General features: G+C 45.0%; 33 protein-coding genes and 2 pseudogenes. 23 read left to right on the forward strand and 12 right to left on the reverse strand.

All coding sequences use genetic code 11. The features are described 5' to 3' along the window. The first annotated feature begins 215 nt into the window (after window positions 1–215). From hutC to AB4307_RS10200, 6 genes are all read left to right on the forward strand, one after another. Window positions 216–929 (forward strand): histidine utilization transcriptional repressor HutC, encoded by a 714-nt coding sequence (hutC, locus tag AB4307_RS10175; RefSeq protein ID WP_372131793.1) that lies wholly within the window; start codon window positions 216–218, stop codon window positions 927–929. A gap of 113 nt (window positions 930–1,042) precedes the next feature. Next, window positions 1,043–2,293: an imidazolonepropionase gene (gene hutI, locus AB4307_RS10180; protein WP_372131795.1), complete on the forward strand. Its 1,251-nt coding sequence runs from the start codon at window positions 1,043–1,045 to the stop codon at window positions 2,291–2,293. Next, on the forward strand, window positions 2,280–3,308 hold the full coding sequence (hutG, locus tag AB4307_RS10185) for a formimidoylglutamase (protein WP_372131797.1): 1,029 nt from the start codon (window positions 2,280–2,282) through the stop codon (window positions 3,306–3,308). Before hutI ends, hutG begins: the two co-directional genes overlap by 14 nt. Before the next feature lie 72 nt (window positions 3,309–3,380). Continuing rightward, window positions 3,381–5,075, forward strand: coding sequence for a urocanate hydratase (hutU, locus tag AB4307_RS10190; protein ID WP_372131799.1), 1,695 nt, complete (start codon window positions 3,381–3,383; stop codon window positions 5,073–5,075). Window positions 5,076–5,089: 14 nt separating this feature from the next. After that, a complete protein-coding gene (gene hutH / locus AB4307_RS10195; RefSeq protein WP_102428045.1) occupies window positions 5,090–6,622 on the forward strand; it encodes a histidine ammonia-lyase in 1,533 nt (510 codons plus the stop codon). A gap of 208 nt (window positions 6,623–6,830) precedes the next feature. Further along, window positions 6,831–7,556: a DUF3581 domain-containing protein gene (locus tag AB4307_RS10200; RefSeq protein WP_372131801.1), complete on the forward strand. Its 726-nt coding sequence runs from the start codon at window positions 6,831–6,833 to the stop codon at window positions 7,554–7,556. Window positions 7,557–7,647: 91 nt separating this feature from the next. Here AB4307_RS10200 and AB4307_RS10205 read toward each other — a convergent pair whose 3' ends face one another. After that, the gene (locus tag AB4307_RS10205; RefSeq protein WP_017066183.1) at window positions 7,648–8,109 is read right to left on the reverse strand and encodes a methyltransferase family protein; all 462 of its coding nucleotides are present in this window, start codon (window positions 8,107–8,109) and stop codon (window positions 7,648–7,650) included. A 66-nt stretch (window positions 8,110–8,175) separates the two neighbouring features. Further along, on the reverse strand, window positions 8,176–11,211 hold the full coding sequence (ydiJ, locus tag AB4307_RS10210) for a D-2-hydroxyglutarate dehydrogenase YdiJ (protein ID WP_017066184.1): 3,036 nt from the start codon (window positions 11,209–11,211) through the stop codon (window positions 8,176–8,178). A gap of 222 nt (window positions 11,212–11,433) precedes the next feature. Here ydiJ and AB4307_RS10215 point away from each other — a divergent pair, with 222 nt between their 5' ends. The 8 genes and pseudogenes from AB4307_RS10215 to AB4307_RS10250 all read left to right on the forward strand — a co-directional run bounded on the left by AB4307_RS10215 (window position 11,434) and on the right by AB4307_RS10250 (window position 17,547). Beyond that, entirely contained in the window at window positions 11,434–12,117 is a 684-nt protein-coding gene (locus AB4307_RS10215) for a DUF3334 family protein (RefSeq protein ID WP_017059770.1), read from the forward strand. 209 nt (window positions 12,118–12,326) lie between these two features. Continuing rightward, a complete protein-coding gene (locus AB4307_RS10220) occupies window positions 12,327–13,016 on the forward strand; it encodes a DUF2786 domain-containing protein (protein ID WP_017059769.1) in 690 nt (229 codons plus the stop codon). A 99-nt stretch (window positions 13,017–13,115) separates the two neighbouring features. Then, on the forward strand, window positions 13,116–13,784 hold the full coding sequence (locus tag AB4307_RS10225) for a YiaD family glycine zipper/OmpA-like lipoprotein (protein ID WP_372131817.1): 669 nt from the start codon (window positions 13,116–13,118) through the stop codon (window positions 13,782–13,784). Between the two features lie 157 nt (window positions 13,785–13,941). After that, window positions 13,942–14,509: pseudogene (locus AB4307_RS10230) on the forward strand (tetratricopeptide repeat protein); the annotation flags it as partial. An 80-nt stretch (window positions 14,510–14,589) separates the two neighbouring features. Continuing rightward, window positions 14,590–15,027, forward strand: a pseudogene (locus AB4307_RS10235) (hypothetical protein); the annotation flags it as partial. Window positions 15,028–15,192: 165 nt separating this feature from the next. Then, the gene (locus tag AB4307_RS10240; RefSeq protein ID WP_017070242.1) at window positions 15,193–15,381 is read left to right on the forward strand and encodes a hypothetical protein; all 189 of its coding nucleotides are present in this window, start codon (window positions 15,193–15,195) and stop codon (window positions 15,379–15,381) included. A 343-nt stretch (window positions 15,382–15,724) separates the two neighbouring features. Further along, window positions 15,725–16,132 carry a SulA-like leucine-rich domain-containing protein gene (locus tag AB4307_RS10245; RefSeq protein ID WP_017055178.1) on the forward strand — a complete coding sequence of 136 codons (408 nt, stop codon included), beginning with the start codon at window positions 15,725–15,727 and terminating at the stop codon, window positions 16,130–16,132. Window positions 16,133–16,443: 311 nt separating this feature from the next. Continuing rightward, the gene (locus AB4307_RS10250; RefSeq protein WP_017055177.1) at window positions 16,444–17,547 is read left to right on the forward strand and encodes a phosphoribosylaminoimidazolesuccinocarboxamide synthase; all 1,104 of its coding nucleotides are present in this window, start codon (window positions 16,444–16,446) and stop codon (window positions 17,545–17,547) included. A 174-nt stretch (window positions 17,548–17,721) separates the two neighbouring features. Here AB4307_RS10250 and AB4307_RS10255 read toward each other — a convergent pair whose 3' ends face one another. Both AB4307_RS10255 and AB4307_RS10260 read right to left on the reverse strand, forming a co-directional pair. Further along, on the reverse strand, window positions 17,722–18,099 hold the full coding sequence (locus tag AB4307_RS10255) for a hypothetical protein (RefSeq protein ID WP_017059766.1): 378 nt from the start codon (window positions 18,097–18,099) through the stop codon (window positions 17,722–17,724). Between the two features lie 203 nt (window positions 18,100–18,302). Further along, the gene (locus AB4307_RS10260) at window positions 18,303–20,681 is read right to left on the reverse strand and encodes a helicase-related protein (protein WP_372131803.1); all 2,379 of its coding nucleotides are present in this window, start codon (window positions 20,679–20,681) and stop codon (window positions 18,303–18,305) included. A gap of 183 nt (window positions 20,682–20,864) precedes the next feature. Between AB4307_RS10260 and AB4307_RS10265 the strand changes: the two genes are divergently transcribed. The 3 genes from AB4307_RS10265 to AB4307_RS10275 all read left to right on the forward strand — a co-directional run bounded on the left by AB4307_RS10265 (window position 20,865) and on the right by AB4307_RS10275 (window position 25,093). Beyond that, window positions 20,865–22,553, forward strand: a complete 1,689-nt coding sequence (locus AB4307_RS10265; RefSeq protein ID WP_017059764.1) for an NAD-dependent malic enzyme — start codon at window positions 20,865–20,867, stop codon at window positions 22,551–22,553. Between the two features lie 172 nt (window positions 22,554–22,725). Further along, a complete protein-coding gene (locus AB4307_RS10270) occupies window positions 22,726–23,526 on the forward strand; it encodes a SanA/YdcF family protein (RefSeq protein WP_065585188.1) in 801 nt (266 codons plus the stop codon). 196 nt (window positions 23,527–23,722) lie between these two features. After that, on the forward strand, window positions 23,723–25,093 hold the full coding sequence (locus AB4307_RS10275; RefSeq protein ID WP_017059762.1) for an SLC13 family permease: 1,371 nt from the start codon (window positions 23,723–23,725) through the stop codon (window positions 25,091–25,093). Window positions 25,094–25,347: 254 nt separating this feature from the next. Here the strand turns inward: AB4307_RS10275 and AB4307_RS10280 are convergent, their stop codons facing one another. Further along, on the reverse strand, window positions 25,348–26,643 hold the full coding sequence (locus tag AB4307_RS10280; RefSeq protein WP_372131805.1) for a GGDEF domain-containing protein: 1,296 nt from the start codon (window positions 26,641–26,643) through the stop codon (window positions 25,348–25,350). 304 nt (window positions 26,644–26,947) lie between these two features. On the opposite strand from AB4307_RS10280, the gene AB4307_RS10285 reads away from it, so the two are divergent. After that, window positions 26,948–27,772 carry a DUF2797 domain-containing protein gene (locus AB4307_RS10285; protein ID WP_017070245.1) on the forward strand — a complete coding sequence of 275 codons (825 nt, stop codon included), beginning with the start codon at window positions 26,948–26,950 and terminating at the stop codon, window positions 27,770–27,772. A gap of 132 nt (window positions 27,773–27,904) precedes the next feature. Here the strand turns inward: AB4307_RS10285 and AB4307_RS10290 are convergent, their stop codons facing one another. Both AB4307_RS10290 and AB4307_RS10295 read right to left on the reverse strand, forming a co-directional pair. Continuing rightward, complete coding sequence (locus tag AB4307_RS10290; RefSeq protein WP_136982287.1) at window positions 27,905–29,155, reverse strand: sensor domain-containing diguanylate cyclase; 1,251 nt, start codon at window positions 29,153–29,155, stop codon at window positions 27,905–27,907. Window positions 29,156–29,501: 346 nt separating this feature from the next. Then, window positions 29,502–30,386: a LysR family transcriptional regulator gene (locus AB4307_RS10295; RefSeq protein WP_029235692.1), complete on the reverse strand. Its 885-nt coding sequence runs from the start codon at window positions 30,384–30,386 to the stop codon at window positions 29,502–29,504. Between the two features lie 233 nt (window positions 30,387–30,619). Here AB4307_RS10295 and AB4307_RS10300 point away from each other — a divergent pair, with 233 nt between their 5' ends. After that, the gene (locus tag AB4307_RS10300; RefSeq protein ID WP_372131807.1) at window positions 30,620–31,291 is read left to right on the forward strand and encodes a type 1 glutamine amidotransferase domain-containing protein; all 672 of its coding nucleotides are present in this window, start codon (window positions 30,620–30,622) and stop codon (window positions 31,289–31,291) included. A 155-nt stretch (window positions 31,292–31,446) separates the two neighbouring features. Here the strand turns inward: AB4307_RS10300 and AB4307_RS10305 are convergent, their stop codons facing one another. The 4 genes from AB4307_RS10305 to AB4307_RS10320 all read right to left on the reverse strand — a co-directional run bounded on the left by AB4307_RS10305 (window position 31,447) and on the right by AB4307_RS10320 (window position 35,976). Then, complete coding sequence (locus AB4307_RS10305; protein ID WP_372131809.1) at window positions 31,447–32,682, reverse strand: cysteine desulfurase-like protein; 1,236 nt, start codon at window positions 32,680–32,682, stop codon at window positions 31,447–31,449. Then, window positions 32,666–33,322 (reverse strand): 2OG-Fe dioxygenase family protein, encoded by a 657-nt coding sequence (locus tag AB4307_RS10310; RefSeq protein WP_372131819.1) that lies wholly within the window; start codon window positions 33,320–33,322, stop codon window positions 32,666–32,668. Before AB4307_RS10310 ends, AB4307_RS10305 begins: the two co-directional genes overlap by 17 nt. Window positions 33,323–34,250: 928 nt before the next feature. Continuing rightward, window positions 34,251–35,081 (reverse strand): GNAT family N-acetyltransferase, encoded by an 831-nt coding sequence (locus AB4307_RS10315; RefSeq protein WP_372082812.1) that lies wholly within the window; start codon window positions 35,079–35,081, stop codon window positions 34,251–34,253. 82 nt (window positions 35,082–35,163) lie between these two features. Next, on the reverse strand, window positions 35,164–35,976 hold the full coding sequence (locus AB4307_RS10320; protein WP_372131811.1) for a helix-turn-helix domain-containing protein: 813 nt from the start codon (window positions 35,974–35,976) through the stop codon (window positions 35,164–35,166). 475 nt (window positions 35,977–36,451) lie between these two features. On the opposite strand from AB4307_RS10320, the gene trxB reads away from it, so the two are divergent. The 4 genes from trxB to azu all read left to right on the forward strand — a co-directional run bounded on the left by trxB (window position 36,452) and on the right by azu (window position 41,798). Next, complete coding sequence (trxB, locus tag AB4307_RS10325; RefSeq protein WP_372097759.1) at window positions 36,452–37,411, forward strand: thioredoxin-disulfide reductase; 960 nt, start codon at window positions 36,452–36,454, stop codon at window positions 37,409–37,411. Window positions 37,412–37,572: 161 nt separating this feature from the next. Beyond that, entirely contained in the window at window positions 37,573–39,357 is a 1,785-nt protein-coding gene (cydD, locus tag AB4307_RS10330; protein ID WP_050635120.1) for a heme ABC transporter permease/ATP-binding protein CydD, read from the forward strand. Further along, entirely contained in the window at window positions 39,350–41,071 is a 1,722-nt protein-coding gene (cydC, locus tag AB4307_RS10335) for a heme ABC transporter ATP-binding protein/permease CydC (protein WP_372131813.1), read from the forward strand. Before cydD ends, cydC begins: the two co-directional genes overlap by 8 nt. 274 nt (window positions 41,072–41,345) lie before the next feature. Next, window positions 41,346–41,798 (forward strand): azurin, encoded by a 453-nt coding sequence (azu, locus tag AB4307_RS10340; protein WP_017063577.1) that lies wholly within the window; start codon window positions 41,346–41,348, stop codon window positions 41,796–41,798. Window positions 41,799–41,868: 70 nt separating this feature from the next. Here the strand turns inward: azu and AB4307_RS10345 are convergent, their stop codons facing one another. Continuing rightward, window positions 41,869–43,752, reverse strand: a complete 1,884-nt coding sequence (locus AB4307_RS10345; protein ID WP_372131815.1) for a methyl-accepting chemotaxis protein — start codon at window positions 43,750–43,752, stop codon at window positions 41,869–41,871. Window positions 43,753–44,000 lie beyond the last annotated feature (248 nt).

Genomic DNA, 44,000 nt, shown 5'->3' on the forward strand with positions numbered 1-44,000 from the left:
GAAAGCCGCGATGAACCTTTAATTTCTTAAACATATTATTTCCCTTTCTAATTATCTGATTTACGAATAGTTATTGCGTGACAATTTGCGACACTTGCCTCACAGAATCAAGCAATTTGCCCCATCTATGTTGAATAAGGTCACATTGCCCGAGGAAATGTTGAAATCGTGAAAAATTCCGTTACTCTATTTGTATAGTCAAATAAGGTTTCATTATGTCGAAAGCACCGCTCTACCTTCAGATAAAACAGTTCATAGATGACAAGATCAGCAGTGGTCATTGGCCGGTGGGTTACCAAATCACCACAGAACTCGAACTTACCGAGCAGTTCAATGTGAGTCGAATGACGGTCAATAAAGCCATTCGAGATCTTGTGTCTGAAGGCAAGCTCATCAGGAAACCAAGACTGGGGACTTTTGTTTGTGAACCCGACGAAAAAGCGCAATCTCCGTTGCTTGATATCAACAACATAGCGCAAGAGATCAAAGACCGAGGCCAAACGTATACTAGCCAAGTTATCAAGCACGATAGTATCAAGGCTGATGAAAGCACGGCTACACGGTTAGGTGTGATGATTAACGCAGAAGTGTTCTATAGTGAAATCATACACTTTGCGGACAACGCACCGATTCAATTGGAAGCGCGCTGGGTGAACTCGCAAGCCGCACCACAATACCTAGAGCAAGACTTTTCAACCTCTACACCCAATGAATACCTTTCAAAAAGCTGCCCGTTGAGTGCAATCGAGCACACGGTTGAAGCCATTATTCCTGACTCTCAAATCAGAACGTCATTAAAACTTTCTGAATCAGAGCCTTGCCTACTTTTGAATAGAAGAACGTGGAGTAAAGAGCATCTCATCAGCTTTGCATTACTCTACCATCCGGGCTCTAAGTACAAATTAAGCTCCAAGATACTTCTAGATTAAAGAATATCATCCTGATCGCCGATCACATTTTTGCAACATCAACTTGATTCGGGTCAGCGTTTAGCCTATTTATTTGTATATACATTTAATGTTTAGCAAAGATTCAGGTGATTATGAATTTGATCCTCAAAAACGTACGAGTGGTCTCCATGAGCTCGGGAGCCGATGGTTATCAGCCTTCTTCCCCTCAAGATATCGTTATCAAAAACGGTAAGATCGTGTCCATCTCTTATTCAAACCAAAGCGCACTTGCTTCTGAATTAGAACAAGTAAGTGTTGATGGTTCTTTGGATTACCTCACCTATGATTGCAAAAACAAGCTCGTCACCCCAGGTCTGATTGATTGCCACACTCACCTCGTATTTGCAGGCAATCGCGCCAACGAATTTGAACAGCGTTTGAATGGTGTCTCTTACACCGACATCGCCAAACAAGGCGGCGGGATTCTTGCGACAGTCACTGCAACACGCGCAGCACAAGAGTCTGAACTGGTTGAAATGGCGCTACCTAGACTTGATGGCCTGCTAAGACGTGGCGTAACGAGCATCGAAGTAAAATCGGGCTATGGTTTAACACTTGAAGATGAGCTCAAGATGCTGCGTGCAGCCAAAGCGTTAGAGAATCATCGCCGTATTAAGATCACTACCACTCTCCTTGCTGCGCATGCTGTGCCACCTGAATATAAAGAACAACCAGATCGTTACATAGATCTGGTTTGCCAAGAGATCATTCCTAAAGCTGCGGAGCAAGGGCTCGCCGATGCCGTTGACGTGTTCTGCGAATCTATCGGCTTCAACCTAGAACAAACCGAACGTGTATTTGCCGCAGCCAAAGCACATGGGCTAGCGATTAAAGGCCACACTGAACAACTTTCGAATATGGGTGGCAGCGCGCTTGCAGCAAAATACGGTGCACTCTCTGTTGACCATGTTGAATACCTTGATGAAACCGGAGTAAAAGCACTGGCGGAATCAGGCACAGTCGCCACCTTGCTACCCGGCGCTTTCTATTTCTTGAAAGAGACTCAACAGCCACCTATTGCTTTACTTCGTGAACACAAAATCCCAATGGCGATCGCGACCGACCTAAACCCCGGCACATCTCCCTTTGCAGACTTAACGCTGATGATGAACATGAGCTGCACCCTGTTTGGTACGACGCCTGAAGAAGCGCTACGCGGTGTAACTTGTAACGCGGCGGCTGCCATTGGTAAGTCACAAACCAAAGGCAAAGTCGAAATCGGTTATGCCGCAGATTTGGCTATCTGGAACATCGACCACCCTGCAGATCTAAGCTATCAAGTCGGTGTTCCTCACCTGCATAAACGCATTGTTAATGGCGAGGTGTGTCATGACTCAATCTAAATCCAACGGTATCCAAGAGAACGCAACAACCGTGCATAACTTTGTGTGGACCGGACGTAATGATCTTGAAGATGTCGCACTCGGTACTCGCGTTCATCACATTACCAAGCAAGTGCAAAGTAGTGAGTTAAGTGACAAGCTGACTGACGGTGATATCGCCTTGGTAGGCTTTGCTAGCGATGCCGGTGTTGCAAGAAATAAAGGACGCGTGGGCGCGAAACAAGCACCTAACTTGATACGCCAAGCGTTGGCGAATATGGCTTGGCACAGTGACGCACACATCGCCGATCTTGGTGATATCGAGTGCAATGATGGTCAATTAGAAGTCAGCCAAAAACAGTGTGCTTCTGTGATTGCCAATGCCTTAGCAACCAACAAAGTGATTACCCTTGGCGGTGGTCACGAGGTGGCTTGGGCAACGTTCCAAGGTCTCGCTGAGCACCTAAATAAAATTCAATCAGAACACAATCCTAAGATCGGCATCGTTAATTTTGATGCTCACTTTGATCTTCGTGAATTTGAAAGCGACATCACCGATGTTAAACCGAGCTCCGGCACGCCTTTTAACCAGATCAGTGATTACTGCCACGCACATCAATGGCCGTTTCATTACGCTTGTCTTGGTGTGAGTGCCGCCAGCAATACCAAAGCGCTTTTCAACAAAGCCGACCAACTTGGTGTGTGGTACGAACATGATCGCGATATCACCCAAGTAAACCAAATTGCTCAACTGGTTAAGTTGCAAAAATTCATCGCTGAGTGTGATTACCTCTATCTCACTATTGATCTCGATGTCTTCCCAGCGGCGACTGCGCCGGGTGTTAGTGCCCCAGCAGCAAGAGGCGTTAGCTATGAAGCGCTCGCGCCTTTCCTGGAACAGATTTTTAAACACAGTGAGAAACTCATTATCGCGGACATTGCGGAATATAACCCAGACTACGACGTCGACGGCCAAACGGCTCGATTGGCGGCTCGTTTGTGTTGGGATATTGCCAGTGCAATGGCCAGTGACTAATCCAGCTATACCGATAACTACAACTACAACTACAACTACAACGATATAACGTGAAACAGAAGGAATTCCAAAATGACGGAACACCACAACAGTGACCCTCGTCTCGACACGACTCGCGAAATTCGCGCACCTCATGGCACCACTTTGCGCGCAAAATCTTGGTCAACAGAAGCACCCCTTCGTATGCTAATGAACAACCTAGATCCTGATGTGGCAGAACACCCACATGCACTGGTTGTGTATGGCGGTATTGGTCGCGCGGCACGTGATTGGAAATGTTATGACAAAATTGTTGAAGTATTAGAGCGTTTAGAGGACGACCAAACGTTACTTGTTCAATCCGGTAAACCTGTGGGCGTGTTCCCGACTCATAAAAACGCACCTCGCGTACTGATCGCTAACTCGAACCTTGTTCCACACTGGGCGAACTGGGAACACTTCAACGAGCTCGATAAAGAAGGCTTGATGATGTACGGCCAAATGACCGCGGGCAGCTGGATCTACATTGGTTCACAAGGCATCGTTCAAGGTACTTACGAAACCTTTGTCGCTATCGCGAAGAAGCACTTCCAAGGTGAAGCAAACGGCAAGTGGGTTCTAACGGGCGGTCTTGGTGGAATGGGCGGCGCTCAACCTCTTGCTGCAACGATGGCTGGCTTCTCAATGATCGCAGTGGAGTGTGATGAATCACGAATCGACTACCGCTTGCGTACTGGCTATGTAGACAAAAAAGCCACCAGCTTAGATGAAGCGATGGCAATGATTAAAGAGTCAGACACGCCAATCTCTGTTGGCTTATTAGGTAACGCCGCAGACGTCTTCCCAGAGTTAGTTGAACGCAATATCACACCTGATGTGGTGACTGACCAAACCTCTGCCCACGATCCTCTTAACGGCTACTTGCCGCAAGGTTGGACGATGGAGAAAGCCGCACAAGAGCGCTCCATTGATGAAGCAAAAGTGGTGAAAGCCGCTAAGCAATCTATGGCGATTCAAGTACAAGCGATGTTAGACCTGCAATACCGCGGCGCAGCGACCGTGGATTACGGTAATAACATTCGCCAAATGGCACTGGAAGAAGGCGTAGAAAACGCGTTTGATTTCCCAGGTTTCGTTCCGGCTTATATTCGACCTTTATTCTGCGAAGGTATTGGTCCTTTCCGTTGGGCGGCACTATCTGGTGACCCAGAAGACATCTACAAAACAGACCAAAAAGTAAAAGAACTGATTCCAGACAACCCACATCTACATAACTGGCTAGATATGGCGCGTGAACGCATTCAGTTCCAAGGCCTGCCAGCGCGTATTTGTTGGGTTGGCTTGAAAGATCGTGAACGCTTAGGCCAAGCATTCAATGAAATGGTGAAAAATGGCGAACTGAAAGCACCAGTTGTTATCGGTCGTGACCACCTAGATTCAGGTTCAGTAGCAAGCCCGAACCGCGAAACAGAAGGCATGATGGATGGATCAGATGCCGTATCAGATTGGCCTCTATTGAATGCCCTTCTGAACACAGCGGGCGGCGCAACTTGGGTTTCTTTGCACCACGGTGGTGGCGTTGGTATGGGCTTCTCGCAACACTCAGGCATGGTGATTTGTTGTGACGGCAGTGAAGATGCATCACAGCGTATTGCTCGCGTACTTCACAATGACCCAGCAACAGGCGTTATGCGTCATGCTGATGCGGGTTACGATATTGCCAAGCAGTGTGCTAAAGAGCAGAAGCTTGATTTACCTATGCTAAACGAAGAACTTCGTCGCCTTTAACTTCTGGAGAGAACATGTTGAATTTATTACTTAAACCAGGACTTCTAGGCCTGCCTGAACTTCGAAAAATCAGCCGTAGCCCTGTAAACTTATCACTCGATCCAGCAGCGATTCCTGATATTGAAGCGAGCATGCACGTTGTAGAACAAGTGATTGCTGAAGATCGCACTGTGTATGGCATCAATACGGGTTTTGGCTTATTGGCAAATACCAAAATTGCGCCTGAAGATTTAGAAGTACTACAGAAAAGTATCGTGCTTTCTCACGCGGCCGGCATTGGTAAATTCATGTCTGATGAAACCGTGCGCTTGATGATGGTGTTAAAGATTAACAGCTTGTCTCGTGGTTACTCGGGTATCCGACTCAAGGTGATTAACGCTCTTATCGATCTTGTGAACGCACAGGTTTATCCGTGTGTTCCACAAAAAGGATCTGTGGGTGCTTCAGGAGATCTTGCTCCCCTCGCCCACATGAGTACCGTTCTGCTAGGTGAAGGCCAAGCACGCCACAACGGCAAGATCATCACTGGCTTAGAAGCAATGCAGATCGCAGGTCTTGAACCAATCACACTTGCGCCGAAAGAAGGCTTAGCGCTGTTAAACGGCACACAAGCATCGACTGCCTTTGCATTAGAAGGTCTGTTCGCAGCGGAAGACTTGTTTGCGTCTGCAACCGTATGTGGTGCAATGTCTGTTGAAGCTGCACTGGGTAGTCGTCGTCCGTTTGACCCTCGAATTCATCGCGTTCGTGGTCATCGTGGTCAAATGGATGCCGCGCTTGCTTATCGCCATATGCTTGATCAAAAGAGTGAGATTGGTGAATCACACACTTGCTGTGAAAAGGTTCAAGACCCTTACTCGTTGCGCTGTCAGCCTCAAGTGATGGGTGCCTGTTTACAGCAAATTCGTAATTCAGCAGAAACGTTAAACGTTGAAGCGAACTCGGTATCGGATAACCCACTGGTATTTGCTGAAGACGGCGACATTATTTCAGGTGGTAACTTCCACGCAGAACCTGTGGCAATGGCAGCGGATAACCTAGCACTTGCGATTGCAGAAATTGGTAGCCTTTCTGAACGAAGAATGGCACTGCTGATTGATAGCGCACTAAGCAAACTTCCACCTTTCTTAGTCGATAACGGCGGCGTTAACTCAGGCTTTATGATTGCTCAAGTAACGTCTGCTGCTCTGGCAAGCGAGAATAAAACACTGGCACACCCAGCTTCAGTAGACAGCCTTCCAACATCGGCAAACCAAGAAGATCATGTATCTATGGCAACCTTTGCGGGTCGTCGACTGCGTGACATGGCAGAAAACACCCGTGGCATCTTGGCTGTTGAATACTTAGCAGCAGCACAAGGCTTGGATTTTAGAGCACCAAATCTCTCTTCTCCTCGAGTAGAAGAAGCAAAACAGATACTGCGCGAGAAAGTCAGCTTCTACGACAAAGATCGCTACTTCTCACCAGATATCGAGCAAGCTAACTTATTGCTCAAATTGTCTGTACACAACCACTTAATGCCTGAAGGTATTTTGTGTAGCTTCTGAGTCGTGAAATAACACGTCATATAAACAAGGGCTATCGATTAGCCCTTGTTGCATTGAGCCAGTCACCATATCCCCTGTAAAACTGCCACATACCATCCAACGTATTTATCTAATTGACTGATATATAAGCAAAGTTAACTGGATAGACCATTAGATCGAAGTTAGTTAGCTATAATCCACCCCAGATTTGATGACTAATAGCGATACTATGTTTCTGACACCTTACTTTTCTACTGAAGACAATCAATTTCAATTCACTCGTGAACAAGCTAGCCACTTTGCTAAAAAAGTAGCCGCTGACTTCAACCCAATTCACGATGAAGACAACAAGCGCTTCTGCGTGCCTGGCGATCTTTTGTTTGCAGTACTTCTGCAAAAAGAAGGCATCAGCCAAAAAATGCGTTTTGATTTTTCAGGTATGGTGGGTAACGGTATTGCGCTTAGCGTTGACAACAAGTGTGAGAAAGAAAGCTCACTGATTGACGAGAAAGGCAAAGAGTACCTACACATGTCTTGTGAAGGTGAAAAGAGCCACGATCAAGCATTCATCGAACACGTAGTAACAAACTACGTTAAGTTCTCTGGCATGAACTTCCCACACATCATGGTTCCTCTTATGGAAGAGCAACAGATGATGATCAACTGCCAACGTCCTCTTGTGATTTACGAGAGCATGGAAGTTGAATTTACTCGCCTAGACCTATCTCACCCAGAAGTAGAATTCTCTGGTGCGACTTTTGATGTTGAAGGCAAGCGTGGCATCGTGACACTGAACTTCGATTTCAAAGAAGACGGCGAAGTTGTCGGTAAAGGCGTGAAACGCATGGTAGCAAGTGGCCTTAAGCCATACGACCAAGCTTCTGTAGACGACCTAGTAAACCGCTTCAACGAACGCAAAGAGATGTTTCTAGCTCAGTTCACAGCAGCTGCTTAATCAGCTCTAGAACAAGATCAATAAAGCCCAGCTTGATAATCTCAAGCTGGGCTTTTTTATTTCGATTACTAAGCCAGCACTCAAATCATCACTAAATCCAGCGTCTAACCTTTTGTTTGTAATCAACATATTCTGCGCCGAATAATTGTTCTAGTGCTCGCTCTTCGGGTTTGATTTGGAAGTAATTCATGTAGATTACGAAGCCAAAGCTAAGTAGTACACTGAAGATATTCTGGAAGAAGTAGCCAAAGCAAAATAGCAGGATGAACAACCCTAAGTACATTGGGTTTCGCGTGTAGCCAAAAATTCCACTGTCCACGACGGCTGAAGCGGTTTCTACTTTGATCGGGTTAACGGTGGTTTTCTGTTTTCGAAATTCCAATATGCCGGATATTCCGATCACACCACTCAATGTGACTCCGATTCCTAACACAATCATTCCATAAGGCAATGCCAGTGTCCCTTGGCTCAACTGTTGAGCGCAGAAGTATGATGCTACGAATACAATAATGAACAGTGCAACTGGTGGTACTTTTAATTCTAGAAATTTCATACTTTTCCTTATTAACATTCCTTTGTTAGTTTAGAAAAAAGCCCAGCAATTGCTGGGCTAAATGTATTAGAGAATTTTTGCTAGCGCCTGTAATGGGTGAGCAAGCTTCTCACCTTCAAAACGCTTCACTTGGCTGCGGCAAGAATAGCCCGTCACCAAGCAACGATCTTTTGGTAAGTCCTGCATTTGAGGCTTCCAGCTTAAACCATATATGTCTTTCGACATTTGTAGCTTATCGACTTCGTGGCCGAAAGTTCCCGCCATACCACAACAGCCGACAGGAACGCTGGTTAACGCCGCCCCAAAGTGTTTGAAGATAGTACCCCACTCTTTTTCAGCGTTCGGCATTTTGGTTTTCTCAGTACAGTGAGCAAACAAGTACCACATATCTTCACTTGCTGAGCGTGCTTCGAACTCACCTAGCGATGGCATTAACCATTCATGCACAGTAAGTACATCAAAGTCGCCGCGCTTGTCACCTAAGATCTCGACGTATTCATCGCGGTAACAAAGCACAAGAGCAGGATCAACACCGACCAAAGGAATTCCGATATCCGCCACCATCGACAAGAAATCCGAAGTCGATTTCGCCTCACGTGCAAAACGATTTAAGAAGCCCTTGATGTGCAACGCTTTACCATTCGGTTTGAACGGCAGCAGTACCGGAGTTTTGCCAAGTTTTTGAGCCAGAGTGACGAAGTCTTCAATCACCTCGGCATCATAGAAGCTGGTAAACGGGTCTTGAACGATCAGCACATGCTGTTTCTTCTGTTCAGAAGACAAGCCTTCTAAATACTGTAAATCGAAGAGTTGCAGCTCTTTACTCGCTAGACGATTTTTGAGCGTAGGCACCGACATCAATGGTGCATCAACATAACCGACCGTTTTAGCTGTTGCCGTTTGGATCCACTTTTGACCCAATGCAGCGTTGACTACTTTTGGCGCTTTCGCCATCAGCGGCAGCATGGTTTCAATGTTGGCAACTAGATAATCTTTTGCAGGGCGCTGGTAACGCGAGTAGTAGATGTTCAAGAATCGAGAACGGAAACTTGGTACATCGACTTTGATCGGACATTGACTCGCACACGCTTTACACGCCAAACAACCGTTCATCGCCTCATGAACTTCATGCGAGAAATCGTACTCATGGCGTTTGTTCATCGTATTGCGAACACGCTCAATCATAGTCTTAACGGGTGTGTTGTCTTTCAACGCTTCTTGCTCAAGGTCGAGAATATCAACGCCTTGTTCAGTCAGTTGACGCAACCACTCTCTTACCAAGCCTGCGCGGCCTTTGGGTGAGTGACGTCGGTCAGCCGTAACTTTCATTGAAGGACACATTGGCGAGCTAGTATCGTAGTTGAAACACAAGCCGTTACCGTTACATTCCATTGCTTGCTTGAAGCTGTCACGAACTTGTACGTCGATCTGACGGTCGTAGAAACCACGCTTGGTATCGGTGACTTTCACCAATTCAGCGTCACTTTCTAAAGGCGTACAGATCTTGCCTGGGTTCATCTTGTTGTGCGGGTCGAATGCTGCTTTAATACGTCTTAATTCGGTAAACAGCTCTTCACCAAAGAAGTCTGGGCCATACTCAGAACGGAAACCTTTACCGTGCTCGCCCCACATTAAACCGCCGTATTTCGCCACCAGCTTAACCACTTCATCAGAGACTTCATGCATCAATGCTTCTTGCATCGGGTCACACAGATCCAATGCTGGACGAACGTGTAATACGCCCGCGTCAACGTGACCAAACATGCCGTAATTCAACTCTTTTGAATCGAGTAACACTCTAAATTCAGAGATGAAATCCGCGAGGTTTTCTGGTGGTACACAAGTATCTTCAGCAAAAGCGACTGGCTTAGCTCGGCCTTTCGCCGCACCTAACAGACCCACTGCTTTCTTACGCATGTTGTAGATTCGGCCAATGCTCGCCAAATCGCTACAAACTTGAAAACCAATCACGCCGGCTTCTTCGCTTTCAACCATGGTTTCAAGGCGTGCAGTCAGCGCTTGAACTTGCTGTTCAACTTCCGCTTCATCTTGGCCTGCAAACTCAACCATGTTGATGCCAAGCATCTCTTTGTTCGGAACATCAGTCAGCAAATCGCTCACGGTGTGCCAAACGATGTCTTGCTTCGCTAGGTTCAATACTCTTGAATCTACCGTTTCAACAGACAGTGCTTTCGCTTCCACCATGAACGGCGCATTACGCAGCGCAGAATCAAACGTGTTGTATTTCACGTTAACCAGTGTGCGCGCTTTTGGAATCTTGGTTAGGTTTAACTTTGCTTCCGTGATGAATGCTAAAGAACCTTCAGCGCCACATAGAACGCGAGTTAGGTCAAAGCTGTCATCTTGTTCGTTGATTGCATTCTTTAGGTCATAGCCTGTTAAGAAGCGATTCAGCGGAGGGAATTTATCTAAGATTTGAGCGCGTTTGTCTCGACAAACCGCCTCTGTCACCGCAAGTGCATGGTGAGCGAATTCACCCTCTACAGGTAAGCCGTGTGATAAATCAGATTCTAGACATGAACCATCTGCGAACACCGCTTGCAGCGACAATACATGGTCAGACGTTTTGCCGTACTTCAATGACCCTTGGCCCGAAGCATCGGTATTGATCATGCCACCCAAGGTTGCTCGGTTACTGGTAGAAAGGTCTGGAGAGAAAAAGTAACCATAAGGGCGAACAGCGTCGTTCAATTGATCTTTAACGACACCAGACTGAACTCTTACCCAGCCCTCTTTCTCGTTAATCTCAAGAACCTTATTCATGTATCGCGACAGGTCAACCACGACACCTTTTGTTAAAGATTGTCCGTTGGTTCCGGTACCGCCGCCACGAGGGGAAAAAGTCACGCGTTCGTAAGCGGATTTAGAAACCACTTTACCGATAAGCACAACGTCTTGCGTTGTTTTAGGAAGGATGACCGCCTGCGGCAATTGCTGATAGACACTATTATCAGTCGCCACAGCCAAACGGCTAGAATATTGAGATTCAATGTCGCCAGTAAAGCCCGCTGTTTTTAGTTCATCTAAAAAGCGTACAACAACTGGATCGACATCAGCATTGAGTTGAAGTCTTGGTAACATTTGCTTCCTGCCCCTACTTCGCTGATCCTATCAGCATTGGGTTATCTGAGATTTTTAATAATTTTCTTTGAATTTCGTCACTTTACTACTATTAAGATCATATAAAAAGGTGATCAAATCAGAATCTCAGTGCAAGAATGGAGAAATAGTCACTTTCGTCTTAATTCAGTAACAATATACTGAATAACATTTTGTTTAAGACATCTCCACGAGCACATCACAATGAAAAAAAACAAAACAGTCACAACTGAAGATATCCTTCTTAAACTATGCCAATCAGTCTCAAGCGTACTGACTTCAGCGACGGCTTCTCAGGTGTCCTATTCAGCCATGGTTCAAAAGATCAACAAGACAAGCCTAAAGCCAGATTTTGGTTGCTTCGTTCTGTTTGACGGCGGCTTTTCTGGTCTCGTTGTTATTAATTTTACGTCCAAAGCAGCGCTAGAGATCTACACCAATTACATGCGCAATATGGGCATGCCTGAAAACGAGCTTGCTGTGCTTCATACTTCAGACGAAGTGGGTGATGTATTGGGTGAGTTGATGAACCAATTAGTTGGCGATTTCACCAATAAAATCCGCAAAGAGCTGCAAACCAACATCACACAAAACCAACCGAAAATGCTGGCTCTGAACAAGCAAGTTAACCTTTCTGTTGATACCAATCTCGACCGTCCACAAGCTCGTCGTGTGACCTTCTCTACCGCTAATAACAACATCTTCTACCTTGAGCTTGCGATGGATAAGACTGAGTTCATTCAATTAGAAGAATTTGAAATCGCAGAAGACGAATGTCCAGATAGCATTCTTGAGGCGACTCAGAAAAAAATGCAAGAAGCGAACAAGCCAGCTCAAAGCTCTGGCAATGATTCTGCGGCAGATCTACTCGATGAACTGGGTATCTAGTTTACGAATGCTCTAGACATATTGAAAAAACGTGTCACTAACGCCATCAATACGCTTGATGGCGTTTTTGTTTTTACCGCCAACTGGGCTCATGCAGTTCAATGTTCACCGCCTTCCTTGTTCATCAAACCAGTTTTGCCTTTCTGTTACCCGCGAAAACATGTAAAATGTTGGACTTTTAAAAATTTGCGGTACTGATTAAATTGTCGATGGATAAGAAAAAAGCCCTAAAGAAAATTGCCAAGTGTCTTGAGCTTGGAAATTCTGCGAACGTCAATGAAGCTGCCAATGCGATAAAAATGGCGCATAACTTGATGCTGAAATATGGTCTCGAAAAAGACGATATTGAATTTATCAAGATGGGGAAAACTCAGTCCAGTCACCTGTTACCTGCAAATATCAGTTCTACACTGCTGCGTGTTATTCGCGGTATCAACACCAAATTTGGCGTAGAAGCCGTATTGCTGAATCATAAAGGCCTCAAGCGTGTTGAGTTCATTGGTGAAGCCGACCGCGCGATCTTCGCAGCGTTCGCTTTCGATATCATTTATCGTGAACTGAATGAACACACCGGCCAATTCAGAAATAGCTTTGCTGGCTCTGGCACAGGGTCCTTAGAAGTGACACGCCGCGTGAACTCGTTTGTTTCAGGCTGGGTTGAAGGTGCGCTTGAAAAGCTACCAACCATTACTCCCGACGACGAATCAAACAACAAGATCAATAACTACATTGATAAAGAATTCAAAAATATCGACCGTGAAACGTTCAAGCAGCAACTGAGAGAAGCGATGAAAAACCTCACCGCCGATTATGAAGTTGGTTTGAAGAAAGGTCGTAAATTGTCTGTTAATCGACCAGTTGGCGGTACCCAGGCAGCTAAAAAGATAACTAAATCATAGAGCCACTTTACATTGCTTCGACGTATTGATAAAAACCATCAATAAGATTTACAGGACTATGTTTGTCACTCGGATTCATTCGTTTGACAGAAGTACATGATGGAGAAATACGTTAAAAAAATCACACTAGCCCTAGCGCTTACTATCGCTTTAACGGGTTGTCAGGCAACTCAACGCCAAAACGCGACAACTGGCGAATCTGAGGCTAACTCTGCAACTCAAGGCACTCTAATTGGTGCACTCGCTGGTGCCGTTGCTGGTGCTGCAACTGGTGACTCTAAAGACCGTGGTAAACGTGCACTTATTGGTGCTGCCGGTGGCGCCGCTGTTGGTGGTGGTATTGGTTACTACTTTGACCGACAAGAAGCTGCCCTTCGTGAAGAGCTAATGAATTCAGGCGTTCAAGTTGAACGTGTCGGTGAGAACCAACTTCTACTTCGCCTAGAAAACGGCATCGGTTTTGATTCTGGCTCTTACGCTTTGGAATCAAGCATTCACAATACCCTTCGCGGCGTTGCTCGCATCCTAGTTGAATACCCAGACACTAGCCTAGTGATTCAAGGTCACACTGACAGCGAATCGACGAACCAAATCCTTTCTGAGCGTCGAGCTGAATCTGTTCGTGCATTCTTGATCTCTCAAGACGTTGCTGCAGGTCGTGCTATTGCTCGTGGTAACGGTGAGCGCTACCCTCTATGTGACAATAACACCTCTCAAGGTCGTGCTTGTAACCGTCGCGTAGAAATTCAAATCTTGCCGCTTAAGTAGCACGATTAAAGCCCAGTCCATCTTTATCTATTGAATTAACCTCTATATAGTTGTTTATCAGTTATGTTACTCATTTAACGTGATAATAATAATCAACGACCATAAAGCGTATTCATACTGACATATCGATTCTGGGCTTTTTTACGAGACTTATCTTTTGCTGATCCTATCCAACATTCTGTCATCATCATTTCTTAGAACACTATTTCTAGCCCTCATCTTTTCCACGATTCAACTGTCCACCACACATTTCGTGCACGCAGCAAGCAGTGATGAATTTTCACTAGAATCACAACCTCAAGATCCAGTTTCTCAATACCAATTGGCTCAAGCTTATGAATCGGGTGTCGACGTTCCTGTTAGCACCAGTGATGCATTGTATTGGTACACGCAGTCAGCAGAAAACGGCAACCCAAACGCGCAATTTAGACTGGGTGAATGGTACTTGGCAGGTACAGGTGTTGAACAAAGTAACAAGCTTGCTTTGGAATGGTTTATTAAAGCGGCGTTGCAAGGTAACCAGCGCGCACCTATCGAGGTAGCAAAACTCTACGAATCCTCGCTAGAACAAGACCTCCTTCAACCATTAGATAAAGCGCAGCTATGGTATGAAGCAGCCTTAAAAGATAATCCACAAGCAGAAGAGGGCTACAACCGCATTTTGGAAGCACAATTCAACCAGCAACGTGCAAAACAGATCTCTTCAATAGAACAGCTCGATGACAGCATCGACTCTGAAATAGACACCAGTCAGGGGGTATCTAAGCACGTTCAATCTAACCAAGCATCACGCTCTAACCTCTCCAGTTCTAACCTAACTAGCTCTGACTATATGATTGGTGCTGCGTTGGCCGTGTTGATTTCAATCATCAGCATTATTGCGACGCTCGTTATCTCAAGAAAAAGACAAGCTCTAAAGTCGGGTGATTCGCGACAGCAACAACAATCACTTGAAGCGCAGCTTAGCTCGAAGGACCTTACGATTAAGCAGCAAAAACGCCAGCTGAACACTATGTTCCACGAATTGAAGAAGCAGAAAAACAGCAAAGGTCTGAGTAATTTGCAGGTGGCCTGCGCGCTATTTGGCTACACACCTAGCTCAATCCCCGACCAGAAAAGCATCAAGATCCGATACAAACAGCTATCAAAGATCTACCATCCAGATGGTCACGGATGTGACGAAGAAATGAAACGTTTGAACAATGCGCTAAAAACCATTTTACAAAATGTTACAAAACCGTAAACAAACACACATCTTCATTTTCCTAGATCTCAAAGATATCGATTTTATTGGTGTTGCAATCGATCCCCCTCTCAAAAACGGGTAACAAACTATTAACTAATGGGTCTTACTTGTGTCATAATTTGCGCCGAAAATACACCTGACTTAAACAGGTGAGGAGAGAATATGTTCACAATAGAAGGCGTTTGTGATTGGTGCAAAAAGCCAAGCCTAGTTAAAAAGCACGACTACCTAGATGGTAAGTGTCATCATGCATGTAACGAGTGCAATGATATTGCAACCATTGATGTTCGCCAGTTCAATATTGGTGAAATTGAAATGAGAGCAAAACTCTCCCAAGCGACATTGAGATAAGCAACACCGTGAAATATAAGAAAGCGCCTAAGGCGCTTTTTTTGTGCCTGTGGTTTTAGATCTTCTTTCTTCTTTCTTCTTTGTTCTCTCTTCTATACAGGTATATACAGTACTTTTCTGCAAAAACCAGTGTATACACCTGTATAAAGCTCACATTTATTCAACTTATGATACAAAACAGCAGATTCATTCAAATTTAATTTATCGAATACTTTCAATGATTTAATCATTTACCATCCATAACCTCAGACGAAATCGTCCAATAATCCCGCAAAAAACGCTTGATCTTATAAGTAACTAAAACTACTGTATACACATACAGCATGTATATAAGGACAGCAAAATGATTCAAGCACACGTTAAAGCACAACACTCTAGCCCGCTAGTTCACTGCGCATTTACATCAGTTTCTCGTAAAAGCAAAAATTCAAACGAGGAAGCGTTGTTTGCAAGAATGGCGTTGCTGTCCAATCAACATCAGTGGTTACTGTTTACGGCTCAAACACCAAGACCATCGGCTAAGCAGCTTAAGCAACATAATGTTTGCTGCGACCGCGTTATTCATATGAAAGCCTCTCATCAAATGACTGAGGTAGAGACTGTCGAGAAAGCAATCCGCTCTAAGAATGCGAGCGCGATTGTTGCAAGTGCATCGATTGATCAGTTCAGCCAACAGTACCTAAGAACATTAGGGTTACGCTTTCAATGTGAAGTCTTCTTTATGGATGCAAATTCAGAGCGTATTCACTAAGCCACCTTGCTTAATAACATTTTGGCTCAAAAACATGGTCCACAAACATAGCTTAATCTTTTAGCTAACAAACTTAATTTAACTTAAGAAACAATTCGCCAAAACACAGTCCAAACATACTGCCTTCCCCTGCCCTACAATTCGCCCATTTTTTAGCGGATTGTTAGGCGGGGGTTTTTATTTAAACAATAGATTTAGCAATCGTTTGCTTTTTCTCTGGAAGCAAATAGTAGATTGGGTATAATGCCCGTCTAATCATGTGCACACCGCACTTCTCTGTATGACGTTTGATAAAAGATAGGAATGTCTAAATGAGCCTTGCTGATCAAGTTCTTGCCGTAAATGATGACCTACCAATCCGTACTGATAAACCTGTCCACAGTGGCAAGGTTCGTTCGGTCTACTGGTTAACTGAAGAAGATAGCCAACGACTAATTAAAGAGAAAGGCTACGATGTAGCACCAGATGCGCCTTTAGCAATCATGGTGATCAGTGACCGTATCTCTGCATTTGATTGTATCTGGCGTGGTGAAGGGAATCTTAAAGGTGTTCCAGGTAAGGGAGCGGCTCTGAATGCTATCTCTAACCACTGGTTCAAATTGTTTAAAGACAACGGACTTGCTGACAGTCATATTCTTGATATCCCTCACCCGTTCGTATGGATTGTACAAAAAGCTCGCCCAGTCATGATCGAAGCGATTTGTCGTCAATACATCACTGGTTCAATGTGGCGTGCATACGCAAACGGCGAACGTGAATTCTGTGGTATCGAGATGCCTGAAGGCCTTGAGAAAGACAAGAAGTTGCCTGAGCTACTGATCACGCCTTCAACAAAAGGGATTCTGAAAGGTATTCCTGGCGTTCCAGAAGCTGACGATGTGAACATCACACGCAACAACATCGAAGATAACTTCGCAGCATTCAACTTTACTCAAGCAAGCGACATCGCGCATTACGAAAAACTTCTTAAAGAAGGCTTCAACGTAATCAGCCAAGCGCTAGCAAAAGTAGACCAAACCTTTGTTGATACCAAATTTGAGTTTGGCTACGTCAACGATGCTCAAGGCAAAGAAAAGCTTATCTACATGGACGAAGTCGGTACTCCAGATTCATCTCGCATTTGGGATACTCAGGAATATAACAACGGCAACATCGTTGAGAATTCAAAAGAAGGCTTCCGTCAGTTCTTGCTTAACTACTTCCCTGATGCCGACATTCTTTTGAATAAAGAGCGTATGCCAGAACGTGAAGCATTGGCTCGTGACAATGAACTTCCACTGGATTCTCTAATGTCTCTGTCTCGCACTTACCTTGATATCGCAGCGAAAATCACAGGTGCGGAGATCGTACTGAGCGAAAATCCTAAGCAAGAGATCATCGATGTACTGCGCGCTGACTATGGTCTAATCGACTAGTCGCTTAATTGCTAATTGCTTAATCGCTTAATCGCTTAATCTCAAAATAAAAAGCTCGAAAGCTAATAAGCTCGTAGACTCAAGTTTTAGATACTAAAAGGGCCTCAATATTTGAGGCCCTTTTTACGTGTACGTTTTTACTATTCCTCGAGAGAGATTATAGGCGAGCTGAAGTTACAGCTTAATCGTGAACTCTTCTCCAGAATTACCCGCAATCACTAAATGACTGCGCGATTCAATATACTCGATCTGCTCTTCTTCAAGTGAATATGGCATCACCACTTTGAGCTCATTGATCCCTTCCAGCTTAGCGAGCTTGAGTAAGGTAACAATGTTCGACTCATCACTTTTACGCGTCGACATTGATTTCAATGCCATCTGCCATAAACGATCCTCTGGGGTGCCCAACTCTTTAATGCTATCTCGCCAGACGGTACTGAACACTGGCGCAATTGTGGTGAGTGCTTCCAGAAAAGTCCATTTTTTACTGCATGAGGCGCCAAGAAATGTTGTGTAATCGAACTCTACACGCGTCTCTTCCTGTTTATCCATGATGTCCCCCGACACTTTGGCAACACAATATACTCAATATCTATCAACTCTTTCTTTATAGCAATAGGATATAGAAGAATAGTCTTTTATGACCTTTTGATTGGTTAAAAAGGTATATAAAAATCAAACTTGTAACAAAATAAGCACTGAAAAATCATATATGCATCTATTTGATTAATATTTTAGAGATAAAACTTATCCATCTATTTGATATCAATTATTCGACTCGCTTTTTTGAACTGAATACGCCAACCAGACCATGTCGGTAGCTCCCAACGTTTTGGCGATAACTTTCGGCTACCCGACTGATAATGGACGTAAATCAGCTTTCTTGCGGGCAAGTATTCAACATCGAGTTGCAAGTCGGCAAGGCTCAATGCAAACGGATATTTTTCCGAAAACTCTGAATAGAGCCAAGTTGGAATCCCATCGAACGGTATGTCTGCATGGTCGAACATTTCCAATTCGCTGACATCAGTAACACCTAGTACTTCAAGCTGCTCTATAAACCATAGCTCAAAGTTAATGTTCTCAATTTCTGGTGTGTATTTAGTTTGTTCATCGAGACCAAGTTTCACATACAACTGCCAGTGTTTGATTTCTTGAGTGCGAACCTTAGCAAAACCGGGAAGCTGGTCTCCATTCAGCACAAGGTCGACGATAGGCTTTAACGATAATTGCCCTTCAGCGGCGACGAGTTTGGTTGTAATCGTGCGGCCTGCGTACACCAATGCCATCTCGGTAAAAACACCATCATCATTCACAACGGTTTCGCCTTGCTCCCACTCTCCTAGTTCAGCATCAATGAGAAGCTCAAGAGGAATGGGTGTCGTGACCGTCGCTAAGGTCAGTGTTTGCTTAACGCCTCTTCCCGGCAAGCTGTGAGTATCCAACACCAACATCGCTTGTGCATTATCAGGGAAACGGTTCTGACGACCGAGCACCACTTCTAAAACACCATTGGCAAAGGCTTCTTTCCTTTTCAGTCGGCGCACAAACACCAGTTCAGGATGCAGATTCACAATGGTCTTGAGCAATTCAATGCGTTGGAAACGTGACGCGACTTCTAGCTGAGGAAGTTCAAATACCTCCCGCATTTGCTTCGCCAATCCTTGAGCTTCATTCAGAGCCTGTTGGTCGATGTCTAAATGCGGATATTCTCGACCGCGCACAATCTGAATCAACAGGCTTAAATCACACCCTTCCTTCTCTTGTTGCGCGAGCGCTTCAAGATGTTCTGCATTGTTTGGTAACTGATACAAGCGAGCAGGAACGGACAGCGCCGCAGTGAGATCAACCATCGCCTCTTTTAATGCTTTGGTTTTGATTCGAGTAACGATATCGGCATACAAAGCATCAATCGGCAACGGATACAGCTTTTTACCATGCTCGGTAACTTGATGGTCGGCGTTAATCGCTTCCATCGTCAGCAAGGTTTGAGTTGCACTGTTGAGTGATTTCTCTGGAATAGGGTCAAGGAAGGACAAGCTCTCAAGCGGAGATCCACAACATGCTGCGGCCAACATAGGTTCGGTCAGCTCTTCACGCTGCAATTCAGGCGGTGTGACTAACTCTAACGCCGCATGCTCTCCATATAGACGCACACAAACGCCGTCCATTACCCTACCCGCGCGGCCAGCTCGTTGTTTGGCACTCGCTCGTGATATGGATTTAAGCATCAGTGTGGTTCTGCCATTACGCTGAACGGTGCGTCTCTCTAATCCTGAATCTATCACCACGCCAATGTCAGGAATGGTTAATGAGGTTTCTGCAACGTTAGTCGCAAGGATGACCTTTCTCAAACCATTACCTTCAGTATGGATATTCCGACCCGATAACGCTGAATCTCGCTCTGTATCACTGACCGACGCATGCAATTTAACAACTTGGATATCTGGATTTTTCGCTAAGGCTTGTTCGCATTGCACGATCTCTTTTTTACCCGGTAGAAAAACCAACATATCGCCAGAAGAAGCGATCAACTGATGATTAACTTCTTCCACGATACGCTGCTCTAGATGTCGGATATCAGGCAGTGTTCTGGATTCATTCGCTCTGTGCTCAATCTCAACTTGATAGGTTCGCCCTTCACAGCTTATGCGATTCGCATCCAAATAATGAGCAAGGCGTTCACCCTCAATGGTTGCTGAAGTGATCACCAAACGATGGCTCGCTTTTTGTTTCAGAATCGCCACCAGCAGATCAATGTCCCAGCGCCTCTCGTGAAACTCATCCACCACGATCACATCAAAACTAGCTAATCCATCTTCTGATAACCAACGCAGCGCGATACCGGGCGTCACAAAAACAACGTTAGTTTGCTCGTTGTATTCCGACTCAAGCTTAATCGCATAGCCCACTTTGCTACCCAACTTCTCGCCTGATCGCTGCGCGAGATATTTAGCCAGTGATGTACACGCGATGCGTCTTGGCTCCACCACTAACACTCGTCCATGTTGAGAGGCCCAAAGTGGCAGGCGCGTTGATTTACCTGATCCGGTTTCCGCCTCTACGACAAGGTGAGAATTAGCGATTTGTTCGTGGAATACGTTTTGATAAGCATCGATGGGAAGTAATGACATAAAATGGCGAGTAGCGAAAAAGTGTGAGCAAAGTATAACGAATTATCGTGTTGAAATTCGATAAGTGTGGGACAGAGGTAAGAATATCATTTTGTTTGCTCAGATCGCGGAGAAACTATTTACAATTGAATAACTAAACCGTTATCATTTTTTAGTTACCCTTTCTCCCATATTAGGCATCCAATGAACAACGATAAACGCCCTCTATATATCCCTTATGCTGGTCCTGCTCTACTAAGTACACCTCTTCTAAACAAAGGCAGCGCATTCTCTGCTGAAGAGCGCAGTTCTTTCAACCTTGAAGGCTTGTTACCGGAAACGACCGAAACAATCCAAGAGCAAGTAGGACGTGCATACAAGCAATATTGTAACTTCGAAAGTGATATGGATAAGCATATCTACCTTCGTAACATCCAAGACACTAATGAAACACTTTTTTATCGTTTAGTTCAAAACCACATCTCTGAAATGATGCCTATCATTTATACGCCAACAGTTGGCGCAGCATGTGAGAACTTCTCAAATATTTACCGTCGTGGCCGTGGTCTGTTTATCTCATACCCGAACCGCGATCGTATCGATGACCTACTGAATAATGCGACAAACCACAACGTTAAAGTTATCGTGGTTACGGATGGTGAGCGTATTCTTGGTTTGGGAGACCAAGGCATCGGTGGTATGGGTATTCCAATTGGTAAGCTAGCACTTTATACAGCTTGTGGCGGTATCAGCCCAGCTTACATGCTACCAATCGTGCTCGATGTGGGTACTAACAACCCTCAACGTCTTGCTGACCCAATGTACATGGGCTGGCGTCATCCTCGTATTACGGGTGCTGACTACGATGCATTCGTTGAAGAGTTCATCCAAGCGGTTCAACGCCGTTGGCCTGATGCATTAGTTCAGTTCGAAGATTTCGCACAAAAGAACGCAATGCCACTGCTTGAGCGCTACAAAGATCGCATCTGTTGTTTCAACGATGATATCCAAGGCACAGCAGCCGTAACGGTTGGTTCTCTACTTGCAGCATGTAAAGCAGCAAACAGCAAACTTTCAGATCAACGCATCACCTTCTTAGGTGCGGGTTCTGCAGGTTGTGGTATTGCTGAAGCTATCATTGCCCAAATGGTGTCTGAAGGTATCAGCGATGCACAAGCTCGCTCTCAAGTTTACATGGTTGACCGTTGGGGTCTGCTACAAGAAGGCATGCAAAACCTGCTTGATTTCCAACAGCGCCTAGTTCAAACCAACGAAAACACCAAAGACTGGGAAAGCGATGGCACTGGTTTCTCTCTACTAGACGTAGTTCGCCACGCGAAACCAACCGTATTGGTTGGTGTGTCTGGTGCTCCAGGTCTATTCAGCAAAGAAGTCATCAAAGAGATGAACCTACACAGTGAACGCCCTATCGTGTTCCCACTGTCGAACCCAACAAGCCGTGTTGAAGCGACGCCAAACGACATTATTCGTTGGACTGATGGCCAAGCACTTGTTGCGACAGGTAGCCCATTTGAGCCAGTCGTTCACAACGGCACAACTTACCCAATCGCTCAGTGTAACAACAGCTACATCTTCCCAGGTATTGGCCTTGGTGTATTGGCTGTGAATGCTTCACGCATCACTGACGAAATGCTAATGGAATCAAGCCGTGCACTTGCTACGTGTTCTCCACTAGCAATCAATGGCACAGGTGCTCTACTTCCACCATTGGAAGAGATCCACACGGTATCTAAGAAAATTGCTCTTGCGGTAGGTAAAAAGGCGATTGAACAGGGCGTTGCTCTAGAGATCACTGAAGAAGCACTGCAACAAGCGATTGACCAGCACTTCTGGCAGCCAGTTTACCGTCGCTACAAGCGCACGGCATTCTAATAAAGCGTACTGCGCTTGGAATAAAGAGCGTTAACGACTCTTATATGAGCCTCTGCAATTGCAGGGGCTTTTTTCTTTAAACTGTCTTGTCTTTTTAACTGATTTTTCTCATTTTTATTTGGTATTATCGAGCACTCAAAAATTAATGCTCAGTGAAAGGACCATACCGAGAGTGAAATTTGATTCTCACATTATCCGTAGCTACATAAAAAAAGCTTACAAAAAACTGCAAGGTTTTCTGTTTGGCGCTTTCCTCGTGTTCTTAGTAGGCAGCGCTGCGGTTATTGCGATCGATTATTGGGTTTCATGGCAAGCGGAAGATCGCATCATCTACGATATAGATGAAGTGCCCGAGCTTGAGGTCGCCGTTGTGCTTGGCACGAGCAAATATTTGGGTCGAACACTCAACGACTATTATAAGCACCGAATCGAAGCCGCGATTGAGCTGTTCGACCGTGAAAAAGTCGACCAGTTTCTGTTAAGTGGTGATAACGCTCATCGCTCTTACAATGAGCCGTGGACGATGAAACGCGACTTGCTGAAAGCGGGTGTACCCGATGAACGCATTAACCTCGATTACGCAGGCTTTAGAACCTTAGACTCGATTGTTCGCGCCAAAAAGATATTCGATACCGATAACTTTCTGATCATCACTCAAAAATTCCACTGTGAAAGAGCGTTATTCATCGCCAATTCTTACGATATTCACGCGCAGTGTTTAGCGGTTTCAGGACCAACCCATCACTCGGGAAGCTCAATACGTTTGCGTGAAGTGTTTGCGCGCACCAAAGCATTCCTTGATCTGTATATTATGGGGACAACGCCAAAGTTCCTTGGACCTAAAGAGCCGATTCAACCGAGTCCAAAACCGGAATCATTTCCGATCCCAAACCCTATCACCGACCCCACTGTAACCCCTGTTGTAGACCCTACAAAAAGCCCGATTGCAGACCCAGCAGAGACCGATGTGTAGAAAACTACACATTTTGAATTTGTTGCCTCACACTTCCCCATTGTTAAGCAAAAACACACCAACACTCCTTTATTAACTTGAGTAACATTCTTCCAACAAAGTCTGACCCTACATCAAGCTATATACCTCGACAATAATAAGCATGACTCAATGAAGTCGTGCACCAATAAAACGAGGATAACAAAAGGAGCGTCTTATGACGGCACTTGTTACTACACTGAAACACTGGTTGTTCACCCGCAACAGCATGATATTAATTGGTAATTTCACGCTATTCGCACTCTTGCTCAACACCCTTCCTTTCGAATCACAAGTCAATACTGGTTTGAGTATTCTCGTGTTCGTTGCGGTTCTATGGTTAACCGAAGCTATTCATGTCAGCATCACCGCTCTGCTCGTTCCACTCTTGGCTGTCTTGTTTGGTGTGTTCAATACGCCCGCTGCATTAGCGAACTTCTCGAACCCAATCATCTTCCTATTCATGGGTGGTTTTGCCCTTGCTGCTGCGCTCAACAAGCAAGAGCTCGATAAGGCGATTGCCGACAAAGTTCTGCTGATTGCAAAAGGCAGAATGTCGGTGGCGGTGTTCATGCTATTCGGTGTGAGTGCAGGCTTGTCGATGTGGATTTCGAACACAGCAACGACTGCAATGATGCTTCCCCTTGTTCTTGGCATCATGAACAAAGTTGACCAAAGTGAAGACCGCAACACGTACGTGTTCGTACTGCTGGGGATCGCTTACTGTGCATCGATTGGTGGTATCGCAACCTTAGTGGGTAGCCCGCCGAACGCAATCGCCGCTGCAGAAGTTGGCTTGAGCTTTACTGAGTGGATGGCGCTAGGTCTTCCAATCTCAATGATCTTACTGCCAATCGCGATGATTATTCTTTACGTGATGACTAAGCCAAAGCTTGACCACAAATTCGAGCTAGACCACGCTCCCGTTGAGTGGACAAACAGCAAGAAAATCACACTGTCTATCTTCCTTCTAACCGTAACGCTTTGGATATTCGGTAAACCAATCAACGCAATGATTGGCGGATTCTCTAAATTTGATAGCTTAGTAGCGATTGGCGCAATTGTACTGCTTGGCGCTTCTAGAGCGGTGGAATGGAAAGACGTTGAGAAGACAACGGACTGGGGTGTTCTTATCCTATTCGGTGGTGGTATCTGCTTAAGTAACATTCTAAAAGCGACAGGAACCAGCGTATTCTTAGCACACTCACTAAGCGGATTTTTAGAAACAGCTGGCGTACTGCTTACGATTCTAGCCGTGGTAGCGTTCGTGGTATTCCTAACGGAATTTGCGAGTAACACAGCGAGTGCAGCACTTCTGGTGCCAGTATTCGCAACCATCGCTGAAGCACTTGGTATGTCGCCAGTTATTTTGTCTGCACTGATCGCTGTTGCTGCGTCTTGTGCCTTCATGCTTCCTGTTGCAACACCACCAAACGCAATCGTGTTTGGCTCGGGTCACATCAAGCAGAAAGAGATGATGCGAATCGGTATGGTGTTGAACCTAGTTTGTATCCTAGTTCTGACTCTGTTCGCTTGGATCTTCTGGTAAACACTAACGTTCTATAAGCGCATGCTTACAGGAATGCTCCCCTAAACTGGTTGAACTTCCCCCGGTTCAACCAAGACAAAAATGCCCGTTCAGCGTAAGCAAGCACTGAACGGGCATATAAAAACAAGAAACGCTTTCCCTTTTGGTGGCCCCGCGCCACCTTTTTTGTTTTGGCTTTTGGGAGAAGAACCATAAAAACGCCACACGTCACATATGCACGTGTGGCTTATAAACTCATCAAAACAATTTTCAGATTAGTGACTCAAGATCACCTGGTTTCGACCTGAATGCTTTGCTTGATATAAAGCTTCATCAGCGCGAGCAATGGTCTCTGTCACTCGCTCTTGCTTCATCTCGGCAACACCGATACTGCATGTCAGCGGATCGCCATGAACCCAAAGGTGCTGGCTGACTAAAAGTCGGATTTTCTCGGCCTTTCTTTGTGCTTCGCCAAGATCAGTCTCAGGGCAAAAAACAATGAACTCCTCACCACCCCATCTCACCAACTTGTCGGTAGCGCTGATCGAGCTGCCCACCACCATGCTGAATTCACGCAGAATATGGTCACCCATTTGGTGTCCGTATTTGTCGTTCACACTCTTGAAGTAGTCAATATCGAGATAGAGTATACTGAGCTTACCGTGGCCTTGCTTTACCTGCTGAGACTGCATTTTTAGCCAATCACGAATCGCGTGTCGGTTGAGAATCCCAGTCAGTTCATCACGATGAGCCTTTTCTGAAAACTCAAAGTTTTGCTCTCTCAGTGCTCGATTGACGTTCTTTAAGTGATGATGTCTTTTCTCTGCAAGCACCATGCGTTTTCTTGAACGGTTTAACTCAGACAATAAGAATACGGTGCCTGTACCAACCCAAACAAACAGTAAGATAAGGAACAAGCTTTCGCCTGAAATATAAGATCCCTCGAACTCAATACTACGGATGACTATTCTGTGGTGACCCAGTTTCGCACCAGACGCAGTAGCAAACTCGACCATATTCACATTCGAATACTCAGGCGCTGAATGCTCTAGCGCAATCTCGTTATCCGCTAACCACCATGTCATTACTTGCAGGTTTTTGATCGGAATCTCAATCACACCACCATCCACGCCTGGAGAAAACTCCATTCCGTTGTACTTATGCGTGTACTCGTCATCAGGAACCGAATAAGCAGGATTGTAATTACGCAGGTAAGTTCGCAAACGACCGCTAGAATCGGCCTCCGCATGGTAATCAATATTGACTCTAAAGGTGTGGTACTGAGAAAGGTCAAGGCCAGTGGTAATGTCTGGGTTGATACGAATCGATAGGCCGCAATAAGGCCACGGATACTCAGACTTTTTAAGCTCACAGTCGAGAATATACTGACCATTTTGATAAGATAATTGGGACGTACTGACGCCTCTATCCACTTGATCGCTGGTCGCGATAAACTCATATTTATCCGGCGTAATTGCCGTTATCACACGATTTCCGCTCACACGGTAATACTGGACAATCGCCAGTGTCGTGATAACTAAAAAGATGACTATTTTATGGATCCACTTCACGTCTAAGCTTCCGGCTTAAGGTCCCTATAGTTGGGATTTCACGATAAAAAATAAGTTAGGTAAATTAGTGATCTTAATGCCAATAATTTACTAAAAAACGTTATATCACGCCTGAACAAAATGTCATACCATAATTTTGAGCGAGCGTTTACTCATCAATTATCCATCGCAATAATCAAGTAATATTGCGTATTAAAACGGACTCTATTTGTTATACTCATCGCATAATCATCGTTAACCGTAGCGCCTGCTTACAGAGCGTCCGAGTCGACGAAATAATAATCAAAATACAACGAGTAATGTCATGTCTTTATTAGCAAAAGGAACACTCAAGAAAATGAGTGCTTCGCTCGATGGTGCGGTTACCTACCGTTTACCTGTCGGTGAAGAGTTTGTAGAGCTAAACCCTCTGATTGGTAAAACCATCAACCTCACTCACACCGGTAATATTTTTTGCTGCTCGTGTGGCAAGAAAACCAAGAAAAGCTACTCTCAAGGCCACTGCTTTGTGTGCATGAGAAAGCTAGCAAGCTGCGACATGTGCATCATGAAGCCAGAAACTTGCCACTACGATGAAGGTACTTGTCGTGAGCCTGAATGGGGCGAAGCGAACTGCATGGTTGATCACTTCGTTTACCTATCGAACACATCAAGCCTTAAAGTGGGTATCACTCGTCACACTCAAATCCCTACCCGTTGGATTGACCAAGGCGCGACTCAAGGTTTGCCTATCTTGAAGGTAAAAACACGTCAGATTTCTGGCCTGATCGAAGTTGAGTTAGCAAAGCACATTGCTGACAAAACCAACTGGCGCACGCTGCTTAAAGGCGACGGCGACGATATGGAATTGGTAGAAAAAGCCAAAGAACTGTTGCCGTTGGTTGAGGATAAAATCCAAGAGATCAGAGCGAAGTTTGGTGATGATGCTATCGAGATTCTGAGCGAAAACATCACTTCATTGAGCTACCCAGTTGAACAGCACCCAGTGAAGATTGTGTCGCACAACTTTGACAAGAACCCTGAAGTATCTGGTGTGCTGCAAGGTATTAAAGGCCAATACCTAATCTTAGATACGGGCGTGATTAACATCCGTAAATTTGGCTCTTACGAAGTGGAAGTGTCTGCATAACTTGTAGAACTTAAACGTTTCTTATAGTTAGAAGCGCTTAGTGAATAGCCAAAAAATAAAATGCCCTCAAGTGATGACTTGAAGGCATTTTTCGTTGTCGATCCTATTCGCTTTCGATGACGATTTTAGGCGTTAGAGCGCAACCACATCTCCGTCTACACAATTCTTGCCGTTGGCTTTCGCGCGATAGAGAGATTGATCGGTTAAATTCACGAGTGCATCAATCGTGACACCGTCTTCACAGGCTTGGCTATCACTGATTCCGATACTGACACTCGAATTAAATCGTAACTGTTCATCAATCTTAAATTCGGTTTGATTAAACTGCTCTCGGATCTGATCAGACACTTGACGCGAAATCTGAGGCGACGCATTAGGGATAAATACAATGAACTCTTCACCGCCCCATCGACCTGCGACACCGCCCACAGCCTCAACATTACGCTTAGTAATATCAGCCAAAGCACAAATGACCTCGTCACCCACCATGTGCCCGTAGGTATCATTGATCGATTTGAAGTCATCGATATCAAGCAGCATACACACTAAGTGAGTCTCAGAGACAAGGTGCTCTCTCAGCCACTCATAAATCGCCCTACGGTTAAGCAAATCCGTCATTTCATCGTAATTCGCTTGGTGTACCAACTGCTTTTCCAGCATCACCTTTTGAGTCACATCTTCGAGCACAACCTGAACGGCTGGCTGACCTTTCCAAGTAATCGCATTGTCGTAAATATTGAAGAACCGATGAACGCCGTCAAAGCCAATGTTTTCAACCACGGTACTAGTACCTGACAACTCCCCTGATACGATCGCGTGATAGTGCTTGCTGATGCCATCGGCATTCTGTTTTGGTACCAGTTCAAGGATAGAGTCCAGCTCTAATACTTGCTCGATGGTAGCCGCGCCTTGCATGTTGACCCAAGATTGATTAACCATCAGCGGCTTGAAATCTCGGTGAACCAAGATGCCCTGCCCAGATTGCATGATCATGTCGTGATACATCTTATCTTGCTCACGCACCGCATTTTGCAGCTGAATCGCAGGGGAAAGATCGATCACTGTGACTTGCAGTGCAGGTCTTCCCTGCCACTCCGTCACATGGTCGATAGAAAACACGGTGAACTCTCTGCCATTGCGATCAACATTGGTATAGGTGTGAACCTGAGGGTCGCGTTGACCACTGACCGTTTCAAGGTAATTTTGATAGGCGAGAACATGATAATCTTCTGAGATTAGATCTAGAAAGCTATCGATATTAGAAAGTAGTTCTTCGGGCGATTGGTATCCATAGATGCGAGCATAGTTAGCGTCAACACTCACTACATTCATATCTTGAATAGTTATTACACCGTACGTGGATTCGAAATTTATTGAAGACATTGCCAACTCCGCACTCTAGCTACACTTCATAAACTGGAGCATAACAACACATCCTGCCAACGCTTCCACACAATCTATCACGCGCTAGGGACATTAATATTCCATCTAGTATATCGTACTGTTGCGGCCTTCTCTACAACTCAATTGCTAACACGAGTTAGTAAAAGTAGACAAGCATCTCAATCCCATTATTCGCGTCAAAAAACTGAAATAGATAACCTATACCAATGTAACCATTATCTTTTTCTACTTTTGGCCTTGAACTGATGAAAGAATCCGCTCCCAACCACTTCAAATCCTGTTCGCTATTCTTTTAAACCTGCGCACTATTCTTTAAACCTACGAACTATTCATTCCAATCAGAGAAATATGAGACTAAGAAGTCGATAGCTAACCGTGCTCTCTGTGGAAGAAAACGACGGTTCTGATAAACAATCCAACTGCTTGTGCCCGCTCCCCAATACTCTTCTAACACAGGGACGAGTTTTCCATTGCTAAGACTGCCATTGAAACTGCTTTTAGGAAGATAAACGATGCCAAGCCCCTCTTCACATGCTTTCAGTACTGCGCTCGAATTGTTACTGCGCCAGCGTCCATGTACTCGCACTGCATTTAACGGTTTGCCCTCTTTCTCAAATAGCCACTGATCACTGTTGGCGATAATACAGCTGTGCATTTTTAACTGCTCTGGATGAGTCGGCGTACCAAATTGCTCTATGTAGTCTTTACTGGCTGCCGCCGCCATCGGGCGATCGACGAGCTTTCTTGCCACCAATCCTGAATCGTCCAATCGGCCATAACGAATCGCGAAATCGATGCCATCTTCGATGAAGTTAACCATCTTGGTATTGAAATTCATTTCTATGGTGAGCTCAGGATGCTCTTTAGCAAACTCCATCAGCGCCGCGGCAACATGGTTCTCTGCAAATGCGCCCGCCGCACTAACACGTAAAGTACCACTCAACTGAGTTTGTTGAGACGTGACTTGTTCATTGGCCTGTTGCAGCCCAATCACCAAGTCTTTGCACTGTTGGTAATAAGTGTGGCCAGATTCAGTCAGGCTAACCATCCGTGTTGAACGCGCAAGCAGAGCCACTCCCACTCTCTCTTCCAACCTTGAAACCTGCCGACTCACATGGCTGGTACTGCAACCTAACTGTTTGGCGGCCGCTGAAAAGCCGTGGCACTCAGCAACTGCAACAAATTCGTTAATCCCTTCAAAGCTGTCCATACTTCACCTGTTTACATCTAACGAATTCACATCCGACTAATTCTCATTCGACTGTTGCTATATAGCAATAATGTTTTGTCTATTCGGCATATTATCACTCAAATGGTTTACTACTAGTATTACAGGTAACGAAACAGCGGCACCTTTATCAATAAAACGGATGTCTGTCTTAGAAACGCGGATGTCTAAACAACGACGCTGAAACCAAACAAAAGTGCTCAAAGGGAAGAATCATGAAAAAAATACTAATACCTGTAACTAACCACGCAACACTAGGCGATACAGACCAAGCGAACGGGACTTACGCGCCTGAACTGACTCATGCTCTGAAAGAGATCTTGGCTGCGGGTTTTGAGTACGACATCACTTCTATCAAGGGTGGTAAAGGTCCGTTGTATGGGACAGATATTGAAGGGGATTCAGTAAACGCGGAAATCTTGGCTGATGATGATTTCCAAAACCGCATCAACAATACGATCCCTGTAAGCCAAATTAATGCAGAAAGCTACGATGCTATCTTCTACCCAGGCGGATTCGGCTTGCTTTCAGACTTAGCAACCAATGAGCAGTTTGCTGCTATTGCGGCTAAACATTATGAAGATGGCGGTGTGATTGCGTCAGTATGTCACGGCCCTGCGGCGCTGCTTCCGATTGTTCTGAGCAACGGCGAGAAGCTACTAAGCTCTAAATCGGTGACTGGCTTTACACGTGAAGAAGAGATCGACTTTGGTACGATCAACGACATTCCATTCCTACTGGAAGAGTCGCTTGCTCGTGGAGCAGCGCGTTTCAACAAGGTTCAACCGTGGCAAGAACTTGTGATTGTTGATGAGCGAGTAATTACTGGCCAGAACCCAACTAGCGCACACGCAGTGGGTGTAGCAATTGTTGAGCAGCTTTCTTAGTCGAATCGCTGTATTGATTAGGTCACAGGCGATAACTAAATAAGCGCGCTGAAACGAAAAAGAGCATATTTCCTACTCACTATTCATGAGAGAAGTATGCTCTTTTCTAATTCTGTCGCTATTAAGTGCTCGTGACTTCTTGCTAATTACTTCTACTAATGGCTTCGCAAGATCCCTTCAAGCACATTGAACAGCAAGTCGATCTCTTCAATCGAGTTGTAATGCATACAACCAATACGCACCACGCCCTGCTCTTCAATACCCAACTGTTTCACCAAACCTAATGCGTAGAAATGTCCGTTCCACACACAGATATTATGTTCACCCAGCTTCTTGGCGATGAACTCTGGAGAATGGTTTTCAAAGGTAACCGCAAAGGTTGGCGTTCTTAGGTTCGAATCAAACTCTGTTTTCCCGTAAAGCTTTGCCCCTTCAAGATCAGACAAGCGTTTAAGGAAGTACTCACTGAGCTGGCTTTCATGCTTATTATAAAGCGCGTAGCTTTGCTCTAAACGAGAACGCAATGAGTCGGTTGGCTCACCGAATTGCGCCAAGTAATCTACCGCCGCAATCACACCTGCAAGGCCTTCAAAGCTTTGTGTTCCGGTTTCAAAACGGCCTGGGCCGATATTGGTTGCAGGCTCAACCTTGTAAGGCTTTAACGTGTGTAGCCATTGAGGTGCAACATAAGCAATGCCCACATGCGGGCCGAAGAATTTATACGCTGAACACGCTAAGAAATCACAATTCAGCTGCTGAACATCGATCAAGTGATGTGGCGCGTAATGAACGGCATCGACATAAACCTGCGCACCATGCTGATGTGCAAGCTCAATAACTTTTGCCATGTCGACAATAGAGCCAGTCGTGTTCGAAGCAAACGTCACCGCGACAAGCTTGGTTTTCTCGTTCAACAGTGACTCAAAATGCGCCATATCCAAACTGCAATCTGACTCGTCGACACGAACCTGGCGAACTATCGCGCCTTTGTCGTCTGCCGCTTGCTGCCAGCTCGATACGTTCGAGTAGTGGTCTAGCGCCGTGACGATAACTTCATCGCCCTCTTTCCAATCGCGGCTGATCGCTCGGCTAAGTTGGAAGGTCAGCGATGTCATATTCGCACCGAACACAACGTTGCCAGAAGATTCAGTATTAAGCAGTGCTTGTGCCGCTTCTCGCGCTTGCTGCATTAAGCTTGTCGTCTTTTGACTAGAAAAATAGTGCCCACCTAGGTTTGAATTGAAATGCCCCAGGTATTCGGTCATGGATGCTAAAACATTTTCAGGAACCTGAGAGCCACCCGGCCCATCAAAAAAGGTCACCGGCTTACCGTTATGGTATTGGCCTAGCGCGCTAAACTGCTGGCGCACATCATTAAGAGTGAAGGACATTGCGCGCATCCTTAGCCGTTAGAACAAACACATCCATGTAACCCATCTCGTCGTGGTCTATGGTGCGAATTGGCTGTGCGTTGTGCCATAGCTTACTGTCAGCAAGCATTGCAACTTCGCCGTCTTCAAGCACTTTTCTAAAGAACGGTGCTTCATGAGAATCTTGGTACAGCATGATCTCGCCACCCACAATGTTATGTCGGTTCACACCAATCAAAGCGATGTGGTCAAAACCATCTTGGTGAACCCCTTCTGGAGCAACCTGAGTCTCTTCAAAAATAGCGGCAATGCGGATCTGATGGATTTCGATTTCTTGCCCGTCTTCAAGCCCGTTGGTTTCTATAAACAGCTCACACATTTCTTGCATGCCTTCACTGCTTAGAATCTTCGCTTCAATCGGCTCGAACTGACGAACAACGTCACCTTGAAAGTGATTAATGTTTTCAGACTGAACAAAGTTATGTTTGTCTTGCTCAACGACTTGTCCATTACTGAATTGAACCACCGAGTATCTTCTCAATCGAAACTGGCCATCCGCATGCTCTGTGCTTGGTAGCTTAGAGAATGAAGGTGACAACTCCTTAACTGCGTGGTTACTGAGGTGGGTAATATGTAGGGTATTTTCGTGAGCATGTAACATCATCGACTCCTTAATGATTGTTAATTTACTTTCGGCATTTAACGTTTTGTTTACATAAAGGATACTTGAAGATCTTGTCAAATCAACATTAAACAATCATTTATCCCGTCAGATTTAATAATTCAGACACTAAATCCAACTTGAAAATAAAAAGCAGTGTATAACACCAGAATAAAAGATGACCAACTCTTAAAACTAGCACACTCCACTAGCTAGTTATAAATCCCTACAAATTTAAATTTAACGATATTATTAACTGGTAAGCCATGTTTCATATTGTGTCAGCCCTTTCGCTTCAATACGCCAGCCTCCTTGCATGAACTCAAGTACCACGCTCGCCATCATTCATTTCTATGCTTTTGCACAGCAAAATACGACCTACCTATCAATTGCCAAGCTATTGATTATTTACACAACAAACTGAAATTGGTTAATTTATGAGTACGCCAGAAACCAAACGCCTTTGCTTGCGCGTCTGGAACAGGTCGAGTTCGGGGGGAACTCGACCGCCCCAAATCAATTTGCTTCCTTTAAAAGGTTAAGACTTCACTGATCTTCCAGTCTCGAAAACACTCAGCTTTAAACGGTGTGCACCTAATTCGAATTGATAATGTAGTTTATGTGAATTGCTTGAAGTGGAACATTGCGAAAGGAATTTACTTAGTGATTTCTTGTAACAAGAGCATGACGCCTTTGAGATCATCAGCAGGCATAAGCGTGTGAGACGTTCCTCGCTAACACGTTTATGCCCCAAAGCTACTTAGAGCTAATACCCTATACATTTTTGAGGCGTGCATTTCCCCTACTAAACTCTCATGTCAGTAAGGTAAGTTTCAGGATTCAATAAATTACCAATCCTTGGTTGGTCTAGTTAAACTGTACTGAAGAGTTTAGTAGCATTATTGTTCTGATATTTTTTTAGCTCACCTTAGATAACATCGGGGCTCCAGAAATACGCTTGGCACTTTTCTGTCGGGGTAAACCCCATGTTTTGATAAACCGTCTCACCATCTGGAGACGCACTTAAGCTAGCTACTTTATACCCCAAACTTTCGGCGACTTTCAGTGGAAAAATAGTCAGTGCGCTACCAACTCCTTGCTTACGATGAGCAGATAAAGTTGAAACATTCGATACACTGGCAATACCTGATGCCATAATTAGGGTTGTTGCTCCGATTGGTATTCCATTATCGATAGCTAGAAAGTGACGAGTAGACAGGTCGTTGGCTCCATAGCCAGCCGCTGCGTACATCTCAGTCCAATGCTGTGAAACTTCATCGGGTAATGAATGAGCCTCACAAACAATGCTCGTCCAAGCACGGAGCTGCTCTAATGTCTCAACTTCTTGAATTATAACTGAGTCAGGCAAAGTGGCTTTTGGAAGCTGAGCAATATCAACAGACATCATCGTCGTCTCCATAACCTTAAATGCTCCAGAGTCTGACAACAAATCTTCTAAATTACTCGGAGCACTTCTAGCTCCCAGCCACCAACAAACACTATGACGCTGATCTGATATCTCACCGTTGATTTTCTGAATACGTTCCAACGTAAGATTGCTTGATAACCTTGGTGAAAGCACATTATTGAATAATGGGAAATTAATGTCACTTTTAGTGGTAATCACATCTGTATGATATTGGATCTGAATCCTTTCCCATTTTCCCCACACCAGAACGCTATGAACCAGCATATCCTCTGCAGCCTGTGGTAAAAGTGGGTGATGAATACTGTCAATAGTAGTAGCTTGTATTTTCATTTATTTTTTCTTTTGGATAAGTAAGTGACAACTTTAACAGTCCATGAAATCTGGTTATTGAACCAAAGCGACAACATTATCTCTATTTTTTGAGAAACAACCCACCGTAGACATCGCTTACAGCATCTTTGATACCGAAATGAGCACTAGGTGTTCGCCCAAGTGCTTTTTTTACCTGCCTTATCATATGTGACTGATCACTATACCCATGTTGGAAAGCTAATTCAGACCAAGATGGTTCTTTTTCTCCATGTCTAACAATATCAGTCATAAGCTTTTCTAATTTTCGACAAGCGAGATATTGTGAGGTACGAAAGCCTGTATATTTAAGAAAGTCCCGCTCTAGTGTTCGTCGGCTAAAAGGCAATGTAGTACTTAAACTCTGGCTGCTGTCGAGAGTCGTGATTACTTGTTGTATACGTTTGTACGAATTCATGATTTTTACCTGATCAAAAATCATAATTAATTCCTTTTCCAACCAATCGACTATTTTGGGGTCACTGCTCGACATATTGGCTTTCAAAGATAACTCACTAAAGGCGTTTGGAAGCCCTGTAATCTTATTCAATTGTTGATTATTTCGACTGAAATCAAATACCTTAAGTGCACCAGGTCTAAGCTTTAACCCCAAAAATTTTTGTTTATGTGCATGTGACATCATAATGCACTCTGATAGTGGGCCAATGCAGTGTGCTCCTTTAATGTCAACCTCTCCGCTAGAAGAAACATAGTGATTGATTTGATTGATGGGTGTGAAAATTAAGTTAGCACTCGGATTTGGTAATAGCTTAGGCGCGGTATGTAGATCGATGCCTTGGGGACGTTCGAGAAACCAAAAGTTTTCTATAAGCTCTTGTACCAATAGAGTTTTCGGGAAGCTAATCCAAGCTTTCATTTTGATATTCTCATTCGTAAAAAATGGTTCATGTTTTAATATTGTAGTGAATAAGCCAATGTGATAACAGTACTTGAAATTTGCGATAACGAAAGTAATCAATTAAATGCTAATTTAACAAAGTCGCTGACTTACTTTTGTCCAATTGTGAGTTTCATTATTTGTAACTACTCTTGCGTACATCAAAACATGCTTGCTTCTTTATAGTCAATTTCAATATAGGGGACGTTAGGGATGGCTAACCGAATGTACGCCCACTTACTTCGCTACCCTAGTCAAACCCCACAGACTACAATCCTCAAAACCTTTGACGCCTTTCACCGATCTTCCTGCCACGAAAACGTTTGTCTCGATTAAGTTCTAAACTATAACGATTAATTACACTTCAGCCCTTGTTTACACTTTTATTGCCTCCATATTTTCCATACAATCCTAAGCGATTATAAATAAAAACAATTTCAATTTCGGAGTCCTCATGAGCGACGTAAAGCACTGTAATTTATTGATTCTTGGTTCTGGCCCTGCTGGCTATACAGCTGCAGTTTACGCTGCTCGTGCAAACCTAAACCCAGTACTTGTTACCGGTATGCAGCAAGGTGGTCAGCTTACAACCACAACAGAAGTGGAAAACTGGCCGGGTGATGCAGAAGGTCTAACTGGTCCAGCTCTAATGGATCGCATGAAAGAGCACGCAGAGCGCTTTGAAACAGAGATCCTGTTCGACCACATTAACGAAGTCGATCTATCAAACCGCCCTTTCCGTCTTAAAGGCGATTCTGGCGAGTACACGTGTGATGCATTGATCATCTCAACGGGTGCATCGGCTAAGTACTTAGGTTTAGATTCTGAAGAAGCATTCAAAGGCCGCGGCGTTTCTGCTTGTGCTACATGTGATGGTTTCTTCTACCGCAACCAGAAAGTAGCGGTTGTGGGTGGTGGTAACACGGCTGTTGAAGAAGCACTTTACCTATCGAACATCGCGTCTGAAGTTCATCTAGTTCACCGTCGTGACACGTTCCGCGCTGAAAAGATTCTTGTTAAGCGTTTAATGGACAAAGTAGAGAACGGCAACATTGTTCTTCACACTGATCGCACGCTAGACGAAGTTATAGGCGACGACATGGGCGTGACTGGCGTTCGTATTAAAGATACTCAGTCTGATAAAACAGAAGATATCGAAGTAATGGGCGCATTCATTGCTATCGGTCACCAACCAAACACTGAAATCTTCAAAGGCCAAGTGGATATGAAAGATGACTACATCATCGTTCAGTCTGGCCTTGAAGGTAACGCGACACAGACAAGCATCCCTGGCGTATTCGCTGCAGGTGACGTAATGGACCACAACTACCGCCAAGCAATCACTTCTGCTGGTACAGGTTGTATGGCTGCACTGGATGCTGAACGCTTCCTAGATGGCCTTAACGATAAGTAAATCTGAGATTGCAGATTTGATTATCGGTGCTCTCGCCTCAGTAGATGCAGGGCGTCATCACATTTTGTTGTAAATCCCTAAAGCCCAGTGGTATATCCACTGGGCTTTCTTTTGTATACTAGCCGCCCTCAACAAATAATAATTATCATTAAGCCTTCATAATGGATAAGAAAAAACAACGCAGCTTGAACAAGTGGCTTAAGCAACAGAGTAAGTTAGCGAAACGCTGGCTTATGATTGCGATTAGCCTTGGCGTACTTTCAAGCGTGTTTTTAATTGCTCAAGCAGCTCTTCTCGCCTCTATTCTTCACCAGCTGATCATCGAGAATGTCGATAAATCTGAACTGGTTGGTCATTTCGCAGGCTTGGCATTATCGGTCGTTGGCCGTGCTGGCTGTACATGGGGACGTGAAATCGCAGGTTATCGCTGTGGTGAACAAATCCGTGTCTACATCAGGCAACTCATCCTTGATAAGTTACGTGAATTAGGCCCTGCTTATATCAAAGGCAAACCTGCGGGTACGTGGGCAACCCTGTTGCTAGAACAAGTAGAGGACATGCAAGACTTCTTCTCTCGTTACCTACCTCAGATGTCTTTATCGGTAATGATTCCATTCATTATTTTGGTTGTGGTGTTCCCAGTAAACTGGGCAGCAGGACTGATCTTCTTGATTACTGCTCCACTGGTGCCGATGTTCATGGCACTTGTGGGTATGAAAGCAGCCGATGCAAACCGTAAAAACTTCAAAGCACTGCAACGTCTTTCCGGTCACTTTTACGACCGTTTGCAGTCAATGACAACCATCCGTTTATTTGATCGCACCAACGCTGAAACAGAGGTACTTAAAGGTGCATCTGAAGTGTTCAGAACGCGTACCATGGATGTGTTGAAAATCGCTTTCTTGTCTTCTGCTGTACTTGAGTTTTTCACGTCGATCTCTATCGCAATGACAGCGGTTTACTTTGGTTTCACCTACATCGGTGAGCTTAACTTCGGTCACTACGGCGCAGGCATTACGCTATTCGCAGGTTTGTTTATCCTTATCTTGGCGCCAGAGTTTTACCAACCTCTGCGTGACTTAGGTACTTTCTACCATGCGAAACAACAAGCGGTTGGCGCAGCTGAAAGTATTGTCGAGTTCCTAGAAACCGACATCACTAAGGTTAAATCAGGCGACACTCAGCTTGATCCGGCTCAAGGCATCAATATTGAAGCTCAAGATCTCAAAGTGTTAAGCCCTGAAGGTGTTCAACTGGTTGGCCCTATCTCGTTTGCACTGAATACTCGCCAATCGACTGCGTTAGTTGGTCCAAGTGGTGCGGGTAAAACAAGTTTGATCAACGCCATTCTTGGTTTCATGCCTTATGAAGGAAGCTTGAAAATCAATGGCATTGAACTGCGTGACCTAGACTTAGCCTCTTGGCGTAAAACGATTAGTTGGGTTGGTCAAAACCCGTTGCTACTGCACGGCACAATTCGTGACAACGTCACTCTAGGTAAGCACGATATCACTGACCAAGTTGTCGAGAATGCACTTGAGCAGTCTTTTGCTAACGAATTCGTAAATGAGCACGGCTTGGATTACATGATTTCTGATCGCTCTGGCGGTCTGTCTGTAGGTCAATCTCAGCGTTTGGCTCTAGCTCGCGCAATGATTCAAGACGGTCAGTTCTGGTTGCTCGATGAACCCACTGCCAGCCTAGATACTCGTAGCGAACAGTTGGTAATGAAAGGCATCAATAGCAACATCGAAAGCCGCACTGCCCTACTTGTGACGCACCAACTTGCCCCGCTTCAATCGGTCGATAACATTCTGGTTATGCGCGATGGTGGTCTTGTTGAACAAGGTCATTACTCTCAGCTTTCGACTGCGGGTGGTTTATTCGAAGAGATGCTTAACGCGAACTTAGCTCAACAAGATAATAAGGGTAATTTAGATGCGTGATTTACTGCCTTACCTGAAACTCTATAAAAAGCATTGGTTTGGCCTATCGCTAGGCATGCTATTGGCTTTTGCTACTCTATCGGCTTCTATCGGCTTGTTAACGCTATCAGGCTGGTTTATTTCAGCTTCTGCGGTTGCTGGCCTTACGATTGCACGTGAAACCTTCAACTACATGCTACCAGGTGGTGGTGTACGTGGTTTGGCAATGAGCCGTACTGCGGGTCGTTGGGGTGAACGTGTTGTGAGCCACAATGCGACATTCAAACTGTTAACTGATTTACGGATCTTCTTCTTCAAGAAGCTGGCTCCGCTGATCCCAGGTCGTATTTCAAACCTTCGTGACGCTGACCTTCTCAACCGTTTGGTTGCTGATGTCGACGCCATGGACCACGTGTACTTGCGCTTAGTAAGCCCTGTGACGGTGGGTATGTTCGGGATCTTCTTCCTAACTCTGTTCTTAATGTGGTTCGATAGCTCACTAGGTTTAATCTTAGGTTCTATCCTTCTGATCATGCTGTTGGTTTGGCCAATCTTGTTCTACAAACTGGGCAAGCGTAACGGCGGTGAACTGACACAGAACAAAGCAGACCTTCGTGTGACAACGCTAGATTGGATTGAAGGCTACAGCGAGCTAACTCTGTTCGGTGCAGAAGAACGTTACCGTAATGCCATTCTAGAGACTCAACGCAAGCTGATGGCGAATCAGTTTGTGAATGCCAACCTAACCGGTATGGCTTCAGCAGCACTAATGCTGTTCAACGGTTTAACGTTGGTTCTTATGCTTTGGCTTGCGGCTGACGGTGTGGGTGGTAATGCACCAGACCCGTTCATCGCGCTAATGGCATTCGCAACCATGGCAAGTTTTGAACTGCTGATGCCTATTGCGGGCGCGTTCCAGCATTTAGGTCAAACTCTGTCTTCTGCACGTCGCTTGAATGAAGTGATTCTGTCAGAACCTGAAGTTCAGTTCGCTGAAGAGAAACTCGACATCAACAAGCCGCTTGATATTACGTTCTCAAACGTGACGTTCAACTACCCTGACTCTGAGCGCAGTGTTCTGAACGCTGTCGACCTAACGATCCCTGCAACGAACAAGGTTGCGATTGTGGGTCAAACGGGTTCTGGTAAATCAACACTGATTCAGCTTTTGACTCGCTACTGGGATCCTAAGAAGGGTTACATCTCAATCGCGGGCATTGAACTGACTCAGTGGAATGAATCACAGCTTCGTGAATCAATCAGTGTAGTAAGCCAACGTGTCGACATTCTAAATGGTACTTTGCGTGACAACTTGTTGATTGCAAGACCAAAAGCAACCGATGATCACTTAGCGAATATCCTTAAAGATGTTGGCCTAGAAAAACTGCTTGAGAATAACGCGCTTGATAGCTGGTTAGGTGACGGTGGTCGTCAACTGTCTGGTGGTGAGAAGCGCCGTATTGGCATCGCACGTGCGATTCTTCATGATGCCCCTATCCTGCTTCTCGATGAGCCAACAGAAGGCTTAGATAAGCAAACAGAACACAGCATCATGACGCTGTTCGAGAAGCACTTTGAAGGCAAGACGGTTATCTTCATCACTCACCGTTTGATTGGTCTAGAGTCGATGGATTCTATCGTTCTGATTGAACAAGGCGAGATTGTTGAAAACGGCTCTCACGAGAAGCTGTTAAACGAAGAAGGACGTTATTTCCAACTTCGTCAGGCAATCTAGCTTCCCCTTAAGCTATAAAGAAAACTATTCAAGGCCCGAGTTTATGCTCGGGCTTTTTGTTGTCTGCGATTCTAGTCTCGAGCAACCATTCCCCCCTAAACGGTTGTTCATGCGCTGATTAGTTTTGCCCTTTCCTACAAAAACTTACCATTTAAAAAGCAACGAGTTGCACACAATTCAAGTCGTAGCACATTACTATGATCATCTTTCTAGGATAATACGTATCAATCAACCTCATGGAATAACCTCCCCCTAAAATAATGGAGAACAGTGTATGTCTTTACGATTAATCGCAACAACGATAGCGCTTGTAGGTGCTAGCTTTACCGCTCAAGCGAGCTCGGAATGTGAAGTATCAATTGATGCTAGTGATCAAATGAAATTTTCAACTGACACATTAAGCGTTCCAGCGAGCTGTAAAGAAGTGAAGCTGACGCTAAACCATACTGGTTCTATGCCAGCCCAATCAATGGGTCACAACGTCGTTATAACAGACACTGCGTCGCTACAAGCAGTAGGCATCGATGGTATGTCGGCAGGTATCGACAATAACTACGTAAAACCTGACGACAGCCGCGTTTACGCCTTCACTCGTGTTATCGGTGGTGGCGAGTCAACCTCAATCACTTTCAGCACAGAGAAAATGACAGCCGGTGGCGACTACTCTTTCCTATGTTCATTCCCGGGCCACTGGGCAATTATGAAGGGCAAGTTTGAGTTTAAATAACTCGTTAGTCTAGATGGTACAGATACATCAAAGCCCCACCTAAGTCGGGGCTTTGTTATATTGGCTTCGATTACAGCTTGAAGCGGCTGATTTCGCTTTCTAGCTCGTGAGACAGTTCAGAAAGCTGCGCAGCTTGCTCTGCAGCTTGGTGTGCTTCGTCTGCTAGCTCGTTAGATACGTCACGGATTCCTTCAGTGTTACGAGTAATCTCAGACGTTACTGACGCTTGCTCTTCTGCAGCAGAAGCAATCTGTGTTGCCATGTCGCTGATGCGTTCAACAGCAGCATGGATTTGCGTTAGGCTTGCAGCCGCTGAGTTCGCGTCATCAACACTGGTTTCAGCAAGAGTACGGCTATCGTTCATGATGTTAACCGCTTTGCCTGTTGTACCTTGCAGCAACTCAATCGTTTGTTGAATTTCTTGCGTTGAACCGTGTGTACGTTGGCTCAGAACTCGAACTTCATCCGCTACTACTGCGAAACCACGACCTTGCTCACCGGCACGTGCTGCTTCAATAGCGGCGTTAAGTGCAAGTAGGTTTGTTTGTTCTGCAATACCTTGAATGTTAGACAAGATAGCGTTGATGCTGTTGCCGTGCTCTTCAAGTTCTAGAATCACGTTGGTTGCGATTTGAACTTCTTGAGCCAGGTTTTGGATAGAGCTTTGAGTCTGTGTCACTTGACCAGTACCGTGCTCACACGCGCCAACCGCTTCAGATGAGTTCTGTGCAGTATGGTCTGCGTTACCTGCGATCTCTTGTGTTGCTGCAGCCATTTCGTTAACGGCTGTTGCTACCATGTTGATCTCGTCTTGTTGCATTTGGATACGAGCACTACGTTCTTCAGCTTGAGAAGCCGTTTGACGCGCTTGGCTGCCCAGCGCAGCAGATACTTCGCTTAGCTTGATCACCATGGTGTGCATGTTGCCCACAAAACGGTTGAAGTTTGCTGCAAGCTGACCAATTTCGTCGTCGCTCTTAGGCTCAAGGCGTTGAGTAAGATCGCCCTCACCTGAAGCAATTTCTTCAAGTGCTGCTGAAACGCGGTTTAGGTCGCGGAATAGGAAGCTTACTAACCAAGACACAAGTACGATTACGATGAGCGTAATAATGACAGCAGTGATGATCAGCTGAGTAAGTAGCGTTGAGTGGTTCGCTTCTTCTGTTGCTTTGTCCATCTGAACCGCGAAGATCCAGTTAGTGTTAGGCACCTTCGTGAAGTAAAGCAGCTTGTCTGCGCCGCGCTCTTTGATGATCTCGATGCTACCCGTACGCACTGCGTTTTCGATGATAGGCATAGAGATATCGTTTGAAAGTTGGCTTACCGGCTTCAAGCTTAGTGCTGAATCTGGGTGTGCTAGGAATGTGCCGTCAGAGGCATCAATTAGCATTGCGTAAGCGTTGTCACCAACATCAAGGCTGATTACATCGTTAACCAACTGGTCGATCAGTACGTCTGCACCAACAACACCAACAAGTTGGCCGTTGTGGCGAACAGGTTCTGCGATCGTTACTAGAAGTGCTTTGGTGATTGCATCTTGGTAAGCCGTAGTAATGATTTGCTTACCTGCAGCGTTTGCTTCTTGGTACCAAGGACGTTGACGAGGATCGTAATCTGCACGATTACGTTCAGGATGTGAACGGTACATTCCACCTTCTGGAGTACCTAAAAAGATATCGTCAAAGCCACCCGCTACACGAGCTTGTCTAAGGAAAGGAACAACATCATCCTCTCGTGAAAAGTCATTAAATGCTGATGCGATATCAGTACGGATATCAATCCAGTTTTTAATACCTTCAGATGCTGCTTCAGATACGCTTTCAGCTCGTAGGTATACGCCATTACGAGTCTGTTCAAATAATTGGTTTGCTGACAACCAAGTCAACGCTGTAGCCATAACGACAACAGCAGATAGGCTAGCGCCTATCAACTTCTGCTTTAGTGTTAGTTTCATGTCAAAGTTTCACGAGTGGTGGGAAATCTCGCGCATACTACCCAATATCAGTATTAAATTCGAGCAATTTTATAATTTAATATCGGAATATAATTTTAAGCAAACCATAAGCTTACCTAATGTCAATTCCTTGGCTTGTCGCCAAATTTAAGGCGGCATTATCTCTACGGTTATTAGTATTTTTATCGCACTTCACATGTTAAAAAGAGACAAGAAAACACGGTAAAGAATGTCTCGTCCTAAAATAC

This window comes from Vibrio sp. 10N.261.52.C2 (assembly GCF_041471425.1).
Taxonomy (GTDB): domain Bacteria; phylum Pseudomonadota; class Gammaproteobacteria; order Enterobacterales; family Vibrionaceae; genus Vibrio; species Vibrio crassostreae_C.

What these genes read in the sequence shown, in the direction of transcription:
- hutC (WP_372131793.1), top strand. Translation starts at nt 216, where the DNA reads ATGTCGAAAGCACCGCTCTACCTTCAGATAAAACAGTTCATAGATGAC.
- hutI (WP_372131795.1), top strand. Translation starts at nt 1,043, where the DNA reads ATGAATTTGATCCTCAAAAACGTACGAGTGGTCTCCATGAGCTCGGGA.
- hutG (WP_372131797.1), top strand. Translation starts at nt 2,280, where the DNA reads ATGACTCAATCTAAATCCAACGGTATCCAAGAGAACGCAACAACCGTG.
- hutU (WP_372131799.1), top strand. Translation starts at nt 3,381, where the DNA reads ATGACGGAACACCACAACAGTGACCCTCGTCTCGACACGACTCGCGAA.
- hutH (WP_102428045.1), top strand. Translation starts at nt 5,090, where the DNA reads ATGTTGAATTTATTACTTAAACCAGGACTTCTAGGCCTGCCTGAACTT.
- AB4307_RS10200 (WP_372131801.1), top strand. Translation starts at nt 6,831, where the DNA reads ATGTTTCTGACACCTTACTTTTCTACTGAAGACAATCAATTTCAATTC.
- AB4307_RS10205 (WP_017066183.1), bottom strand. Translation starts at nt 8,109, where the DNA reads ATGAAATTTCTAGAATTAAAAGTACCACCAGTTGCACTGTTCATTATT.
- ydiJ (WP_017066184.1), bottom strand. Translation starts at nt 11,211, where the DNA reads ATGTTACCAAGACTTCAACTCAATGCTGATGTCGATCCAGTTGTTGTA.
- AB4307_RS10215 (WP_017059770.1), top strand. Translation starts at nt 11,434, where the DNA reads ATGAAAAAAAACAAAACAGTCACAACTGAAGATATCCTTCTTAAACTA.
- AB4307_RS10220 (WP_017059769.1), top strand. Translation starts at nt 12,327, where the DNA reads ATGGATAAGAAAAAAGCCCTAAAGAAAATTGCCAAGTGTCTTGAGCTT.
- AB4307_RS10225 (WP_372131817.1), top strand. Translation starts at nt 13,116, where the DNA reads ATGGAGAAATACGTTAAAAAAATCACACTAGCCCTAGCGCTTACTATC.
- AB4307_RS10240 (WP_017070242.1), top strand. Translation starts at nt 15,193, where the DNA reads ATGTTCACAATAGAAGGCGTTTGTGATTGGTGCAAAAAGCCAAGCCTA.
- AB4307_RS10245 (WP_017055178.1), top strand. Translation starts at nt 15,725, where the DNA reads ATGATTCAAGCACACGTTAAAGCACAACACTCTAGCCCGCTAGTTCAC.
- AB4307_RS10250 (WP_017055177.1), top strand. Translation starts at nt 16,444, where the DNA reads ATGAGCCTTGCTGATCAAGTTCTTGCCGTAAATGATGACCTACCAATC.
- AB4307_RS10255 (WP_017059766.1), bottom strand. Translation starts at nt 18,099, where the DNA reads ATGGATAAACAGGAAGAGACGCGTGTAGAGTTCGATTACACAACATTT.
- AB4307_RS10260 (WP_372131803.1), bottom strand. Translation starts at nt 20,681, where the DNA reads ATGTCATTACTTCCCATCGATGCTTATCAAAACGTATTCCACGAACAA.
- AB4307_RS10265 (WP_017059764.1), top strand. Translation starts at nt 20,865, where the DNA reads ATGAACAACGATAAACGCCCTCTATATATCCCTTATGCTGGTCCTGCT.
- AB4307_RS10275 (WP_017059762.1), top strand. Translation starts at nt 23,723, where the DNA reads ATGACGGCACTTGTTACTACACTGAAACACTGGTTGTTCACCCGCAAC.
- AB4307_RS10285 (WP_017070245.1), top strand. Translation starts at nt 26,948, where the DNA reads ATGTCTTTATTAGCAAAAGGAACACTCAAGAAAATGAGTGCTTCGCTC.
- AB4307_RS10290 (WP_136982287.1), bottom strand. Translation starts at nt 29,155, where the DNA reads ATGTCTTCAATAAATTTCGAATCCACGTACGGTGTAATAACTATTCAA.
- AB4307_RS10295 (WP_029235692.1), bottom strand. Translation starts at nt 30,386, where the DNA reads ATGGACAGCTTTGAAGGGATTAACGAATTTGTTGCAGTTGCTGAGTGC.
- AB4307_RS10300 (WP_372131807.1), top strand. Translation starts at nt 30,620, where the DNA reads ATGAAAAAAATACTAATACCTGTAACTAACCACGCAACACTAGGCGAT.
- AB4307_RS10305 (WP_372131809.1), bottom strand. Translation starts at nt 32,682, where the DNA reads ATGTCCTTCACTCTTAATGATGTGCGCCAGCAGTTTAGCGCGCTAGGC.
- AB4307_RS10310 (WP_372131819.1), bottom strand. Translation starts at nt 33,322, where the DNA reads ATGTTACATGCTCACGAAAATACCCTACATATTACCCACCTCAGTAAC.
- AB4307_RS10315 (WP_372082812.1), bottom strand. Translation starts at nt 35,081, where the DNA reads ATGAAAATACAAGCTACTACTATTGACAGTATTCATCACCCACTTTTA.
- AB4307_RS10320 (WP_372131811.1), bottom strand. Translation starts at nt 35,976, where the DNA reads ATGAAAGCTTGGATTAGCTTCCCGAAAACTCTATTGGTACAAGAGCTT.
- trxB (WP_372097759.1), top strand. Translation starts at nt 36,452, where the DNA reads ATGAGCGACGTAAAGCACTGTAATTTATTGATTCTTGGTTCTGGCCCT.
- cydD (WP_050635120.1), top strand. Translation starts at nt 37,573, where the DNA reads ATGGATAAGAAAAAACAACGCAGCTTGAACAAGTGGCTTAAGCAACAG.
- cydC (WP_372131813.1), top strand. Translation starts at nt 39,350, where the DNA reads ATGCGTGATTTACTGCCTTACCTGAAACTCTATAAAAAGCATTGGTTT.
- azu (WP_017063577.1), top strand. Translation starts at nt 41,346, where the DNA reads ATGTCTTTACGATTAATCGCAACAACGATAGCGCTTGTAGGTGCTAGC.
- AB4307_RS10345 (WP_372131815.1), bottom strand. Translation starts at nt 43,752, where the DNA reads ATGAAACTAACACTAAAGCAGAAGTTGATAGGCGCTAGCCTATCTGCT.